The sequence below is a fragment of the Pseudomonas sp. FP1742 genome (genome assembly GCF_030687145.1).
Taxonomy (GTDB): Bacteria; Pseudomonadota; Gammaproteobacteria; order Pseudomonadales; family Pseudomonadaceae; genus Aquipseudomonas; species Aquipseudomonas frederiksbergensis_D.
This window is the reverse complement of the sequence record NZ_CP117460.1, coordinates 1,667,838-1,725,070: the sequence shown is the minus strand read 5'-3', so window position 1 is coordinate 1,725,070 and position 57,233 is coordinate 1,667,838. Positions and strand designations below refer to the sequence as shown.

Here is a 57,233-nt window from a genome sequence, read left to right as displayed (position 1 = left end):
GTCGAACGCAGGCAATTGCTTCAAGGCATGCACGATGACCGCAGCGGTCCCGGTGAAATCATCAGCCAGTGCCACAGGTCGCATGAACGGCACCTGAGCGCCATTGGCTTGTGCGACTTCGGCGATTTCCTCATCGTCGGTGCTGACGATCACCTGGTCGAACAGCTCTGATTCCAGCGCCGTACGAATCGAGCGGACGATCATCGGCACGCCGTCGAACGGCTTGAGGTTCTTGCGCGGGATTCGCTTGCTGCCACCACGGGCCGGAATGATCGCAACACAGCTCAAGAGTCACTACTCCTCAAGGATCAGTCGTCGCAATTGCTCGACCACATAGTCCTGTTGTTCATCGCTCAGCAGAGGAAACAGCGGCAGGCTGATGGCCTCGGCGTAATAACGTTCGGCTTCGGGAAAGTCCCCCTCGGCGAAACCCAGGTCGCGATAGTACGGCTGCAAGTGCACGGGAATATAGTGCAGATTCACCCCGACACCGGCCGCTCGCAAGCCTTCGAACACCTGTCGATGACTGAGGTTGATCCGCTGCGTCTGCAAGCGCACCACGTACAGATGCCACGCCGATTCGGCTTCAGGCTGCGGGCTGGGCAAGGTCAGCGGCAAGTACGCCAGCAACCGGTCATAACGCGCCGCCAGCTCACGTCGACGCTCGATAAAGCCATCGAGCTTGTTCAGCTGCGACAGACCGAGAGCCGCTTGCAAGTCGGTGATGCGGTAATTGAAGCCCAGTTCCACTTGCTGGTAATACCAGGGGCCGTGGCTGGGTTCGGTCATTTGTTCGGGGTCACGGGTCATGCCGTGGCTGCGCAGGCGTTGCAAGCGCTCGGCCAGTTCCGGGCGATTGGTCAGCACCATGCCGCCTTCGGCGCTGGTGATGATTTTCACCGGATGGAAACTGAATACGGTCATCGCCGCGAACTCGCCGCAACCCACCGGGCGCCCGGCATAAGACGCGCCGACCGCGTGGGAGGCATCCTCGATCACCGTGAAACCGTAACGCTCGGCCAGTTCGGCAATCATGCGCATATCGCAGCTCTGCCCGGAAAACGCTACCGCCACCAACACTTTCGGCAGCTTGCCGTCGCGTTCGGCGATTTCAAGCTTCGCCGCCAAGGTGTAGACGTCGAGGTTCCAGGTCAGCGGGTCGATGTCAACGAAATCGACATCCGCGCCGCAGTAGCGACCGCAGTTGGCCGAGGCCAGAAAGGTGTTCGGCGTGGTCCATAACCGATCGCCCGGCCCCAGGCCGGCAGCGAGACAGGCAATGTGCAACGCCGCCGTGGCGTTGCACACCGCCACCGCGAAATCAGCCTGGCAACGCTCGGCCATGGCTTGTTCGAAACGCTCGATGGTCGGCCCTTGAGTCAGCCAGTCGGACTGCAACACGGCGACCACCGCATCGATGTCCGCCTGATCGAGGCTTTGCCGACCGTAGGGAATCATGCCGACAACTCCGCGTGCAGGTCAGCGATCTGGCCGACCGACAGAAAGTGCGGATTGGTATCGGAGCGGTACTCGAAGTCTTCGCTCACCGGCCGCCCCTGCTCGCCCAGTTTGTCCACGGCAAAATCCACGTCGACGCTGGTGAAGCGGATCGACGGCTGAATGGTGTAGTGATCATCGAACTCCAGGGTCATGCGCGCGTCGTCCAGCGGCACCATCAGCTCATGGAGTTTTTCCCCCGGACGAATGCCGACGTGTTTGTGCGGCAAATGTTCAGCCATGCCCTGTGCCAGATCGACGATGCGAATCGACGGAATCTTCGGCACAAACACTTCACCACCGTGCATGCGGGCGAAGCTGTCGAGCACAAACTTCACGCCATGATCGAGAGTGATCCAGAACCGCGTCATGCGCTCATCGGTGATCGGCAGCTCTTTGGCGCCCTCGGCAATCAGTTTGCTGAAGAACGGCACCACCGAACCCCGTGAGCCGGCAACGTTGCCATAACGCACCACGGCAAACCGGGTTTGCTGTTCGCCGGCAATGTTGTTGGCGGCCACGAACAGTTTGTCCGACAGCAACTTGGTCGCGCCGTACAGATTGATCGGGCTGGCAGCCTTGTCGGTGGACAGCGCGACGACTTTTTTCACGCCGTTGTCGATGGCCGCGGCAATGATGTTTTCCGCGCCGTTGACGTTGGTGCGGATGCATTCGGTGGGGTTGTATTCCGCCGCCGGTACTTGCTTCAGCGCCGCGGCGTGCACCACGTAATCGATACCGCGCATGGCCTGACGCAAACGGTCGGCGTCGCGCACATCACCGATGAAGTAACGCATGCATGGCGCGTTGAACGTCTGCTGCATCTCATACTGCTTGAGCTCATCGCGGGAAAACACCACCACCCGCTTGGGCTGGTATTGCTCCAGCAACCGACGGATGAAATTGCGCCCGAACGAACCGGTGCCGCCAGAGATGAAAATCGATTTACCGTTGAACATGCCTTGAGTCCTTTTACCTGTCAGCCAGGCTTATGCGAGCAACTGCGCCCAGTTCACGCTGGTCGGTTCGCCGAGAGTAAAGCCCTTGCCGGTCAAGGCCAGGTTCTGGTTACAGGCTGAATCCTGTTCGAAGCGGGCGTGCCATTTGTCACGCAGGGCCGCACGGGCCTGTGGTGCATCAGGCAATACGCCCGGGTGCAACAGCTGCGCTTGCGGCGTCCAGACAGTCAGGTAACCGGCATCGGCGACTTTCAGGCACAGGTCGATATCCGCGAAGGCTTCGTCGAAATGCTCTTCATCCAGCCCCCCGATCGCCTCATACAGATCCTTGCGAATCATCAGGCACGCACCGGACACCGCCGAATAGTTCTGCTCCACTTGATGGCCATTGAGGTAGCCCTTGGCGTCTTTACGCTCGCCGACAAACACCGAGCCGATATCGCCATTCAAACCCAGGACCAACCCGGCCTGGGTGGTGACACCACGAATGTCCATCAGTTTGGCGCCAACGATGCCGACTTCCGGACGCTGGGCCTGGTTGACCAGACTCTCGAGCCAGTTGGCGTTGACCACTTCGGAGTCGACCGACAACAGCACCAGATAATCACCCTTGGCTTCGGCGCACGCGAAGTTGTTCAGTGCCGATGTCGTCAAGCGCTGACCGCTGCGCAGGACGCGGATACGATCTCCCTTGCCTTCAAGGCTGCTCAACCAGGTTGCCAATTCTTCGGACTGGCTGTGATTGTCGGCGATCAGTACTTCGTGGCGCTGATAGCGGGTGCGTTGCAGTACGCTGACCAATGCTCGCTGCAGCGACTCGAGGTTGTCCTGGCTCGGGAGAATGATCGACACCAGCGGTCGCCCGGCGTGTTGGTAGTCGATCTGGTAAGTCAGCGGCAGTGCCGAACTGACCTGAGCACGATAGCCACGCGCCGCCAGAGAGCGGGTCAGCGCCTGGCGTTCCTGAGCATTTTCCTGCTCTGCCGGGGCATCGCAAATCAGCAGGGGTTCGGCCAGATGCGCCAGCCCTGCCAGGCCACCGTTCTCGATCAGACGCAACAACAGATCGAACTCCAGAGCCTTGGGGTACTCGGTCGAGAAACCTTTGGCCTGAACCAACACATCACGCTGAATCAACCAGTGCCGTGCCATCAGCGACGGCACGGTTTGCAGCAGGTCGAGGTTGACCCCGGGGCGGAACACATCCGCCAGAGCACCGTTGGCCTGACGCTGAATTTCATCCATCGCCACCGCACGCACACCCTCGGCACCGGTCAGCTCAAGACTGGCGCGCAGCAACCCGCTGGCAGTGAACTGGTCACCGGCCTCGGCCAGCAGCAACCAGTCGGCGGCGGACTGAGCGACGATCTGGTTGATGCGCTCGACGTAATTGGTCGTAGTGACTTTGACGAAGTGCACCGTGTCACGCACGGTGGTGGTCGCCGGTAAATCACCGGTGGTGAACACCACCAGGTTGAACGCTTTGCAGTGGCCACCGACCAGGCTGTCGAAGGTCGACTGCAACTTGACCATGTCGGCGTCCAGATCCAGCAACAGAATGCCGAATTTCGGGCCACCGTTGTGTTTGGCCAAATGCGCGGCGATCGCCTTGAGCTGCGCGGCATCCGGGTTGCGCGCGTCGAGCCAGTTGAGCAATCGGCCGGACGGCATGTTCTCGAACAACCGGCGGTCTTGCTGACCCGGCATAGCCTCCAGGCGCTCGGCCCAGGCTTGCAGCTTGAGGCCTTCCTCCGGTTCTTCGCTGTCCTTCAACGACTCCGCCAGGCGCTTGACTACGGCCCGGTTGAACACGTTCAGGCTCAAGGCCTCCCACAGACGGCTACGCACAGTGCGGTCGGTGTCGTTGGGATGAATGCGCATCAGCTCATGCTGCTTGAGCAGAATGCCTTCGAGCTCCTGAAGTTGCAGGCGACCTGCGGGCATCGCGTGCAGCAGGAATTCGAACTCGGTCAACAGGTCGAACACCGGTTTGTTGTAGAAAGGTATTTCGACGAATTGTTCGGGGCCGAAAGTACGAATCGGTTCCTCCCCCGCCTCGCGCCAGGCCGAGCGAATAATCATGGTGCCCTTGAGTGAGCGCCCCTCTATCAGGCAATCGGCCATGGCGGCAAAGCTGTCCAGGGCGATTTGCTTGGCCTGGGCCGGTCCCTTGTCACTGAGTGGCGTCGGAATCGAGGCCAGGAACTCGGCAAACTGCTCGCGCTCGGCAACGCTTTTGGCATCCTTGAAGGTCAACACTGTCAACACGTTGGTGTTGTGGTCCGAGGCGCCATAGTTCATTTCCCGCACGGCGAATGGAATCGGCAGGATCCGCGCCTTCGCGCACGCCAGCAGGTAGAACGTGTGACCGATTTCCTGCCATTCGAAACCGGTACCCGCGGGCAGCAGGCTGTACCACTGTTGCAGTAGATCCGTACGAGTGACGGCATAGAACGGCGGCAGGAAATTGTCCATGAACCGCACGACACGGTCTTCGGCCAGCTCCGAGTTGTAGTCCTCGTGCACCTTGCGGTCACGACGGAAGTAGTTCACTTCGGTGGCGCGGGTCAGGTACATGATCCCGTAGCCATGGCACAGGCCGTAGTCGGGGTTGGCTTCGAGAAACTCCACCGACTCGGTTAGTGCACGGTGCAACAGGAAGTCGTCATCGGCGGCGAACACCATGTAGGGCGTGGTGACCTGATTGACGCCGTAGGTGAGTTTGTCCTGTAGCCCCTTATAGGTGTATTGCGGCAAGTGGCGATAGTCGACCGACGGGAAGTCCCGGGTCATGTTCTCGTCACCCTCGACGGACGAGTCCAGAACCAGAACCGTGCAGGGATAGTTTTTGTAGTACTGCAAGGTGCGCCGCAGGAACGCGTTCCGGTTGTGGGAAATCACCACCACCGTGAACCGCTCGCTCAGCGGCGCAACGTTGTTTTGAGCACTGTTTTGAACCTGCATCTTTCTATCCCCACAACCGGCCAATCGCCAAGTACCTGAAGCTGTTTTTGATTAACGAACGCGACGCAGATAACCGTCCGGCGCCACGGTGATCAGCAGTTTGTTTTGCATCTGCTGGTCGATCTCGAAGTCCTTGTTCTCTTCCAGGTACTTCCACACCGCGGTTTTCGGGTTATCGCCCGGGCCCCATGGACGATCCGGGAAGAAATCGGCTGGCATGTCTTCGACCACGGTGTCCATGACCACGCAGTAGCTGTCCACCGACACCAGTGGTGCGTACAGGCGCAACTCTTCCAGCACATGATCGTGGGTGTGATTGGAATCGAGCACCAGAATGACTTTCTTGCCTTCAGCGGCAGCACGCACTTGGGCGGCGATGGCCGGGTCGATGCTCGAACCTTCGATCATCGAAATACGCTTGCTCATCGGGTGGCTCTCGATGGCTTCGCGGTTGTGTGCACGGATATCGAGGTCGATGCCCAGCACTTCGCCGTGGCCTTGCAGCTCCAGCAAGGAGGCGTAGTAAATGATCGAGCCGCCGTGGGCGATGCCACATTCGATGACCAGGTCCGGTTTGACCTGCCAGATGATTTCCTGCATCGCCATCATGTCTTGCGGCAGCTGGATGATCGGACGGCCCATCCACGAGAAGTGGTAGCTGTACTTGTGTTTGGCCGATTCGTTGAAGAAATCCCGGGCCAGGCCGGTGAGTTTCTGGTCGTCACCCTGCTGGGCGATCTGTTCCCGGCATTCGGCTTCGAAGGCTTTATTGATGGTGTTGTCGGTCATTTTAGAATCTCAATAGTCACTGGAACGAAGCGCTGTCGACGGCGTGATAGACGTAGCGTCCACCGGTCATCCGCCTGATTTCTTCGAGGTAGTTGGAGTTCATCACAAACAGATTGGCGCCTTCGGGCAAGGCATCCATGGCCTCTTGCGGCGAGGACACCCGCACGCCGCTCAGGGGCAGATACCGGCCCTGCTTGGCCGGGTTGATATCCACCACGCGATCCACCGCCACGCCCGCGCGTTGCAGGAACAACGAATAAATCACGCCTTTGGACGAGGCGCCCCAGATCGCCGAGCCTTGCTCGGGCGCTGCTTGAATGATCTGCACCGCACGCTCAAGGCTGCTGGTGAAACCGTCCGGCAATGCCAGGCGCGGCACCGGTTGTTCCGGCGTCAGGCGCAGCGTGGCCAGGTCGGCGACGATGTACAGGTATTGGCCACCGAACAGGTGACCGGCCTCGTGTACAGTGCCGAACATCCGGCGCAGGTCATCGAGGCGGAAATAATTGACGTGTTCGTAGAACAGGTCGAACCAGGCGCGGTGCTCGAGAATCCAGTCGAAGCACGGCACTTCGATGTAGATCTGCCCGCCCTGATTGGCCTCGGCCATCTCGGCGAGAAAACTCACCGGGTCCTGGATATGCTCCAGCACATGCCGCAGCACGATAGCGTCCGCCGACAGCCCCAGGCCGCGGGTGAACGGCGCCTTGATCACGTCGGCGTTGTCGCCTTCGTAGGCCGGGTCGATGCCGGTAATGGCGTAGCCCCGGCCTTTGAGCAGCTCAAGAAAGTAGCCTTTGCCGCAGCCGACTTCGATCAGCTCCTGCCCCTTGAAGTGACGGGCAATGATTCCTTCGACATCGCTCAGGTGCTTCTGGAACTGGCCGGAATGCGCCTGCTCGTTCTGATAGTCGGCGTCGTAGCTGAGCTTGTCGGCGTCAAAGGCCTGATTGAAGATCAGCCCGCTCGTCTCGTCCTGCACCAACAGCATGTCGGCGCTGGCCGATGCCCTGGCCGACTCCGGGTCGGCAAAGGTACGGTTCTGCAACACCGGCAGGTCGGCGACCCGATACAACTCATGCCTCATGCTCTGCTCCCAGTAGCTGTTGCAAGCGGTCCGCCACACCCCAGAACGCCATCGGTTCATGGGTCGGGTATGGGTAATGGCCCAGGTTCAAACGGATCGACGCGCCACGTTCACGCAGCCGCTGCTCGACCAGCGCCCTGACCGATACCGGCTGGCCGCTGGAGCAATTGATCACGCCATCGAATTCGCGCTGTTGCAGGATCGCGGCGAGGTAATCGGCGGCCGTGTCGATCGCCAGGTAATCGCGTAACTGCTCGCCGGCCGACATGTTGAAGCTGTCGTCCCCGGCGTCGATTGCCCGGTCCAGCGCCGCCAGCAAACTGTTGGGGTTCTGCCCTTCCCCGTGCAGGTAGAACAGCCGCGCCCATTGCAGGGTGAAGGGCTGTTGGCGCTGCAGGTTTTCGAGGAACAGACGCAAAGTGTTCTTGGCCAGCCCGTAAGGGTTACTTGGCCGCGCCTCGGTCTGCTCGCTGAGCGGCCCGCTCTGCAGGCCGTATTCGAAACAGGTGCCGGTGACCAACACCTGCGACACGCCCGCCTCGACCGCGCCCTTGATGAAGCGGTAATCGGCCATCAGGTTGTGCTCGAAGTGAAACAGCGCCTGATAATTCGGCAACCCCGGCCAGGCGAGATGCGCCAAGGCATCGACGCCATCGGTCAGCGCGGCGCAGTCCAGGTCGGCGGCATGAATATCCGCTGCCACGAATTCCACGGCGTTGATCCATGGCAATTGCGCGGCGGTCTCGGCGTTACGCGCCACCGCCCGCACCTCGCAGCCACGGGCGAGCAAAGCCGCGACCAGATGTCGACCAACAAACCCGGTGGCACCGGTCACCAGCACCTTCACAGTACGGTCAACTCAGGCACGGCGATCACGAAACGGCCGTCCCACTGACGTACTTGTGCCAGTTGCTGACTGACTTCGCGCAACAGATTCCACGGCAGGACCAGGATGTAATCGGGTTTCTCGAGGTCGATCTGTGCCGGTGAGACGATTGGAATGCGACTGCCCGGCAGGTACTTGCCCTGTTTGTGCGGATTGGCATCGGCGACCCAGGCCAGCAGGTCCGGTTTGACCCCGGCGTAGTTGAGCAAGGTGTTGCCCTTGGCCGCCGCGCCATAACCGACCACGCGCTTGCCGTCAGCCTTGGCCTGCAACAGGAAACGCAGCAATTGGTGCTTGATGCCCTCGGCCGCTGGTGCCAGGGTCGCGTAGTACTCGGGGGTTTTCACTCCCGCTGCCAGCTCGGCCTGCAACTGCTGTTGAACGGCTGGCTGCACCTCACGGCGAACACCGTCGGCCCGCTGGACGAACACCCGCAACGAACCGCCATGGGTCGACAACTGGCTGACGTCGAACACTTCCAGGCCATTGCGCTCGCACAAGGTCTGCACGGCAGTCAGGGACAGGTAGGAATAGTGCTCGTGATACAGCGTGTCGAATTGCTGCCCGGCCATCAATGTCAACAGTTGCGGAAATTCGAACGTCGCCACACCGGTCGGCTTGAGCAAGGTGGAGAAACCACCGAGGAAATCATTAATGTCCGGCACATGCGCCAACACGTTGTTGGCGGCCATCAGGTCGGCGGCCCAGCCTTCGTTTTTCAGCTGCGCGGCGGTGTTGCGACCAAAGAACAGCTCGCGAATCTCCAGGCCTTTTTCCCGCGCCGCTTGCGCGGTGCTGCGGGTTGGCTCAACGCCCAGGCAGGGGATGCCGCGCCCGGCAACGTACTGCAACAGGTAACCGTCGTTGGCGGCGATTTCCACCACGCGGCTGTCGGCAGTCAGGCCGAAGCGTTCGACCATCTCGGCGACATAGCGCTCGGCATGGGCCAGCCAGGTGCTGGAGAACGAACTGAAATACGCATACTCGGCATCGAACAGGCTGTCGGCGCTGGTGTAATCCTCGGTCTGCACCAGCCAGCACTGCTGACACACCGCGACCTTCAATGGCACCCATTGCTCGGCTTGTTCCAGGCGATCGGCATGCACATAGGCGTTGGACGGCGGCGAGGTGCCGAGGTCGATCAGCGGCAGACTCAGCGGTGCGGCGCACCCTCGGCAGTTCATAGACGCACTCCAGCGAAGTGTTCATCGAGCAAGGGATGGCTGGAATCCCTGGCCGACAGATTATTGACAGGCAATGGCCAGGCAATCGCCAGCCGTGGATCGTTCACCGACAAGCCGCCCTCGTGCGCAGGCGCGTAATCGGCGCTGTGCAGGTAGAGCAATTCGGCGTCATCGGTCAGGGTCTGGAAGCCATGGGCGAACCCGGCTGGGATCAACAGGCTGCGACCGTCACCGGCCTTCAGGTGCTCGGCGTGCCAGTGCAGGAAAGTCTCGGAGTCGGGGCGCAAGTCCACCGCCACATCCCAGACCTCACCGCGCAGGCAAGTAATCAACTTGGCTTCCGGCGCATTGGAATTTTGAAAATGCAGACCGCGCACACTGCCCCGCTCACGGGTGCAGGAGTGGTTGATCTGGCGGATATGAAACGGCTGGCCGAAAGCGCTCAGGCTGCCTTCACAAAACAGCCGGGCGAAATGCCCGCGATCATCTTCGAAGCGTTTGTGCTGCACGCTGAACAGTCCGGACAGCGGTAAGGCTTTCAACAAGAACTCGCTCACAACGCGCCTCGGTACAGGTTCAACTGGTTCAGGGTGACTTCACGCATGTCATCACCGTTCTGCCACGCCAGGTGCCAATCGAGGGTCTGGGTCAGGCACTGCTGCAACGACCAACGCGGTTGCCAGGCCAACCGTTGTCGGGCGCGACTGCTGTCCAGGCGCAGCAGCCCGGCCTCATGCAAATCACTCGGCTCGATGCGCAATCCGCGTGCTTGCGGCCAACGGCTGGCGAGCAGTTCAACTACTTCGCCAACGCTGCACATGTCTGTTTCGCTCGGACCGAAGTTCCACGCGCCAGCAAACTCGGGACCTTGCTCATAGAGGCCAGCAGCCAATTGCAGGTAACCCGCCAAAGGTTCAAGAGCGTGCTGCCAGGGGCGCACGGCCTGCGGGTAGCGCAGGGTCACTGGCTGGTCGGCCGACCAGGCCTTGAGCACATCGGGAATCAGGCGTTCCGGCGCAAAGTCACCGCCGCCCAGCACGTTGCCAGCACGGGCGGTGGCCAACGCCAAGCCATGCTCGGCGTACTTGTCAGCCGGGAAAAACGATGCGGCGTAAGACTGCGCCAACAATTCGCAGCAAGCCTTGCTGCTGCTGTAAGGATCGTGACCACCCAGGGCCTCGTCCTCGCGATACGGCCACAGCCATTCCTTGTTGGCGTAGACCTTGTCGGTGGTCACCAACACGCAGGCGCGCACACCGCCGACCTGGCGGATCGCTTCAAGCAGATTGAGCGTGCCCATGACGTTGCTGGAATAGGTGCCGAGCGGATCGCGATAGCCTTCGCGCACCAGCGGTTGGGCCGCCAGGTGCAGGACGATTTGCGGCTGGGTTTCGGCGATCAGTTCCAGCAAGGCGCCCAGATCACGCAGATCACCGCGCTGATCGTTGATGCCCTCATGTACCCGCGCCAGTTCGAACAGGCTCGGCTCGGTGGACGGATCGAGCGAAAACCCACTGACCTCGGCCCCGAGGCTTTGCAGCCACAACGTCAACCAGCTGCCCTTGAAACCGGTGTGACCGGTCAGCAGCACCCGTTTGCCGCGCCAGAACTCCGGACTCAGGCCCATTGCTTCCATGGGGCCTCCCCGCTCTGCCACAGCGCTTCGAGGTGGTTCTTGTCGCGCAGGGTGTCCATCGGGTGCCAGAAGCCTTCATGTTCGAAAGCCTTCAACTGTTCATCCTGGGCCAACCGGGTCAACGGCTCGGCTTCCCAGGTGGTCTCGTCACCGCCGATGTACGACAGCACTTTCGGCGACAGCACGAAGAAGCCGCCATTGATCCAGCCGCCGTCGCCACGGGGCTTCTCGGTGAAACCAAGCACCTGATCGCCGTGACGCTCCAGGGCGCCGTAACGGCCCGGCGGTTGTACGGCGGTGACGGTCGCCAGACGACCGTGGGCGCTGTGGTAGTCCACCAGTTGACGGATATTGATATCGGAGACGCCGTCGCCATAGGTGAAGCAGAACGCCTCTTCATCCTTGAGGTAACGGCCGGCGCGCAGCAAGCGGCCACCGGTCATGGTTTCCTCGCCGGTGTCGATGAGAGTGACGCTCCACGGCTCGCTGTAGTTCTGGTGCACGTCCATGCGGTTGTTGCGCATGTCGAAGGTGACGTCAGAGGTGTGCAGGAAGTAGTTGGCGAAGAAGTCCTTGATCGCATAGCCCTTGTAGCCAAGGCAGATCACGAAGTCATGAATTCCGTGGGCGGAGTACTGTTTCATGATGTGCCAAAGAATTGGCTTGCCACCGATCTCGATCATCGGCTTGGGCTTGAGGTGCGACTCTTCGCTGATGCGCGTGCCCAGGCCACCCGCCAGAATTACTGCCTTCATCGTCTCCCCTCTTGTTCTTCACCGGGCTCGGCCAGGCTGTTGCAAGCGTTGGCGGGCCTTCTGGCTAAATCTTTGCCAAACCGGGCGCGGGTGAATGACCGCGAGCGCTCGTTTTATGGCGATTAGAGGAGGACTTGCAGGAAACGCGCCAGCTCCACGGGCGCTGCGTCGGCGGGATTGGCAGGTATTAAAAAGGGATGAATCCGAGAGTGGACTCATCCCTTTGATCGTGCCTCAAGCTGTCAAACGATCAACCGAACATGGCAAACGCATCACCGAAGGCGATCAGTCCGGCAACCAGCCCCACAACCAGTGATTGAGGTTGTCGCCACGCAACATGAAATCGCGGTGCACCGCCTCCTTCAGCTCATCGCCCATGCGGTAGCTGGCGTCCGGGTCGGCCAGGTGCATGCGGATCGCCTGAAGCCATTCGTCTGTGCTGTTGCTATAGACCTTGGTGCACGGCAAGTGGCCGCGGTAGGCCTCTGTGTCGGTGCAGATCACCGGGTATCCGCAGGCGCCGTACTCCAGCAAGCGCAGGTTGCTTTTGCAGTCGTTGAAGATGTGGAACTCCAGCGGTGCCAGCGCCAGGTCGAGGTTCAGGCTCGCCAGTTTGAACGGGTAGCTCTGCAAGCCGATGGTGGAGTGAAACTCATGAACGTACGGGCGCAAGGCGTCGGGGCACATGCCGAAGAACACCCACTCGACTTCGTTCGCCAGTTCGCGCACCACCTCGGCAATGATCTCCAGATCACCGGTGTGGCTGGTGCCTCCGCCCCAACCGACGCGCGGCTTACTGGAGGTGCGACGACGGCTGGTCAGCGTCGCCCATGGGTCCGGCGACAGCATGTTCGGCACCACACGGATCTCGCTGTGCATGCTCGACAAAGCATCGGCCAGCGGCTGAGTGGTAACCACTACCCGGTCGCACAGGCCAATGCCTTCACGCAGCAATTGCTCGGTGTTGACCGGTTTGTTGCGAGCGTGGGTGTTTTTCTTCGGCGCACTGATGATGTAGTCGTCGAGTTCGAAAATCCGCAGCGCACTGGAATACTTTTTCATCCGCAGAATGTCGCCGGCGGCGCCTTCGCTGTAACGCCCTTGCAAGATGATCGTGTCCGGAGACAGACGTTCGATCTCCACAGTCGACGGCGACTCGTAGGCCACCCGCGCGATCACGCGCCCGGCCGCTTCGAGTTCTGCCAGCGGCGCGGTCACCCGGTAGTGGCCGACGGCGGTGCTGTTGACCGGCAGACCGAGAATCAACGGTAAAGCGCGAGAACAGAACGGATTCCAGTTATTGCGCAGCGACGGCTCCAGGCTGAAGCTGGAAATTCCAAGACTCAGCGCCGGACTGTAGGCCGGATCCTTGGCGATCTTCGGCAACCATTTGCGATAGAACGCTTCCTGTTCAAGCTCGCGCAGCGCCAGTGTCGAAGGCTGTGCCGGCGATACCTCTTGCGGCACCCACACCACACTGGCGTAAGGCGTCCAGACCACCAGGTAGCCGTCCTTATTCGCCCGCAAACACAAGTCGACATCGCTGAGGCCTTGGGTAAAGGTCGCCTCATCGAACTGCTCGAGGTCATCAAACACTTGCTTGCGCACCATCAGGCAGTGACTGCTCACCGCGCTCCAGTTCTGCGTCACGTGCAAACGCTGCATGTAACCGCGAGAACCGGCCGCCTCACCATAAAACGGTGAACCGACCGGCCCCGCCAGGCCAAGAATCAACCCGGCACTGACGATCGAGCCCTCAGGGCTGAGAATACGAGCACCGACGACTCCCACCTCGGGACGCTGGGCGTGATTGAGCAATTCATCCAGCCAGTCGTTGTCGCAGATCACGGCCTGCGCACTGAGAAGTAACAAGTACTCACCATGGGCCAGGCTCGCGGCGAAGTTGCGGATCGCCGCGTCGTTGGCGTCGCCGGCGTAACGCAGTACCCGCAGCATTGCCGCGCCCAGTTGCGCCATGGCGGCCAACCAGTCGAGCATCGCCGGGTCATCAGTGCCGCTGTCGACAATCAGGATTTCGTATTGGGTGTAAGCCGTGCGCTCGATCAAGCCTTCAATGCAACGCTGCAACGCGTACAGTGAATCGCCGGTCTGGATGATGATCGACACCAGCGGACGCGCTGCATGGAGATAGTCGATGCGGTTGATCAACGGCAATGCTTCCTGCCGGATCGCGTGCGCCACACCAATACGATCCAGGTGTGCGCCGACCATCCCGGCGTTGCTCTCGATCACTTCGGGCAACGACAACCAGTCGGCGAAGGTCTGGCTCGACTCCACCTGAATCTCGGCAATGTGTTCGATGGTCTGCGGCCCGGCCTCTTCCACCAGGCGCCATAGCAGATCGTGCGGTGCCAGCTCACCGTGAGCCGGATCGAAACCGCCCAGCATCATGAAGCGTTGACGCTCGAAGGCCAGGGTTCGACCAACGTAGGGATAGGCACGCATCAGGTCGAGGTTGAAATCGGGCTTGAATACCGGGTCGGTCGACTCGCCATCGACCCGCGCGCCCTCGTCGCTGTAGGCACAAAGAATGCCCGGCGAACCCGCAATGCGTTCTGCCAGGATCAGCAGAGCCGACTCGCGCAAGGTGTCGCCGGCCCGCAGCAGGCAAAACCAGTGAGCGCCTTCCAGCTGCGGCACCACCGCGTTGAGTTGTTGGACCCAATCCGCCTGAAACGGCAACTGCACCACGCGATCGTCGGCGACGCTGGATGCATCGGAGAGCACCAATACCGCTTGCGGCGCGTAAAGCTGACGACTGATGCTTTGCAATGTAGTGTTCAGCGCAGCACTATCGGCGCCGCTATCGATCACGATCGGCACGATCTGCGGACGGAATGCCCAGCTGTCGATGCGTTGTGGCAAGAGTCGCTGCTCGACATCGGAGAACCTGCGGATCGCCAGCCATTCGCGATAGAAATCGGCGTAACTTTCGCTTTCCCCACCCACCCGGCCATTCACCACCGTGTTGCGGTTGCCCAGGATGCGCACCACGCACAACTCTTCCCAGGCGTGGGGCTGCCCGGTGATTTTGTACAGGTCGATGTAGCGCACCCAACCCGACGCCGGAGCCGATTCACCGCTGCGCGCCGCGAGCATCTGCGAAAGCCAGCTCCACTCCACCGCCGCGGCCTTGATCATTTCCGGGGTTTTGCTCAAACGCTCCGGGTACAGACGTTCAGTACTCAGTACGGTGCTCAGGGACACCAGGTTACCGCGACGCATCAGACACACGAACAAGGCGAAATCGAGCATGGCGACGAAACCGGCGCCTTCCTGAATCAGGGCTGGCAACAGCTCCAGCACATCGGCGCGACGCATCAGGGTCGAACTGAAATTACCGAGGAAATTCTTCGGTGTGCCCTCGAAGATCGCCAACATGTCATCGCCCTTGAGCAAGGCGTCATTCGGCGAAAACCGGCAGTTGTCGACCCGTGGCGGCAGGATGAAATTACCGGCATCGCTGAGCATTCGCAGGGCAAACACCACATTCACGTCCGCGTGATCAATCAGCACCTGCGCCTGCAATGCAACGCTCGGCGCGAACAGACGATCGTCATCGCACAGCACTTTGATCAGTTCGCCACGGGCTTCTTCCACGCAGCGCAGCACATTCCTCTGTAACCCCAGACGTTGCGGATTACGCAGATAGCGAATCGGGTGGGCTGGCTCGACGAAGGCATCGACAATGTCGCGAATCTCGGTGTCGGGCGAGTCATCACAGATGACAATTTCGACGTGCTCGTAGGTCTGGGCGAGCGCACTTTCCAATGCCTGACTGAAGAAGCGCGGGTTGAAGGCAGGGATGACGATGCTGACGAGGGGGCGTTGATTCACGACGGGAAACTCTCGAGCGGCGGGCCTCTACCCTTTCAGGCAGAGGCCCCGGAACCGCTTGGAAAAAGACGGTTGGCAGCTCGGCAGACGCCGGCTCAGACCTTGTTGAACAGGCCCAACTGAGCAATCTTGCTGAAGGCCAGTTGCGAGGCCTGCAACATGGTTTGTTGCAAGGTCAAACGGGTCATCACTTCAGCCGGATCGGAATCGCGGATCGACGATTGGGTCTGGGCATTGGCCAGCTTCAGGCTCTGGTTGGTATCGCTCTGGGTGTCCAGGGCAGCACCGCGCCCACCGACAGAGCTCAAGGCGCTGGACAGCTGATCGGTGCCGCTGGCCAGGTTGGCAACGCCGGAAGCCAGTGACGCTTGCAGTTTCTGTGTGGCGATCGGGTTACCGTTGGTGGGTGTATTCAGTGCGGTTTTCAACTGGTTCACGGTGTCCAGAATGTTCTGGGTTTCATGGGTGTTGACCGCAATGCTGAACTGATCGTTGGCAGCCGGTGTACCGCTGACAGTGAAGCTCACACCCGAGGCGGTGGCGACGCTACCGGCCATGGTTCCCGTCGATACCGGCTTGCTGCTTGCCGTCAATGGCGCTGCGTACAGTTCGAAGGCGGTGGGACTGGTGAACTTCAGGATCGCCGAGCCACTAGGAAAACTGGCGTGGTAATTCACAGGGTTGGTGATATTGCTGGCGGTGATCTGCGCCGTCGAAGGGTTGCCCGGGCTGCCGGTTGCGCTGAAGGTATCCGGCTTGGCCGCCAGGGTGAAAGTGTGACCAGGCAGCACAGTCGCCGCCGTATCGCCAGCGCTCAGATTGATGTTCAGGGTCAGCTCGACACCACGGAAAGTGACGGCCTGGCCCACCTTGCTGGCCGGATCGAATGCACCACCCTGGCTGGCTTCGGCGGTCACGTCGTTGCCGAGCGAATCAGTGATTTTCAGCTGGGTGCCGCTGACGAAGTCCACGGTGTATGGCTCACCACTGCGGAACTTGGTGTTGTAGGTGACGTTCGACGACACCTGGCCGTTGGACAGGGTCACACGGCCGTCATCCACCACTGGCGCAGTCCGGGTTACCTCGCTGCGGCTGGTGTTGATCGCCTGCTGGAACACGTCCCAACCGGTGCTGTTGGTAGCCATCGACATGGTGTCGCCGACTGCCAGGTCAAGCGTCACCTGGTCACCGTTGTAGCTGTAGGTGCCATCGTTGTTGCGGGTGAACGGCACGGTGTCGCCCTTGGAGCCGGCGAAGATGTATTTGCCGTTCTCGTCCTTGCTGTTCATCAGGCTCAGCAATTGCTCTTCGATCTGCCCCAGTTCCGAGGCATTGGCCTGACGGTCGGCATCCGTGTAACCGGCGTTACCAGCGCTGACGGCCAGTTCCCTGGCGCGCTGCAATACGTTGCCGATGCTGGTCATCACCGCTTCGGTGGTACCCAGGGTCCCCTTGATGGTCGTGGCATTAGCCTCGTACTGATCAAGCATCGAAGCCTGCTGACCCAGTTGCAGCAAACGCGAAGCGCCGACCGGATCATCGGCCGCGGTATTCACGCGAACCAGGCTACTGGCCTCTTCGCTGCTCTTGACCACGTTGGAAAAGTTCTTCTGATAGTTGGCAGCAGAGGACTCGTAAAACTGGGCGGTAGAAATGCGCATGGGCTACGACTCCTTAAAGACTGTTGATCAGTGTGCTGAAGATTTCCTGCGCAGCCTTGATGATCTGCGAAGACGCGGTGTAGTACTGCTGGTACTTGACCAGGTTGCCGGTTTCCTCATCGAGATCGACACCGGACAACGAGTCGCGAGCCCCCTTGGCGTTGGCCAGAATCGCTTCAGTGGCAGCGCTGTCGAGCTTGCCTTGCGCGGCCTTGGCGCCGACGCCCTCGACCAGTTTGCCGTAGGCGTCGGTCAGGGAGATGCCTTTGCTGGCGGAACCGGTATCCACAGTCTGCTTGGTTTGCAAGCCGGCCAGTACGGTGCCGTTACGGTTGTCCAGCGTGCCTGGCTGACTGAGCGAGACATTGATCGCGGTGCCGTTACCTGGCGAACCGGCCACGGTCATGTCAAACGACACAGTGCGCTGCACGATGGGCGGCCCCGGATCATTGATCGCGGCACCGGTGCCGTCGACCAGCGGAATGGTCAGGCTCAGCGTATTGTTCTGGCCCGGCACAATGGTGCCGCTGCTGAGCGAGTTGCCTTGGGCATCGAGCATTTGGTAAGTCTGAGTCGTACCACCGGCCGCACCGAACACGATCTTGACCGGCGTCGAAGTCTTCAGGCCATTCTGGATCGTGGTGGTGGTCGCCGTGTCGTAGACGTCGAACTTGGTGGTCAGGGTCGGTTGACCGCTGGCCGGAATCGTCAGTGTGCCGCTGCCGCCCGCGGCAATGGCCGCGCCCAACGGTGCCGCGAAGGCCAGACGTTTGGAGTCGGTCATCTCGGTCTTGATGTTGGTCGCCGCGTTGCGGGTCGGGGTGATCTTGAACGTGTCGCCGGCTGCCGCGGTGCCACCAGAGAGCGTCATGGAGAAACCATCGATCACCGGTGGCGGCGTGGTCAGCGTGCTGAACGCGCCCATGGCGGTGCCTTCAGGCAGACGCTGCACGGTGTAGTTGGTGGCGCTGGTGAAGGTGACCTTGTAATCGTTGATGGTCAGCTTGCCGCTGTCCTCGATGCTCACGTCGAAGTTGCCGGAGCCGGCGCTGTTACCGACCGTGGCAACGCTGCGCTGAGCCATTTGCGCGGCACTGTTGATGCTGTTGAACAGGTTCGAACCAAAGTCACCGTTCTTGTCGATGCCCTGGGCCTGGACGGTGTTCATCTGATCGGCAACGACCAGCGCCACACGCCCCAGCTCGTTCATGGCCGGGTCCAGCACGGTGCTGCGATAACGCAGCAAGCCGCCCATTTCGCCACCGGTCACCACCGAAGTGATGTCGATGGTGCTCGAACCGCGATTGAGTTGAACGGCCGAACGCGACGGGTCGTCTTTGCTCGGTACCACTTCCAGCTTGCTGGCGGTGCTGCCCATGACCAGCGGCTGACCACTGCCCAGGTAAATGTCGAGGTTACCGTCACGCTCCATCACTTGAGCACCGGTGAAGGTGGACAACTGGCGCACGGTCTCGTTGCGCGCGTCGAGCAAGTCGTTGGGCTGGCCGCCGGCGTTGGAAACTTCGGAAATCTTCTGGTTCAACTGGGCCACGGTGGCCGCCAGTTTGTTGACCTGATCGGCCATGTCCGCCAGGTTGCCATTGATGTTCGCGTTCTGCGTGGTCAATTGGCTGGAGATCGAGTTGAAACGGTTGCTCAAGGCCTGTGCATCGCTGAGCAGCAGTTGGCGGGAAGCATCGTCGCCCGGTTTGGCGTTGACGTTCTGCACCGAGGCGAAGAACTTGGTCAGGGCGCCGTTGAGACCGGTGCCGCTGTCCGACAGCAACTTGTCGAGCGGGCTGATCTGCCCGGCATAGGCCGCCGAGTCGCTGTTGAGCGAGGTGGTGGTTTGCAGTTGCGCATCGAGGTAGCTGTTGTACACCCGACGCACATCGGCCAGGGTCGTACCGGTGCCGATGTAGACATTGCCGAACTGATTCGAGGCCTTGGTGCCCTGCACGGTTTGCTGGCGTGAGTAACCGGCGGTGTCGGCGTTGGCAATGTTATTGCCGGTAGTCATCAGCGAGGATTGGCCAGCGGCCAGACCCGACATCCCGATATTGAGCAAACTCATGGTTCAGACCTTATACCTTGTGCCTATAAAGGCGTGGTGGAAACGCCCGCCGCAGCGTAGTTTTGGTAACTCGTCATCTGCTTGGCTATCTGCGAAATCTTGCTTGCGTAATCCGGGTCGGTTGCATACCCGGCTTTTTGCAACTCGCGTACAAACTGTTCTGGGTTATCGGCCGACTTCAGCACATCTTGATAGCGATTGTTGCTTTGCAGCAGCGTCACAAGGTCATGGAAACTGTCCTTGTAAGAGGCATAGGAACGGAACTCGGCCGTCTCCTTGACCATCTGGCCATTTCTGAATTCGCTGGTGATCGCCCGCGCCGAATCGCCCTTCCAGTTACCGCTGGCCTTGATGCCGAACAGGTTATGGCTACTGCTGCCATCCTGAGCGCGCATGACCGATTTACCCCAACCGGTTTCCAGGGCAGCCTGAGCCACCAGGTAACGCGGATCGACACCGATACGGTCGGCAGCCTCTTTGGCCATCGGCAGCATGGTGTTGACGAATTCGTCGGCGGAGCTGAAGGCTTTCTTCGGCGGCGCCAGGGGGATTTGAGCCATGGCACGACCATAGATCTGCAGGCGCCCGCTGGATGCCGTATCCGTTTGCGAAGCCAGCCAGTCGCCGTTGTACAGCGAACCGGAACCGGTCGTGGTGCTCTGCGGCACCTGGATTTTGTTCTGCGTTGCGGTGGCGTTCGTCGCCGTGGTCGATGCTGACGGCACCAGCCCTGCGAGCAAACGGTCGGCCAGTTTCGGCGGCAGCGCCAGACGCCGCTGATTGATCAGCGCCATGTCATTGCGGTGAGTCCCCTCGCCCGCGTTCGCCGGCAACTTCACCGCGCGCGAAGCCCACAACGGACGCTCACCATTGAGGCGCGACAGCGGCCCGTTGGTGGCGACCGTGCCGGCGGCAATCGGTGTTTCCACGGCGGCCTTCGCGGCGGCTTGCTTGGCGGCGGACGCTGCCGCAGCCTCACCCGGCGCCAACGGTTTGTTCTTCGACATCTGGCGCATCAGCACATCCGCCAGGCCAATACCGCCGCCTTCGCGGGACAGGGAAACGGCCAACTGCTGGTCGTACATTTCCTGGTATTGCTTGGCCGCCGGCGTATTGAGCGGATTGTCCTGGCCCAGCGCTTCGGTGGCCGAGCGCATGGACTTGAGCATTTCACCGAGGAACAGCGATTCGAATTCCTGCGCCACTTTGCGCATGTTCGCATCGCTGTTCTTGTCGCCGACCTTGAGCTGATTCAAACGATTCAGGTCCGAGTAGGAACCCGAGTCGCTGCTGCTGACCAGACCGCTTTTGCGCATATCCATGATCGCCGTCCTCAGATCACGATCAGGTCGGCTTGCAACGCGCCGGCCTGCTTCAGCGCTTCGAGAATCGCCATCAAGTCACCCGGTGCCGCGCCAACCTGGTTCACCGCACGAACGATTTCGTCGAGGGTGGTGCCCGGGCCGAACTTGAACATCGGCTTGGCTTCTTGCTGAGCGTTGACCCGCGAGCGTGGCACGACCGCCGTCTGCCCGTTGGACAGAGGGCCGGGCTGGCTGACGATCGGGTCTTCGGTGATGGTCACGGTCAGGCTGCCGTGGGTCACGGCGGCCGGGGAAACCTTGACGTTCTGGCCGATCACGATGGTGCCGGTGCGCGAGTTGATGATGACTTTCGCCACCGCCTGGCCCGGATCGACTTCGAGGTTTTCCAGGATCGACAAATAGTCGACCCGCTGGCTTGGATCGAGTGGCGCGGTCACGCGGATCGAGCCACCGTCGATGGCTTGGGCAACGCCAGGGCCGAGCATGTCGTTGATCTTGTCGACGATGCGCTTGGCGGTGGTGAAGTCCGAACGATTGAGGTTCAGGGTCAGGCTGTTGCCCTGATTGAAACCGCTCGGCACGGCACGTTCGACCGACGCACCGCCGGGGATGCGACCGGCCGACGGAACGTTGACGGTGATCTTCGAACCGTCACGACCTTCGGCATCGAAACCACCGACCACCAGGTTGCCCTGAGCGACGGCATAGACGTTACCATCGATACCTTTGAGCGGCGTCAACAGCAAGGTGCCGCCGCGCAGGCTCTTGGAGTTACCGATGGACGCCACGGTGATGTCTATCTGCTGACCCGGCTTGGCGAACGCTGGCAAATCAGCGCTGATCGACACGGCCGCGACGTTCTTCAATTGCACGTTGCCGGAACCTGGCGGCACCTTGATGCCGAACTGCGAGAGCATGTTGTTGAAGGTCTGCAGGGTGAACGGGGTCTGGGTCGTCTGGTCACCGGTGCCGTTAAGCCCGACCACCAGGCCATAGCCGATCAATTGGTTGGAACGCACGCCGGAAATACTGGCGATGTCCTTCAGCCGTTCAGCTTGAGCATCGAAGGCTGCGCACAGCAAAAGAGCGCCCACCATCAGGTGTTTAAGATTCAACATAGCCACCTAGAAAGGGAACAGCGGGCTGAGGAAGAAACGGTCGAACCAGCCTGGCTGACTCGCATCGGCAAACGCACCGGTGCCCGAATAGGTGATGCGTGCATCGGCGACGCGGGTCGACGACACGGTGTTATCGGTGGCGATGTCATCGGCGCGAACGAGGCCGGCAATCCGTACCAGCTCGTCACCGGTGTTGAGGGTCAGCCACTTCTCGCCGCGCACGGCGATGATGCCGTTGGGCAACACGTCGGCGACGGTCACGGTGATCGAACCGGTCAGACTGTTGCTCTGGCCGGACTTGCTGTCGCCCTTCGTCGAGCGGTCGGCGCTATAGCCGGCATTCAGGCTCAGATCGTTGCCACCGATCGGGTTATTGGTGGTCAGGCTGGAGCCGAACAACGAGGTCAGGCCGATCTTGTTATCGCTGTTCTTGTCCATCTGCGAGTTGGCGTTCTTGCTCGCCTGGGTGCGCTCGTTCAGGGTGATGGTGATGATGTCACCGACCCGGAACGCCTTGCGGTCGCTGTACAGGTTCTGTTCGAAACCGGCCTGGTAGATCGAGCCGTTATTGGCGGCAGCCGGCAGCGGCGTGCGCGGCAACACCGGGGCGTAGTAAGGGTCATTGGGCCTGGGCGGCGGGGCAACGCAGCCCGCGAGCACGACGACCCCACTCAGTGCCAGAACAGATACAAAGCGATTCATGACCCTACCTCACGGTATTGCAGACGACTCATGGCCGCCTCATAGACTTGATTACAGATTCTGCGTTACGAACGAGAGCATCTGGTCGGCGGTGGAGATCACCTTGGAGTTCATCTCGTAGGCGCGCTGAGTGGTGATCATGTTGACCATCTCTTCAACGGTGCTGACGTTGGACGTTTCCAGGGTGTTCTGCAGCGTGGTGCCGAAACCGGCCAGGCCCGGGGTGCCGACTTGCGGCGCGCCACTGGCAGCGGTTTCCAGGAACAGGTTGTTACCCACTGCCTGCAGGCCGGCCGGGTTGATGAAGTCGGCGGTTTGCAGGTTGCCGATCACCTGGGAGGCCGGGTTGCCGGCAACGGTGATCGACACGGTGCCGTCACGGCCGACAGTGAAGGTCTGGGCGTTGTTCGGAATGACAATGGCCGGCTCCAGGGCGAAGCCGCTGGCGTTGACGATCTGGCCGTTGGAGTCCAGGTGGAAGGTACCGTCACGGGTGTAGGACGTGGTGCCATCGGGCTGCAGAATCTGAAAGAAACCACGACCGTCGATGGCCATGTCCAGTGGCTGCTCGGTGGTTTGCAGGCTACCGGCGGTGAAGTTTTTCTGGGTGCCGACGATGCGCACACCGGTACCCACTTGCAGACCCGACGGCAGTTCGCTGTCCTGGGTCGACTGGGCGCCTGGCTGGCGCTTGATCTGATACAGCAAGTCCTGGAACTCGGCGCGGTCACGTTTGAAACCCGTGGTCGATACGTTCGCCAGGTTGTTGGAAATGGTGGTGAGGTTGGTGTCCTGGGCGGACAGACCTGTTTTGGCAACCCATAGAGCCGGAAGCATTCGATTCTCCTCGTGCGCCTGTTTTACGGCGCGACGTTCTGATAATTAGCTGATCTGCAAGACCCGAGCCATGGCCTGGTCATCGTCTTTGGCGGTGTTCATCATCTTGATGTGCAGCTCGAACTGCTTGGCCAGCGCCAGCACCGAAGTCATTTCTTCCACGGCGTTGACGTTGCTCGACTCGAGGAATCCGGACACCAGTTTGACGTTGGCATCGGCTTGCGCCGGCTTGCCGTCCTTGGTGTGGATCGAACCGTCCAGGCCTTTGGTCATGTTCTTGAAGTCCGGGTTGACCAGTTTGATGCGGTCGACTTCGGCCATCACCCGCGGGCCTTCGCCCATCGCACGGATGCTGACGGTGCCGTCTTCGCCAACTTCGATCTGCTGCTCGGGCGGCACGGCAATCGGCCCGCCATTGCCCATCACCGGCATACCATTGCCGGCGCGCAGCACGCCCAGGGCGTCAACGTTCAGGCTGCCGGTGCGCACGTAGCTCTCACCGCCATCGGGGTTCTGCACGGCGATCCAGCCATTGCCTTGCACCGCGACATCGAGGTCGCGACCGGTTTCCACCAGGGCGCCAGGGGAGAAGTCGGTGGCCGGACGTTCAGTCATGGCAAACGCGCGCGCCGGAAAGCTGTCACCAAATACCGGCATCGAACGGGCCTGTTCCAGGTCCTTCTGAAAACCGTTGGTAGAGATGTTCGCCAGGTTGTTGGCATGAGCCTTCTGCGCCAGTGCATTCTGGCTGGCGCCGGTCATTGCCACATAAAGGTACTTGTCCACACTCTTTCCTCTGCATGCCGGACGTTTGCCGCCCACCGCTGTACTGCTGAGCCATAAGCAATTTGCAGACCAACTTTTTTCTGGCGGCGCCGGGCCCGGCAAACAAAGGACTTGAGGGGATTAGAGGAGATTGGGGGAATGTATCGAAGACGAAAAACCGGCGGTGTCATGCCGCTTACGGCAAGCATCGACCTTTGCAGTCAACACAGAACTCTGTGGCGAGGGGGCTTGCCCCCTCGCCACAGGTTTAAACACCCGGCTCTTTGCCCACCTCATACTCGCGTAACTTATTGGCAATGGTGGTATGGGAAACCCCCAGTCGCTTGCCCAGTTGCCGACTGCTCGGATACTCGGAATACAAGCGCTCCAGCACCGCTTTCTCGAAGCGCCCGACAATCTCGTCCAGCCCGCCCTCGAGGGAGAAATCGCCAAGCGGCTGACGCACGCCGTAGTCCGGCAAGCGAATGTGCTCGGCTTTGACGGTGCCGCCCTCACACAGGGAGACGGCCTGAAACAGCACGTTCTCCAACTGCCGCACGTTACCCGGCCAGTGATAGTGACTGAGCCGCTCCATCGCCGCCGGGGCCAGTTTCGGCAACGGGCAACCGATCTGTCGACTGGCCTGATCGAGGAAGTGCTCCACCAGCGGTGCCAGTCCGTCGAGGCATTCGCGCAGTGGCGGGATGTGCAGCGAGAGCACGTTCAAGCGGTGGTACAAGTCCTGGCGAAATTCACCGCGAGCACACAGCTCGGACAAGTCCACCTGAGTCGCGCAGATCACCCGCACATCCAGATAGACCTCTTCATCGCTGCCGACACGACGGAAGCAACCGTCCTGCAGAAAGCGCAGCAATTTCACCTGCAAGCGCGGGCTCATTTCGCCGACGCCATCAAGGAACAGCGTACCGCCCGCCGTCAGCTCCAGAAGGCCGAGCTTGCCTTCGGCCCGCGCCCCTTCGAAAGCGCCGGGGCCGTAGCCGAACAACTCGGTCTCGGCCATGGACTCCGGCAGGCCTGCGCAGTTGAGCGCCATCAGCGGCGATTGCCCACGCGGGCTCGCCAGGTGACAGGCCCGCGCCAACAACTCTTTGCCGGTGCCGGTTTCGCCTTCGATCAATAACGGCGCATCCAGTGGTGCCATGCGCCGCGCTTCGCGAACCACCGCCGCCATCACTTTCGAGCTTTGGAAAATGCTGTCGAAGCCGCGCAACTCCTGTTTGCGCACGTTATAGATGCGCTCGCCCACCCGATCCGCCCGGTGCAGCGTCAACACCGCCCCGGCCATGGCTTCGCTTTCGTCATGCTCCGATTGCAGCGGCGCGATGTCGGCGAGAAACACGTCCCCCTTGACCTTCACCCGCAAGCCGTTGATCCGCGACTTGTTGGCGCGCACCAGTTCCGGCAAATCGAAATCCTCGGCGTACCGCGACAGCGGAATCCCCGGCACCTCATCCACCCGCACCCCGAGCAACTGCGCCGCCGCACGGTTGGCCGCAACGATGGAGCCGCCCATGTCGATCGACAGCACCGGAAACTCCAGGGCACCGAGCAAGGCATTGAGCTCCATGTGCCGACGCTCGCTGGGCATCAGCCCTACACGCTTGACGCCGAACACCCCGCCGATCGCCTCGAACTTGGGCCGCAACGCCTGGAACTGAATGTTGATCAGATTCGGACAGTGCAGATAGATCGCATTGCCATGCTCACCGCCCACCTCGCCGCGAGCGACGTTGATCCCGTACTCGACCAACAGGTTGAGAATGTCGCGCAGGATACCGATGCGGTTCTGGCAGTGGACTTTGATACGCATATGAAGGCCCGTAACAGCGGTGAGTAAGTTGATACTGAGCGCACAACCTGTGGGAGCGGGCTTGCTCGCGAAAGCGGTCTGCCTGATACATCAATGTCGAATGTGCCGACGCTTTCGCGAGCAAGCCCGCTCCCACAAGGGAATTCGCAGTGCCTTCGGACGTATTTTTTTGCCGAGCAGCTCAGTTAGTCGTCAAGATTATGTGACACCCGCAGGCCATTTCAAACCCGTAAATATCAATACTTGCGCCACAGCAGCCAATCCGTAACGAATTCTTTACGAAAAGCGCGGAATTTTCCTACACAAGACGCGGATCACCTGCTGCAACACCGAACACCTTGGGGTATTTCTAGGTCCATAGCTGTACACACAACAAGAACGATTCCCCTAGCAGGAGAGCAGCATGAAGCAGACGCAATACGTGGCTCGCGAGCCCGATGCGCAAGGTTTTATCGACTACCCCGCCGAAGAACACGCGGTGTGGAACACGCTGATCACTCGCCAGCTCAAAGTGGTCGAGGGCCGTGCGTGCCAGGAATACCTGGACGGTATCGAAAAACTCGGTCTGCCCCACGACCGCATTCCGCAACTTGGCGAAATCAACAAAGTCCTCGGTGAAACCACCGGCTGGCAAGTTGCCCGAGTGCCCGCGCTGATCCCCTTCCAGACCTTTTTCGAATTGCTGGCGAACAAGCAGTTTCCGGTGGCGACCTTTATTCGTACCCGCGAAGAGCTGGATTACCTGCAAGAGCCGGACATTTTCCACGAGATCTTCGGCCACTGTCCGCTGTTGACCAACCCCTGGTTCGCCGAATTCACCCACACCTACGGCAAACTCGGCCTACAGGCATCCAAGGAAGAACGCGTGTACCTGGCGCGCCTGTATTGGATGACCATCGAGTTCGGCCTGGTCGACACGCCGCAAGGCTTGCGAATCTATGGCGGCGGTATTCTGTCCTCGCCGAAAGAAACTGTTTACGCCCTGTCGGACGCACCTGAGCATCAGGCCTTCGACCCACTGGAATGCATGCGCACGCCGTACCGCATCGACATTCTGCAACCGCTGTACTTTGTCCTGCCGAACCTCAAGCGCCTGTTCGATCTGGCCCACGAAGACATCATGGGCATGGTCAAGCAAGGTATGCAGCTGGGGTTGCACGCACCGAAATTTCCGCCAAAAGCTGCGTGACCCGCGACTTTTGGCATCAAGTGAGTCTGTTACGGATCGCCGCTTTGCTTTAGCGTGGTCCCACTGACGACCGTTTTTCAAAACACTCGATTTCAGGAACACATCATGTCCACATTGAACCAAGCCCATTGCGAAGCCTGCCGCGCCGACGCCCCTCAGGTCAGCGACGAAGAATTGCCGATCCTGATCAAGCAGATCCCTGACTGGAACATCGAAGTGCGCGACGGTGTGATGCAGCTGGAAAAAGTTTTCCTGTTCAAGAACTTCAAGCATGCGCTGGCGTTCACCAACGCCGTCGGTGAAATCTCCGAGGCTGAAGGTCACCACCCGGGCCTGCTGACCGAGTGGGGCAAAGTCACCGTGACCTGGTGGAGCCACTCCATCAAGGGCCTGCACCGCAACGACTTCATCATGGCCGCGCGCACTGACGAAGTGGCCAAAGACGCCGAGGGCCGCAAATAATGCATTTCGACGCCATCGGCCGAGTACCCGGCGACCCGATTCTCGGCCTGATGGAGGCCTATGCGCAGGACCCCAACCCACGCAAGTTCGACCTCGGCGTGGGGGTCTACAAAGACGCCCAGGGCCTGACGCCAATCCTTGAAGCGGTGAAGCTTGCCGAGCAGCGCCTGGTGGATCGCCAGGCCACCAAGACTTACATCGGCGGCCACGGCGATGCGGCGTTCGGCAAGGTCATCAACGAGCTTGTGCTGGGTGCCGATTCGGCGCTGATCGCCGAGCATCGGGCCGGCGCCACGCAAACGCCGGGCGGTACCGGCGCGTTGCGCCTGAGCGCCGACTTCATCGCCCAATGCCTGCCGGGCCGTGGCGTGTGGTTGAGCAACCCGACTTGGCCGATCCACGAAACCATTTTCGCGGCGGCCGGGATCAAGGTCAGTCACTACCCGTATGTCGGCAGCGATAACCGTCTCGATGTGGAAGCGATGCTCGCGGTGCTCAATCAAGCACCGAAGGGCGATGTGGTGCTGCTGCACGCCTGCTGCCACAACCCGACCGGTTTCGACCTGTCCCATGACGATTGGCGCCGGGTGCTGGACGTGGTGCGCAGTCGCGACTTGCTGCCTCTGATCGACTTCGCCTATCAGGGCTTCGGCGACGGCCTGGAGCAAGATGCCTGGTCGACCCGGCTGTTCGCCGCCGAGTTGCCGGAAGTGCTGATCACCAGTTCCTGCTCGAAGAACTTCGGCCTGTACCGCGACCGCACCGGCGCGCTGATTGTCTGCGCGCAAACCGCCGACAAGCTGGTGGACATCCGCAGCCAACTGGCCAACATCGCCCGCAACCTGTGGTCGACACCGCCGGATCACGGCGCCGCCGTAGTCGCGACCATCCTTGGCGATCCAGAGCTGAAAAGCCGCTGGGCCGACGAAGTGGAAGCCATGCGTTTGCGCATCGCCCAACTGCGCAGTGGCCTGGTCGAAGCGCTCGAACCCCATGGCCTGCGCAAGCGGTTTGCGCACATCGGCGTGCAACGCGGGATGTTTTCCTACACTGGCTTGTCGCCGGAGCAGGTCAAACAACTGCGCGAACGTCATAGTGTGTACATGGTCAGCTCGGGCCGGGCGAACGTTGCCGGGATCGATGCGACGCGTCTGGATCTGCTGGCCGAGGCCATCGCTGACGTCTGCAAGTAACCCCAGTATCTGCAAATCCCCCTTGTGGGAGCGGGCTTGCTCGCGAAAGCGGTGTGTCAGGCAACGATGATATCGACTGGCACTCTGCTTTCGCGAGCAAGCCCGCTCCCACACTTGTATTTACCTATCCCATTGACCTGTCTAGACAATCCCATCCGTCGTAACAAATGGATATAAAGTCTATTTGTCATTTTTCCTGCTGTATCCTGCCCAGGCTTTTTTAAAGCGCGGATCTACCAGATCTATCAACAGACTTTGCGAGGAGCGCTCTATGCACGAGATCCCTAATCTCCCCTTCCCAAGCCTGCACGAAACTGAGCAGACGACCACGCTACAAGCCGGGGGGCAACAAACCGGCGCCCAACAGCCCAAGCCGAAAGAAGCACCTGAACGCCGTCAGGCCGACAGAGAAGACTGATACACCCGCAATGCCAGACCGTGTGGAAAGCGCTAACATGCGCTTTCCACACCGCCTGAACCGCGAGCCCCGCACCATGAGCGATGATTTCACTGAAGCCCAGGCCAGCGTCCTGATCGGCACCGCCGAGAAGATGATCGAGATCTGGAACCGTCTTTCCCCCGAGAAACAGGCCGCCCTGCTGGCCCGATTCGGCAGCGAAGAAAACGCTCTGGCCGCCCTGGTCACGACGCAACTGGTCGCCCCCGCCAAATCCTGAATAATTCCGTCCGGCAAATAGTTTTACTTTTTCACGCCCTACGACCGTCCACGCCGTTATCATAAGCAGCCTATCTATCCTGCTGCCCCGTGGACCTTTTACCCATGTCAGAAACCCAGCGCCCCCTGGCGGTCACGCTGCAAGTCGTTTCCATCGTCCTGTTCACCTTCATCGGTTACCTCAATATCGGTATTCCCCTGGCCGTGTTGCCAGGCTATGTCCACAGTGACCTCGGTTTTGGCGCGGTGATCGCCGGGCTGGTGATCAGCGTGCAATACCTCGCCACCCTGCTCAGCCGGCCTTATGCCGGGCGCATCATCGATAACAAGGGCAGCAAGCTCGCGGTGATGTACGGCCTCGCCGGCTGCGGTTTGAGCGGTGTGTTCATGCTGATTTCGGCCTGGACCCAAAGCCTGCCGACACTGAGTTTGATCAGCCTGTTGATTGGCCGCCTGATACTCGGCAGCGCGGAAAGCCTGGTGGGTTCCGGCTCGATCGGCTGGGGCATCGGCCGGGTCGGCGCGGCGAACACCGCCAAGGTCATCTCCTGGAACGGCATCGCCAGTTACGGTGCGCTGGCGGTCGGCGCACCGCTGGGGGTGCTGCTGGTAAGTCAGTTGGGATTGTGGAGCATGGGCGTGAGCATCGTGCTGCTGGCCGTACTGGGCGTGGCGCTGGCCTGGCCGAAAACCGCGGCGCCGATTGTCGCGGGTGAACGCTTGCCGTTCATGCATGTGCTGGGACGGGTGTTCCCTCATGGCTGCGGCCTGGCACTGGGCTCCATCGGCTTTGGCACCATCGCGACCTTCATCACGCTGTATTACGCCACTCAGCATTGGTCCAACGCGGTGCTGTGCCTGAGTTTGTTCGGCGCCAGTTTCATTGGTGCGCGATTGCTGTTCGGTAACCTGATCAATCGCCTTGGCGGTTTTCGCGTGGCGATTGCCTGCCTCTCGGTGGAAACCCTCGGGCTGTTACTGCTATGGCTGGCGCCGGATGCCCATTGGGCACTGGCGGGTGCGGCGCTGAGCGGGTTCGGTTTTTCGCTGGTGTTCCCGGCCTTGGGCGTGGAAGCGGTCAACCTGGTGCCCGCTTCCAGCCGTGGCGCGGCGGTTGGGGCCTATTCACTGTTTATCGATTTGTCGCTGGGGATTACCGGACCGCTGGCGGGTGCGATCGCGGCTGGATTCGGGTTTGCCTCGATCTTCCTGTTTGCCGCGTTGGCCGCGTTGAGCGGATTGATGCTGAGCGTTTACTTGTACCGGCAGGCGCCAAAGTATCGGGAAGAGCGTGAAGCCCGCTAGAAATCCACCTTGCCACGCCCGGCCTTGATGCTGCCGCGCTTGGTCTTGGATTCGAGCCGACGCTTTTTCGAACCGAGGGTCGGCTTGGTCGGACGGCGTTTCTTTTCCACTTTGGTGGCGCTGAGGATCAGTTCGGTCAGCCGCTCCAGCGCATCGGCGCGGTTCTGCTCCTGCGTGCGGTATTGCTGGGCCTTGATGATCAACACCCCCTCGCTGGTGATGCGACTGTCACGCAACGCCAGCAGCCGTTCCTTGTAAAACTCGGGCAAGGACGAGGCCGGAATGTCGAAGCGCAAGTGCACGGCGCTGGAGACTTTATTGACGTTCTGCCCACCGGCGCCCTGGGCGCGGATGGCTGTCAATTCGATCTCGGCATCCGGCAGATGCACGTTGTTGGAAATCACCAGCATGGAAAAGCGTCCGTATTCAGAGCGTGCAGGATACCGCGAATAAATCTTCGGCACGCCAAAGATCCAATGTGGGAGCGGGCTTGCTCGCGAAAGCGGTGTGTCAGGCAATATCGATGTCGACTGATACTCCGCTTTCGCGAGCAAGCCCGCTCCCACAGGGGGGCCGCGCCAGTTCAAAGTTTTGTATCGCTCACAAAAAACCCGGCACTTGGCCGGGTTTATTGTTTCTGCGTGCCGCGTTATTTCACTGCCGCCTGCAACGCCTGCTGGGCGCTGCGCTTGTTCTTGATGCCGTAGCAGATCCACATGAACGCAACCCACACCGGAATCGCATACACCGAGATCTGGATGCCCGGGATCAGCAGCATCACGCCGAGGATGAACGCCACGAACGCCAGGCAGATGTAGTTGCCGTACGGGTACCACAGGGCCTTGAACAGCGGCGTCTGCCGGGTCTTGTTCATGTGCTGGCGGAACTTGAAGTGCGAGAAGCTGATCATCGCCCAGTTGATCACCAGGGTTGCAACCACCAACGACATCAACAGTTCCAGCGCGTTTTGCGGAATCAGGTAGTTCAGCAACACCGCGATCAACGTCACAGCGGCCGACGCCAGGATCGAACGCACCGGCACGCCACGCTTGTCGATCTTCGACAGGACTTTCGGCGCATCGCCCTGCTCGGCCATGCCCAGCAACATGCGGCTGTTGCAATAGGTGCCGCTGTTGTACACCGACAGCGCCGCGGTCAAGACCACGAAGTTGAGGATGTGCGCGGCGGTGTTGCTGCCGAGCATCGAGAACACTTGCACAAACGGACTGCCGCTATAAGCGTCGCCGGAAGCATTCAGGGTTGCCAACAGACTGTCCCAAGGCGTCAGCGACAGCAGGACCACCAGCGCACCGATGTAGAAAATCAGGATCCGGTAGATCACTTGGTTGATGGCTTTCGGGATCACGGTTTTCGGCTTGTCCGCTTCAGCAGCGGTGAAACCGAGCATTTCCAGGCCACCGAAGGAGAACATGATGATCGCCATGGCCATCACCAGGCCGCTGACGCCGTTCGGGAAGAAGCCGCCGTGGGACCACAGGTTGGTCACCGAAGCTTGCGGGCCGCCATGGCCGCTGACCAGCAGGTAGCTGCCCAGGGCGATCATGCCGACGATCGCCACCACCTTGATGATCGCGAACCAGAACTCGGCCTCGCCAAAGACTTTGACGTTGGCCAGGTTGATCGCGTTGATCAGCACGAAGAAGGCTGCCGCCGAGGCCCAGGTCGGGATATCCGGCGCCCAGTAGTGAATGTATTTGCCGACCGCGGTCAGCTCCGACATGCCCACCAGGATGTACAGAATCCAGCAGTTCCAGCCCGACAGGAAACCGGCAAAACCGCCCCAGTATTTGTGGGCGAAGTGGCTGAAGGAACCGGCCACTGGCTCTTCGACGATCATTTCGCCCAGTTGGCGCATGATCATGAAAGCGATGAAGCCGCAGATGGCGTAGCCGAGGATCATCGACGGGCCGGCGGATTTGAGCACGCCGGCCGAGCCGAGGAACAATCCGGTACCGATCGCGCCACCGAGGGCGATCAGTTGAATATGGCGATTTTTCAGGCCGCGTTTCAGCTCGCCTGAATGCGAGTTTTGTCCACTCATGAAAAGGGTCTCACGCAAGGTTTGATGATGTTCGGTAGACGTTGCCGCTCGGTTGCGATTTCAAGCAGCGCCGATCAAACCCCAGCGCAGGCACCAGGAGTTCAGCGTTTTTACGACAGTCATGCGTCACCTGTTTGTTTTTATCTGTGACGAAATCGAACCCGACACGCTCGTGACGCGGCGGAGTGAACAAGGCCGATAGCCTTGAGGTTTGCGCTGTTACGCAGAGGGTCACAGTTAAAACGCGGCGCATTGTACACCGCTAACCCCCTGCTGCCAGACACCGCTGGATCAGCGCGTCGGTTGCCGGGATTGCCTGTGTCCGCCTCGAAGGTCTCGGGCGGCAGCAAAAATTGAGTCAGACCTTTGCAGGTCCTCGACGAGGGCAGCAGAAAAATCGCCCCACGATGAGAGATGGAGATGAGTCACGGCGTTCATTGCGCCTCCTTCTTGTTATGCACCTGCACGACAGGCATGGGGCGCATCTCACCTTTCAATCGAGGCTGAGACAAGCGCGCCAGAGCCCTTGAACAGCGCCATCGCGGCGGCGGACGGCAGGTTTTCCTTACAGCCCTTTGCACAGCGGCATTCCATGGGGTTTGAGCGCGCTTTTCGTAAGGATTTATTTACAGAGCGTAACGCATGCTTTCCAAATCAGATCCAGAGAGCCGTCGACTGTAAATTGACGATAGGAAGCTTCCTAAGGAGTTTTCCGACTTAGTTTTCTGTTTTTTATTAGGAAATTTACTTTTTGAAAAATGGAATAATTAGTTCAAATAAAAATTATTTAATTATTTTTTTGCAATTCAAAAACCTGTGAACTAGGTTTTCAGCGACTTGCCGAGCCGCATCGACCGGCAAGTTGACGCGCTCTTCAATGAATGAAAAACGCGCCACTGTTCTTACCGAAGCTGTTCTTACCGAAAAAGTCATCTAGGAGATTCACCATGCAAGCACTGGACAAAGACTTGGACACTGAACTGCAACTGGACGATTGGTTTGAAGCACCGACCCATGAAGCCGCCGTTGAAATGATGCAAGCCGACGCGGTTGTTCCGTTCGGCACGGCGATGTGGCCTCTGTAAGGCATCCCGACGGGCACGATCCGGCCGGTCGTGCCCGCCACTTACCTGGTCCGTCAGGGAGGACTACATGGATAAGCAGCGCGCCATTTCGCATTTCCTTTACTACCTCGAACATCACCCTGCCGTTGCCGGTATCAACCCGGCGAAGGTCTTGCTCGGCCATACCGCTGATTACGAGGCGCTGACCGGCGCCATCGCCGAACAGGCCGGCAACAGCCCAAGTTTCAGTTTCAGCGCGATGCGCCTGGACCTCGAACCCACCGAATTGCTGGCCAAGGCAATTATCGACAGCGATCTGTACATCTTCTTCTACGACTCTTCCACCCTGCCCAACCCGCGCCCCGACGGCCCGGACTTTGTCCGCGCGCTGCAAGGCGTGATGGCGGAAAACTGGAAGAAGTCGCTGCTGTTCAAGGATTACGGCGATTACTTCTACGACACGTTCAGTGTCACCCCGCAGCGGATTGCCGGGCTGAACAGCCACTTGATCCAGCGCATGTCCCACGCCACCACTTTAAGTTTCAAAGATGATCACGGCTCGTGGTTCGAAACACCATTGAGCAGTATCAAGAAGTGGACCGACATCAACGGTGTCGGCAACTTCGATCTGGCGCCCGGCGAGATCGCCACCCATAGCGAGGCCATTAATGGCCGGGTCAAGTTTATGGGGACGTTCCTCAGCACCATTCCGTTTGCCCGCAAGTACGGCGTACTGTCGTCACCGCTGGAGTTGTGGATCGAGAACTCGACCATCAGCAAAATCGCCACCGACGTGCCGGGACTGGAACATGACTTCAACAAGTACCTGGACGCCAATCCGTCCAATCGACGCATCGAGGAGTTGGGGATCGGCACCAACGAAGGCGTGAAAGAGTTGTATGCGCGCAATGCCGGGTTCGAGGAACGTCATTGCGGGCTGCACTTGGGGTTGGGCGGAGGCGCCAAGGGCAGCCATCATCTGGACCTGATCTTCTCTGGCGGCGTGTTGGCGCTCGATGATGAGCCGGTGTTTGATGGGCGGTTTGTGTTTTAACTCAAGATTTTGCGGTGATGCGGCTGACGCCTTCGCGGGCAAGCCCGCTCCCACATTGATCGCATCCCTATGAAACAACCCGGTCACCTGTGGGAGCGGGCTTGCCCGCGATGACTGACTTGTAAACACCATATCCCTAAAACCAGACACAAAAAAACGCCATCCCGAGGGATGGCGTTTTTCATGGAGCGCTTACCGATTACTCAGGCTTGCGACGACCGAAGCCCGGACGCTGCCCCGAACCGGCTGGCGCGCCGCGGCGCTTGCCCGATGGTGCGTCCTTGTCGACCAGAACGATGCCTGGGCGTTTCTTCGGCGCCGGCTTGGCCGGGCGCTTGGTGTCGGCCGGGCGGTCTGCCACCGGCGTACCACGGCCGGCAGGCGCACCGCGATCGCTACGACCAGCGGACGGAGCGCCACGGCCTTCGCCACGCTCAGTGCGACCATTGGCCGGACGCGGCGTGCGTGGACCGCGCTCGCCGTCCTGGCGTGGCGCTGGCTTGCGGGCCGGGCGCTCGCCTTCGATCTGCGGCTCGCGAGATGGACGCGGACCGGCAGCCGGGGCGCCAGTGGCAGGACGCAGGGTCCGTACGCGTTCGGTCTTGCCCACCGGGCGGGACGATTTGCGCTGCATACGCTCGAGCTTGTCTTTGCTCTTGGCGGTCATTTGCGGCATCGCCACCGGCGTCAGGCCGACTTCAGCACTCAGAATGTCGACTTCCTGCTGACTCATTTCGCGCCAGCGACCCATCGGCAGGTCGGAGTTGAGGAACACCGGACCGAAACGCACGCGCTTCAGGCGGCTGACCACCAGGCCCTGGGATTCCCACAGGCGACGAACTTCGCGGTTACGACCTTCCATCACCACGCAGTGGTACCAGTGGTTGAAACCTTCGCCACCTGGCGCCTGCTTGATGTCGGTGAACTTGGCCGGACCGTCTTCGAGCACCACGCCCGCCTTCAGGCGTTCGATCATCTCGTCGTCGACTTCGCCACGTACACGGACGGCGTATTCACGGTCCATTTCGTAGGACGGGTGCATCAGGCGGTTGGCCAGCTCACCGTCGGTGGTGAACATCAAGAGACCTGTGGTGTTGATGTCCAGGCGACCGATGTTGATCCAGCGACCTTCTTTCGGGCGCGGCATCTTGTCGAACACGGTCGGACGGCCTTCCGGGTCGTCACGGGTGCAGATTTCACCGTCGGGTTTGTTGTACATGATCACGCGGCGTACCGACTCGGCGGCTTCTTCGCGCTTGATCACCTTGCCATCGATGGTGATGGCGTCATGCAGATCGACGCGCAGGCCAAGAGTGGCGTCTTTGCCATTGACCTTGATGCGGCCGTGGCTGATCCAGGCTTCTACGTCACGGCGCGAGCCGACGCCGATACGGGCGAGGACTTTCTGCAGTTTTTCGCCTGCTGGGCCGATTTCCTGGTCGTCTTTCTGGTCGTTGATACTCATCTGGGCACCTCCCGGTGTGATCAAGTTCAGGCCTTGGCCTGAAGATGTGAAATCTGGTCGTTTGACGAAGGGATCGCCAAAGGGTCGCGAATCATACGCTCATGGAAGCGTTCGCGCATCAGAGACTAGCTGATCGACAGTCAGTTATTGGTTTTTCCGCCGGCCGGTGGCGCAGAGTTCGAATTCAATACAGATCCCATGTGGGAGCGGGCTTGCTCGCGAAGACGGAGTGTCAGTCGACATCACCGCTGCCTGACACACCGCTTTCGCGAGCAAGCCCGCTCCCACATGGGATTCGTGTCAGTCTTCGAATTGGCGGCGTTCAGCCTCGATCGCTTCGGCCAGAGCCTGGGCTTCGGCTTCTTCATCGCTGAGTTCAGGTTCGGGCTTGGGTTGCTCAAGCGCAGCAACAGCGGCCAGCAGCTTCTCGCGAGCTTCGGCAACGCCAAGAATGTCGTCTTCCTGTTCTTCTTCGACGGTGGCTTCGGGCTCTACCTGAAGCTCAACGTCGATTTCCGGCTCCGGCGGCTGCCCCAAAACCTCTTCGGTCTCGGTCAACTCGCCATCGCGCAGCAAATCGTCGAAGTCGGTCTTGAGCCCCTCCTCCATGGTGTCCAGTTCCAGCAACAGCGTGTGGAAGCTGGTTTCTTCCTTGGGTTCTTCCGGCTCGGCACTGGCATCCGCCAATTCTTGCAATCCGGCCGGCACCGGCGCGTCGTCGAAATCGAGGACAGGATCAGGTTCCAGCTCTCGCAGTTCGGCCAGCGGCGGCAGGTCGTCGAGGTTCTTCAGGTTGAAGTGGTCGAGAAAGGCCTTGGTGGTGGCGAACATCGCCGGTTTGCCGGGCACGTCACGGTAACCGACGATGCGGATCCACTCGCGCTCCAGCAGGGTTTTGACGATGTGGCTGTTGACCGCCACACCCCGTACATCTTCAATCTCGCCCCGGGTGATCGGCTGGCGATAGGCGATCAGGGCCATGGTTTCGAGCATGGCCCGTGAGTAACGCTGCGGCCGCTCTTCCCACAAGCGTCCGACCCACGGCGCGAACTTTTCGCGGATCTGCAGGCGATACCCGGAGGCGACTTCCTTCAACTCGAAGGCTCGGCCATCGCAGGACTTGGCCAGAATCGTCAGGGCTTTCTTGAAAACCGCTGGTTCGGGCCGTTCGCCCTCTTCGAAGAGTTCGAACAGGCGTTCAAGTGATTGCGGTTTTCCCGAGGCCAACAGAAAGGCTTCAAGCAGTGGCGCCAGCTCGCGGGGTTCAGTCAGGTTCATGATTCAACTCGTTATTCGGCTCGGGCCCGGACATGGATCGCCGCGAACGGCTCATTCTGCACCAGCTCGACCAAGGATTCCTTGACCAGTTCGAGGATCGCCATAAAGGTCACCACCACCCCCAGGCGCCCTTCTTCAGCGGTGAACAGCTCGACAAAGGGCACGAAACCGGCGCCCTTGAGCCGTTCCAGCACATCGCTCATGCGCTCGCGGGTGGACAGTGCCTCGCGGCTGACCTGGTGGCTTTCGAACATGTCGCCACGGCGCAAGACTTCGGCCATGGACATCAGCAGTTCTTCCAGGCTCACGTCCGGCAGCAGCTTGCGCGCCCTGGCCTCCGGGGCGTCGAGCTTGGGTACCACCACGTCGCGGCCGACGCGACTCAGGCCATCGATGCCTTCGGCGGCCACCTTGAAGCGTTCGTATTCCTGCAAGCGGCGAATCAATTCGGCCCGGGGGTCATCCTCTTCGTCCTCGATCGTTTCGGCTCGCGGCAGCAACATCCGCGACTTGATCTCGGCGAGCATCGCGGCCATCACCAGGTACTCGGCGGCCAGCTCCAGGCGCACCGACTGCATCAACTCGACATAACCCATGTACTGCCGGGTGATTTCCGCCACCGGGATGTCGAGGATGTTGATGTTCTGTTTGCGGATCAGGTACAGCAACAGGTCGAGCGGGCCTTCGAAGGCGTCAAGAAAGACCTCCAGGGCATCCGGCGGGATGTACAGGTCCAGCGGCATTTCCATGACCGCCTGGCCATAGACCATGGCGAAAGGCAGTTCTTGCTGGGCACCGGCCTGGCTGTCGACAGGTTCTGGTTCTACCGCAGACATCTACGCCTCGGCCATGAATGGCGCTGGGTCACCGCAACCGACGCGGATCACTTCCGGCTCGCCATCGGCGAGGTTGATCACGGTAGAGGCCTTGATCCCGCCGAAACCGCCGTCGATGATCAGGTCCACCTGATGCTCCAGCAACTGACGCATTTCGTAGGGATCGGTCAACGGGTCGGTATCGCCGGGCATGATCAGGGTCACGCTCATCAGCGGTTCGCCGAGTTCTTCCAGCAGCGCCAAGGCAATCGGGTGGCTTGGCACGCGCAGGCCGATGGTGCGTTTTTTCGGGTGCAGCAACAGCCGCGGGACTTCGCGGGTGGCGTTGAGAATGAAGGTGTAAGGCCCCGGCAAGTGGGCCTTGAGCAAACGGAAGGTGCCGGTGTCGATCTTGGCGAACAGCCCCAACTGCGACAGGTCGCTGCAAATCAGCGCGAAGTTGTGTTTCTCATCCAGCTGACGCAGCCGACGCACACGTTCCACGGCGGTCTTGTCGCCGATCTGGCAACCAATGGCGTAGGAAGAGTCGGTGGGATAAATCACCACCCCGCCGTTGCGGATGATCTCGACAGCCTGTTTGATCAGGCGCGCTTGCGGGTTTTCCGGATGAATCTGGAAAAATTGACTCACATTCTCTACCTGTTCAGACGGCGGCAATAATTGGGTCATGTTTGAACCGACACCATAGTGGTGGCAGATCCTCCGGGAGCGGGCGGTATTCACCGATCTCGGACCAGCCTCCAGGGCCATGAAAATCACTGCCGGCGCTGACCAGCAGACCAAACTCGCGGGCTAGAATCGCCAGGCTGCCTATCTGTTCGGCAGGCTGATGGCCATTGACCACTTCTATGGCGTGGCCCCCTGCTTGAATATAGTCAGAAATCAGGCGGCGACGTTTGCTGCGAGTGAAATCGTAGTGCCACGGATGCGCCAGGCTGACCCAGGCACCCGCGGCGCGCAGGGTTTCGACGGTGTCTTCCAGGGTCGGCCAGTGTTGTTTGACGTCCCCCAGTTTGCCGGCGCCCAGCCATTTGCGGAACGCTTCGGCGCGATCCTTGACGAAACCTTCACGCACCATCCAGTCGGCGAAGTGCGGACGGGCCGGCGCGTTGCCGCTGTCGCCCAGTTCCTGCTGGATGGCCCGGGCACCGTCAAGCGCCCCCGGCATACCTTTAAGCGCCAACTTGCGGCCTATTTCTTCGGACCGTAGCCAACGGCCATCGTGCAATTTTGCGATGGCCTCGACCAACGGCGCGGCATTGACGTCGAAACCATAGCCCAGCACATGAATGGTCGCCCCGCCCCAGGTGCAGGACAATTCGACGCCGTTGACCAGTTGCATCCCCAGCGCCGTCGCGGCGCTACGGGCCTCGTCAAGGCCTTCGAGGGTGTCGTGATCGGTCAACGCCAGGACTCGCACGCCGTTCTCGAACGCACGCGCAACCAGTGCCGCAGGCGCCAGGGCGCCATCGGAGGCCGTGCTATGGCAATGCAAATCAACATTCACAGGACTGTGTTACCTCAAATCAGCTGACGCTATCGCGCGTCAATATGTTTGTTATTATGCCGCCACATCCTGCTTCTGGCTGCCACTGTGAAACAATTCATCGACTTCATCCCGCTTTTGCTGTTTTTCATCGTCTTCAAAATCGATCCACGGGTCGTCGATATTGGCGGTCATCAACTGACCGTAGGGGGCATATACAGCGCCACCGCGATGCTGATCATCAGCTCCCTGGTGGTCTACGGCACGCTGTACATCAAGCAGCGCAAGCTGGAGAAGAGCCAGTGGCTGACCCTCATTGCCTGCCTGGTCTTCGGCAGCCTGACCCTGGCGTTCCACAGCGAGACCTTCCTGAAATGGAAAGCGCCGGTGGTCAACTGGCTGTTCGCCCTCGCGTTCATCGGCAGCCATTTCGTCGGTGACCAACTGCTGATCAAACGCATCATGGGCCACGCGCTGACCCTGCCGGAGCCCATCTGGACCCGCCTGAACATCGCCTGGATCGGTTTTTTCCTGTTTTGCGGAGCCGCCAACCTGTTCGTCGCGTTCACCTTCCAGAGCTACTGGGTAGACTTCAAGGTCTTCGGCAGCCTGGGCATGACTTTGCTGTTCCTGGTCGGCCAGGGCATTTACTTGTCCCGTCACTTGCACGACGCCGACACCACAACGCCAAAAACCGAGGACTGACATGCTTTACGCAATCATTGCCACAGACGTCGCCAACTCCCTGGAAGCCCGACTGGCCGCACGGCCTGCGCACCTCGAGCGTCTGCAAGTGCTCAAGGGCGAAGGGCGCATCGTATTGGCCGGCCCCCACCCGGCGGTCGACAGCAATGATCCGGGCGCTGCCGGTTTCACCGGCAGCCTGATCGTCGCCGAATTCGAATCCCTGAGCGCCGCCAAGGCCTGGGCCGACGCCGATCCGTACGTTGCCGCAGGCGTCTACGCCAATGTTCTGGTCAAGCCGTTCAAGCAAGTCCTGCCGTAAACTTCTCGCGTGCGGTGAGTCTTGTCGATTCATCGCGCGTTCAATCGCTCATTATTCTCGTTTACCGGCCGACAACCTGCCCAATACTCGTATTGGAATCAGGAGTTGCGATGCGCAAAGGTCCGTTGTGTCTGATGTTGGTAACGTTGTCGATCATGGCGCCCGCCCACGGTGAAGAAAGCACCGAAGGCAGCAACTCGACCCCACTGTCCTTGAGTGCCGGCAGCCAGATCACCGAGTTGCAGCAACGCTTGAAGGCAAGCGAACAGCAACGGGAAACACTGAGCAAACAACTGCAAAATACCGATGGCGAACGCGAAAGCGCCCAGTTGAGCCGGTTGCGCCAAGAGAACCAGCGCCTGAAGCTGCAACTCAAGGAAGCCCTGGCCAGCCCGCTGCCGCGCCTGCTGACCGATCAGCAGCAGTGGTTCGTTATCGGGGCCGCGGTAGCGCTATTGGCCCTGCTCTGCGGTATCTTCGCCAGTGGTGCCACCAGAAAACGTAGGCAATGGCTAAATTGAGTGAGTCATGAGCGAGCTGTTACTAATTGATGATGACCAGGAGCTGTGTGAACTCCTGAGCAGTTGGCTGAGCCAGGAAGGCTTTCAGGTTCGCGCCTGCCACGATGGCCAAAGCGCCCGGCGCGCGCTGGCCGAAACGGCTCCGGCGGCGGTGGTGCTGGACGTGATGCTGCCCGACGGCAGCGGCCTGGAACTGCTCAAACAACTGCGCAGCGACCATCCGGATCTGCCGGTGCTGATGCTCTCGGCCCGTGGCGAACCGCTGGACCGCATCCTCGGCCTGGAACTGGGCGCCGACGATTACCTGGCCAAGCCGTGCGACCCACGGGAGCTGACAGCCCGTCTGCGCGCGGTGTTGCGCCGCAGCCATCCGACGGCCGTCTCCAGCCAGCTCGAGTTGGGCGACCTGTGCTTCAGCCCGGTGCGTGGGGTGGTCAGCATTGATGAGCAGGAGTTCACCCTGACCGTCTCCGAAAGCCGCCTGCTCGAAGCCCTGCTCAAGCAGCCCGGCGAACCACTGGACAAACAGGAACTGGCGCAAATCGCCCTCGGCCGCAAACTGACCCTGTATGACCGCAGCCTGGATATGCACGTCAGCAACCTGCGCAAAAAAATCGGCCCACACCCCGACGGCCGCCCGCGCATCGTGGCCCTGCGCAGTCGCGGCTACTACTACAGCCTCTGAATCCGACACGCCAAGTTTCGTCAGAGAGAAATAGGCGAAGTGCTGGAATTGTCAGGAAGGCACAAAACCCTCTTTACCCAAGCTTTACGCTCCACTGACTGCCGCTGACCTTGATCTGCGTAATCTGTACTCATCCGGAACGTACCGGGAACGAGACAAGGAGATACACCATGCGTAAGACTCTTATCGCTCTGATGTTTGCTGCCGCCCTGCCGACCGTTGCCATGGCCATGCCTGAAGGCCCAGGCCCGCTGGGTGATCACATGGACGGCTCACGCTATGGCGGTCAGATGCACGGCATGCACGGTAAAGGTCCTTACAGCCAACTGGACCTGAGCCGCGAACAGCGCGAGCAGATCCGCAAGATCATGGGCGAGCAGATGCACGAGCGTCGGCAACTGATCGACAAGTACCTGGAAAAACTTTCGCCAGCCGACCAGAAATCCCTGAAAGACGAGATGGAGGCCAGGCACAAGAAAGCCGAAGCCGACGTTCGCGCCGTGCTGAAACCGGATCAACAGAAGCAATTCGACGAAATCCAGAAGAAACAGGCAGAACGTCGCGCCGAGTGGGCCGAGTTCCAGGCCTGGAAAGCGCAGCAAGCGCAAAAGGCGCAATAATGCGTTAACCCTGGACCCAACGGCTAAACCCCGTTGGGTCTGATGCCACTCAATTTAATGTGGGAGCGGGCTTGCTCGCGAAAGCGGAGTGTCAGACAGCATTAATGTCGCCTGACACACCCTCTTCGCGAGCAAGCCCGCTCCCACATGGATTTGCGTTTGTTCGAGGATTTTCTGTGCGCTCATTGTTCTGGCGTATCCTGGCCAGCTTCTGGCTGGCTATCGCTCTGGTTGCAGGGCTTTCCATTCTGCTGGGGCACATGCTCAACCAGGACGCGTGGATTCTCAGTCGTCACCCGGGCCTCAACACCCTGGCCGAACAATGGACGCAAACCTACGAAAGCCAGGGCGAAGAAGCCGCCCAGGACATCCTTGAGCAGCGCAAGCGCCAATATCACATCGACGTTCAGGTGCTCAACGAGACGGGCGACCCCGTGGTGCGCGGCACCTTCCCTCGGCGTGCGGCCGCCTTCGAAGCACGGCAGCAAAACGATGATCGACGCCTGCCATGGCGGCGCCTGACCGATGAATACACCAGCGCCAAGACGGGCGACACCTACCTGCTGATCTACCGCATTCCACACCCGGAGCTGGACGCCTGGCACCGGGAAAGCCTGCTCTGGCCATTGAGTGCGCTGGGTATCGCCCTGGTGGTGCTGACCCTGTTCAGCCTGCTCGTGACCCTCTCCATCACCCGACCGCTAAGCCGTTTACGCGGCGCGGTGCATGAGTTGGGGCAAACCACCTATCAGCAAAACAGCCTGGCGCAACTGGCCAACCGCCGCGATGAGTTCGGTGTGCTGGCCAACGACTTCAACCGCATGGGCGCGCGCCTGCAAAGCCTGATCGGCAGTCAGCGGCAATTGCTGCGCGACGTGTCCCACGAATTGCGTTCGCCCTTGGCCCGACTGCGCATTGCGCTGGCACTGGCCGAACGGGCCAATCCCCAGGAGCGGGAAAAACTCTGGCCGCGTTTGACCCGTGAATGCGATCGACTGGAAGCACTGATCAGCGAAATCCTGGTGTTGGCGCGGGTCGATGCCGATAACGCCAGTGCCGAAGAAGTGGACCTCAATGCGCTGCTCAACACCCTGCAAAAGGACGCTCAGCTAGGTTCGCCAGAGCAGAACGTGCGCCTTGAGGCCGAGCCGCAACTGAACCTCAGAGGCTGGCCAACCATGATCGAGCGGGCCGTGGACAACCTGCTGCGCAATGCCCAGCGCTTCAACCCGGTCGGGCAACCGATTGAACTGCAGGCGTCGCGTCAGGGCGACAGGATTGTGGTCAGCGTGCGCGATCACGGCCCCGGTGTAGAGGCCGAGCATTTGAATCAGCTGGGGGAACCGTTCTACCGGGCACCGGGGCAGACAACGGCCGGGCATGGCCTGGGGCTGGCCATTGCGCGCCGCGCGGCAGAGCGCCACGGCGGCAGTCTGGTGCTGGCCAATCACCCAGGGGGCGGGTTTATAGCCAGCCTGGAATTGCCGTTGGTACCGGGGGCAGTGGTTCAACCCTGACCCCGTGGGAGCGGGCTTGCTCGCGAAGGCTTAGGCACATCCAGCATCGCAGTGACTGTCAGACCGCTTTCGCGAGCAAGCCCGCTCCCACATTGGATCTACGACTTTTTACCGGGCCAGGCGCTGACAAACTCGGCCAGATCAACCTTCTCTGCAACACGCGGTTCTTTCTGCGGCGTACCGAGATAAAGAAACGCAATCACCTCTTCCCCTTCCGCCAAACCCAACCCTTTGGCCACATGTGGCGAATAGGCCAGCTCACCGGTGCGCCACACCGCGCCAATACCTTGCGCATAGGCTGCCAGCAAAATCCCGTGAGCGGCACAGCCCGCCGCCAACCGTTGCTCGGACTTGGGGTATTTGACGTGATCCTGTAATCGCGCGATCACCACAACCACCAGCGGCGCACGCAGCGGGCCGTTACGGGCCTTGTCCAGCGCGGCTTCCGACACCTCGCCGTCTTGCAGCTTCGCCGCTTCGGCCAACAACTCGCCCATTTGCTCGCGCGCCGCGCCTTCGACTGTCAGGAAGCGCCAGGGCTGCAAATGGCCGTGGTCCGGCGCGCGCATCGCGGCGCCAAACAGCACTTCGCGTTGCTCGGCAGTGGGCGCCGGATCGAGCAGTCGTGGAACGGAAACACGGTTGAGCAAAGCGTCGAGAGCCTGCATCGGCCACCTCCTGAAAAAAATGTCTGCCTATTCTAGCGGTATCCGCCACAGGGCTGCCGGTTTACATGCCCTGCCCCGCAGGTAGAATGGCGCCCTTCCCCTATCAGCCCGAGCGGACTTCATGGCGTTGCCGACCTTACGGATCATTGGTTTCATCATCGGCATCTTCCTGATCACGCTGGCCATTTCCATGGTCGTGCCCATGGCCACCCTGGTGATTTTCGAGCACACCAGCGACCTGCCATCGTTTCTCTGGGCCAGCATGATTACCTTTGTCGCCGGCCTGGCCCTGGTGATTCCGGGGCGCCCCGAACACATCCATCTGCGCCCGCGAGACATGTACCTGCTGACCGTCAGCAGCTGGCTGGTGGTGTGCATCTTCGCCGCCCTGCCGTTCCTGCTGACCCAGAACATCAGCTACACCGACTCATTCTTCGAAAGCATGTCCGGCATCACCGCCACCGGCTCGACGGTGCTCACGGGCCTGGACACCATGTCCCCCGGCATCCTGATATGGCGCTCCTTGCTGCACTGGATCGGCGGGATCGGCTTTATCGGCATGGCGGTCGCGATTCTGCCATTGCTGCGCATCGGTGGCATGCGGCTGTTTCAGACCGAGTCGTCAGACCGTTCCGAAAAGGTCATGCCCCGTTCACACATGGTGGCGCGTTTGATCGTTGCGACCTACGTCGGCATCACCATTTTCGGCAGCCTGGCGTTCTGGTGGGCCGGGATGAGCCCGTTCGACGCGATCAACCACGCGATGTCGGCGATTTCCACCGGTGGTTTCTCAACCTCCGACCAGTCTTTGGCCAAGTGGCCGGAGCCTGCGGTGCATTGGGTCGCGATCGTCATCATGATTCTCGGCGCCCTGCCGTTCACCCTGTATGTAGCGACCCTGCGCGGTAACCGACGGGCCCTGATCAAGGATGAACAGGTGCAAGGCTTGCTCGGCATGTTGCTGGTGACCTGGCTGGTGCTTGGCACCTGGTACTGGTGGACTACCCAGCTGCACTGGCTGGAAGCCTTGCGGCATGTGGCGCTGAACGTGACCTCGGTGGTGACGACGACAGGTTTTGCACTGGGGGACTACAGCCTCTGGGGCAACTTCTCGCTGATGCTGTTCTTTTATCTGGGATTTGTTGGCGGCTGCTCGGGGTCGACCGCTGGCGGGATCAAGATTTTCCGTTTCCAGGTGGCCTACATTCTGCTCAAGGCCAACCTTAACCAGTTGATTCACCCGCGCGCGGTGATCAAGCAGAAATACAACGGCCACCGTCTCGACGAAGAGATCGTGCGCTCGATCCTGACCTTTTCGTTCTTTTTCGCTATCACCATTTGTGTAATCGCACTGCTGTTGTCGTTGCTCGGGGTGGACTGGATGACCGCCCTGACCGGCGCGGCCAGCACGGTGTCCGGCGTCGGCCCGGGGTTGGGCGAAACCATTGGCCCGGCGGGTAACTTCGCCAGCCTGCCGGATGCCGCGAAATGGATTCTCTCGTTCGGCATGTTGCTGGGCCGGCTGGAGATCATTACGGTGTTTGTTCTGTGTATCCCTGCGTTCTGGCGTCACTGACCCGCTGGGGCGCTTCCATCAGCCGCACCCGATATTCGCCGGGAGTGGCGTCGAACCAGCGACGGAAGGCGCGGAAGAAGTTGCTCGGATCGGCAAACCCCAGCAGGTAGGCAATTTCCAGCAAGGTCGTGGCCGGTTGCGCCAGGTATTGCTCGGCCAATTCACGCCGCGTGTCATCCAGCAACGCCTGAAAACTCGTGCCCTCTTCCTGCAGGCGTCGCTGCAAGGTGCGCTGCGACAGATGCAGCGCCTGCGCCACCGCATCACGCTTGGGTTCGCCCTGAGGCAGCAAACGGCACACCACTTGCCGCGCATTGTGGGTCACGCGGCTCTCGGAAAACCGCGCCAGGTACTCGCCGGCAAACCGGTCGTGCAACCGCGCCATGGCCTTGTTGGCGGTGGGCAACGGTGCCTCCATGTCGGCCCGCTCGAAAATCAGGGCGTCATAGGGCGCGTTGAACATCAACGGGGCATGGAAGGCTTGTTTATAGGGTTCAAGATCAACGGGCTCGTTGCCTTGCAGCAACACCCGGCGCGGCTGCAGCGTACGCCCGGTCAACCAGCCACAGAGCGCCAGGGCGCAAGCCATCGACGCTTCCGCACTCTGGCGGGTGGGTGGCAGGTGGTCGCCATGCACCGTCAAAATCAGCGCATAGCCTTCGTCGAGCAAGCGGAAACTCAGGTCGGCACTCTCGGCAATGATTCGCTGATAACGCACCAGGCGCTGAAACCCTTCGGCCAGGGTCTGGCTGGACATCAACGCATAACCGGCGACATGAAAAGATGCCGGTCGCACCACCTTGCCCATGTTCAGGCCGATCGCCGGGTTGCCGGACAGCTCGACCGCGCGCTGCCAGAGCCGCGTCATGGAATCTTGCGGGAAACGCGCATCCGGGTCATCCAGTGCCGCATAGTCGAGCCCTAGCTGCTTGAACAGAACCCGGCAATCCAGGCCGTCCATTTCCAGTGCTTTGACAATCCCCATCGCCCAGCTTGCAGAAGTCGTTCGTTCGCTCATGGCGTTTACTACGTGATGGCCGCATGCCACGACCCAATTCCGAAGGATACTAAAGTGGCGCCTATTGTCACTGCCTGATACTAATGATCACTCTAGACTTAAATAAGCTACGCGCAGCACAACTTGTCGCCTGTAAACAACCACAGAGATCGCTGTCGTGGAAAACATCAAGCGCTTCAATAGCTTCGCTGAGTTTTACCCGTACTACCTCAGCGAACACCGCAACAGCATTTGCCGACGATTGCACTTTGTCGGCACCACGCTGGTCATTCTGGTTCTGGCGCTGACCCTCGGCAAAGGCGCATGGTGGCTGTTGCTGGCGCTGCCGCTGGCCGGTTACAGCTTCGCCTGGGTCGGGCATTTCTTCTTCGAAAAGAATCGCCCTGCAACCTTCCAGCACCCTCTTTACAGCCTGCTCGGCGATTTCGTCATGTACCGCGACATGATTGTGGGGCGAGTGCCGTTCTAGGTTCCATCGGCCACAAAAGCGTCCTGGACAGCCAGTGCGACGCTCAATCCACGCCCTACACTCCAAACATCCCTTTCGATCAGAGCAAGAGGATAGCCGATGAATGCCCGCGCCGGTTTTACCCACATGCAGGACGGCACACAGGAAGACTGGGCGATCATCGCCGCAGATTTCAGTGCCTATGCCCGGCAATTGCCGACACGGATCGTGGCGCATTTGAAACTGCTGGAGGGTGATTTCGGCGGTTTCCCGGTGGATCGCCTGACCCACTCGCTGCAAACCGCCAGCCGTGCCTGGCGCGATGGCCGCGACGAAGAGTATGTGGTCTGCGCCCTGCTCCATGACATTGGCGACACGCTGGGCTCCTACAACCACCCGGACATCGCCGCGGCGATCCTCAAGCCGTTCGTCAGTGCCGAGAACCTGTGGATGGTGGAAAAGCACGGGATTTTCCAGGGCTATTACTTTTTCCATCACCTGGGCATGGACCGGCATCTGCGCGAGCAATTCAGTGCTCATCCGCAGTATCAGGCGACGATCGAATTTTGCGCCCGGTATGACGCGGCGGCGTTTGATCCGGCATACGACACCCTGCCGCTGAGCTTCTTCGAACCGATGATGGAGCGGCTGTTTGCGCAGCCCAAGAACTCGATTTACAAGGCGGCGATGGAAGAGCATTCGCCAGCTTGAAGAATGTCGGGGACCGCTGCGCGGTCCATTCGCGAGCAAGCCCGCTCCCACATTAGATCAGCGATGGTCACAAATATTGTGTTCACAGAAGATCCGATGGGGGAGCGGGCTTGCTCGCGAAGACGCTCGTCCAGACACTCTATTTCTCGAAATTTACGCTGGCTCCGCAACCTTAATGGCCTTCAACTCCGCCTCCCGCGCCTGGGCATCGGCCAACCGATACAACTCGATCGACCCATCCCAATGCTCGATCAGCGCTGTGCACGACTCCACCCAATCCCCGCAATTGAGGTAGTCCACCTCACCCACCTTGCGAATCTCGGCATGGTGAATGTGCCCGCACACCACGCCATGCAACTCGCGCTTAACGCATTCGTGAGCGATGGCTTCTTCAAAATCGCTGATGAAACTGACAGCAGTCTTGACCTTGTGCTTGAGGTACGCCGACAACGACCAGTAGCCGTAGCCGTAACGGGCCCGCCAATGGTTGAGCCAGCGGTTGAGGGTCAGCGTGAACTCGTAGGCCGAATCGCCGAGGAAGGCCAGCCAGCGGTGGTAGCGAGTGATAACGTCGAACTGATCGCCGTGAATCACCAGCAGATGACGACCATCGGCGGTCACGTGCACGGCTTCGTCCACCAGCTGGATATTGCCCAGCATCAGTTTTGAATAACGGCGCAGGAATTCGTCATGATTGCCGGTGACATAGATCACTTCTGTGCCGCGCTTGCTCATGGTCAGCAGGCGACGAATCACATTGGTGTGGGCCTGGGGCCAATACATGCCGCTGCGCAGCTTCCAGCCGTCGATGATGTCACCGACCAGGTAAATTTTGTCGGCGTGATAGCCCTTGAGAAACTGCGACAAGTGTTCGGCCTGGCAGTCCCGGGTGCCCAGATGCACGTCGGAAATCCATAAGGTCCGCACACGTTGCTTACGGCTGGGTTTGGCGAGCTCGGCGCTGGTCATGGGCAACCCTCTGGACAAGTTTTGGCAAGCTTGCGCCGGTCGGGTTAATTGCCCATGACAATCGCAAGTCAGTCCTGTGACAACGCGCGAACCCGGGGCCTCGGTGTAGACTGGCGACTTCACTCATCAACATCGCCCCGAGACCTGCGATGAGACCGATCCTCACACTGCGCCAGTACACCCACGACCTGATCGTCCACAGCCACGACCACGCGCAACTGGTGTTCGGGCTGTCGGGCGCGCTGGACTTCGAGGTCGAGGGGCGTGGCAGTCAGGTGGTGCAGCAGAGTTTCGTGGTGGTGCCGTCCGGCGCGCATCATGCCTGCGACAGTGCCCGTGGCAGTCGTTGCCTGGTGCTGGATGTGCCGAGCGATCAATGGGTGTCTGAGTCACTGGGCGATCACGCCGAAGCCAGCCGTCGCCTGCTCGACAATGCCGGGCGCCTGTCGCTGGACGCCGGGCAAAGCCAACTGGTGAGCTGGCTGGCGGGCAGCCCGATCAGTGATCCGCTGATCGCCCAGCAAGGCGCCGTGCTGTTGCTGGCCAGCCTCAACAATGCCAGGCCCGACAGTGTCGGCGGTCGGCGCCTGCCGTATGCCGCGCTCAATGCACACATCGATCAATACGCCGCCTATCCACTGCAAGTCGCCGACCTGGCGCGCATTGCCGGCCTGTCCAGCGCTCGGTTGCACGCGCGGTTCGTGGCCGAATGCGGGCAAACACCGATGGATTACATCCGCAGTCGCCGACTGCACATCGCCGTGGGCCTGTTGCGCGATTCGACGCTGCCCATTGGCGAGATCGCCTGTCGGGTCGGTTACAGCTCGCAAAGCGCGTTCGCCGCGGCGGTGCTGCGCGAGTTCGGTGCCTCCCCCGGTACATTGCGCCGCGAGGCTGGCGACAAATGACGCGAGTCTGGCGACAGACACTCGCAACAACATCGTTCATTGTGTAGGCGCTGTCGAAGGCTGCTCCCACATATTTGTTCGATTGTCGTTAAGGATCGCAATGACTCCCCGTACCGCCCTTGGCGCTCTGCATATCGGTGCACTGATGTTTGGCCTGACCGGCGTGTTCGGCAAACTCGCCGCCGCCTCGCCGGCGATCATCGTGTTCGGTCGTGCCGCGTTCGCCGTGCTCGCCCTGGCGTTTTTCGCCCGGTTCGCCAGCCATGCCCGCTGGCAGACACTGGACGCCGTGGACTGGCATCGCCTGTTGCTCAGCGGCTTGCTGCTGACCGGGCACTGGGTGAGTTTTTTCATCGCGGTGAAGGTGGCCGGGGTGGCGATCGCGACCTTGGGCTTCGCCAGTTTCCCGGCGTTTACCGTGATCCTTGAAGGGCTGATCTTCCGCGAGCGCATCCGCGCCAATGAAATTCTGCTGGTGGTGCTGGTCAGCATCGGATTGGTACTGGTCACGCCGGATTTCGATCTGGCCAGCGGCGCCACCACCGGCCTGCTGTGGGCGGTGGCCTCAGGCTTGCTGTTCGCCCTGTTGTCCCTGACCAACCGCGCCAGTTCCGGGCGAATCCCGCCGGTGCAGGCAGCGCTGTGTCAGAACGTGGTGGTTGCGATCTGCCTGCTGCCGGTGGCGGCGCCGCAGTTGAGCGAAGTGCGCGCCCTCGACTGGCTGTGGATCGGCCTGCTCGGGGTGTTCTGCACCGGCGTCGCCCACAGCCTGTTCGTCGCCAGCCTGGCGGTGATCAAGGCCCGGACCGCGTCAGTGGTGTTCGCAATGGAGCCGGTTTACGGGATCACCGCGGCCTGGCTGCTGTTCGATGAAAACCCGACCCTGCGCATGCTGATCGGCGGCGGGCTGATCATCGTCGCCATCGTGGTCTCCAGCAGGCTGTCTGGCAGTTCAAGCAAAAAGACCGTTGCCGCACAAGCCCCGTCTCACTGAGTGCGATCGTTGTGTCCCAGGTCGCGGTCCGGATCGATCTGATCACGGACCCGCTGCTTGAGCACCTTGGCCTCGGGGAAACCACCGTCGGCCTTGCGCTCCCAGATCTGCACATCGTCGCAGAAAATGTGAAACACCCCACCGGTGCCGGGCACCAGGGACACTTTGCCCAGGTCATCGCCAAAGGTGCTGAGCAGCTCCTGGGCCAGCCAGGCGGCACGCAACAGCCACTGGCATTGCGTGCAGTAGGTGATGACAATTTCCGGTTTGCGTGCGGTCATGATTGGCAAAACTCTTGAGTCTGGGGGCGTCGCCATAATAGCCGCAAAAGCTGCGACTCTTTGATCTTCAGCGAATACCCGCCAACAGCGTCCGGGCTGTTTCCTTCAGCGGTTCGTCGCCTTCCTTGAGCAACTCGTTAAGCAGCTCGATGGCACTGTCCAGGTCGCCGTCGTCGATGCAGGTCTGGGCCTGTTCGAGTTTATCCGCGCTGCTCGGCCCGGCCGGTTCAAGATCCATCAACTCAGCATCCAGCGGTTCAAGCTCCAGCGGCTGGCCGGGATCGCTGAATTCGTTGAGAAAGCTGTCGTCCAGCGATTGCGAGTCAGGTTCGGCGACCCATTCAAGCTCGGGCTCGTCCAGCGTCGGCTCGTCGGGTATTTCGAAGACATCGGGCAACACATGCAGGTTCGAGGTGAATCCGGGGTCGTCCGACGGCAATGGCTGATTCGACGGTTTGGCGCTGGGCGGTGAGTTTTCGAAGGGGCTGATCAGGTCCCAATTCGCATCCATCGACAGGTCATCCAGGTTCAACTGGAACTCATCGCTCGACGTAGCTTCAGGTGCTGCAACCGTGGGTGGAGTCGCCGCCATGGTGGCGACCACCGGTGCGGCGTCGACCAGTTTCGGATGGCGGGCGCGGATGTCCTGGAGTTGCTGTGCGTCAAACCCGGCGTCACGCAGGCTGCTTTCCTGCGCGTCATACGCTTGCACATCACCCTGTTTGCCAAGAACCTCCAGCAGCTGTACGGACAGATCGGTGCGCTGGGGTTCCTTGAGCAATGCATCTCGCAACAGACCGGCCGCTTCGGACAAACGGCCATACGCCAGGTAGATACCAACCCCTTCCAGCACGTCATCTGCGGGAGGCTCCGGGGCCAATCCGGTTACCGATTGCACCTGGGGTGTCGGCCTGACCGGTTCCGGCGTGCGGTTGAGCACCGTCTCGTCGCGCGACGGCAGGACGGGTAACGGCTCGGGCAAGGTCTGAACCTGCTGGCGTTGACGGCGAATGAACACTGCGAGCACCAACAAGGCCACCAGCGCCAGCAACCCGGCGATCAGCGGCCAATGGATTGTTTCGGGCGCCTCGGCAACCACCGGGACCGGCGCCGTCACCTGAGGTGCGACCGGCATCGCTGATGCCGACGCCTGTTTGAGTTCCGATAGTTGAGTTTGCAGCGCCGTCACCTGTTTTTTCTGACCGGCGATCTGCTCGTCCTGCGCCTGCAGCTTCGCATTGAGTTCATCGATGGTCTTTTGCAGCTGCTGGTTTTGCAGCACGCTGGTGGCCAATTGTTCGGCAACAGGATCACTCGCCGGCGCGGCGGCTGGTTTATCGACATCAGGCTTGGGTGCCGAACTCTTCACCGCAGATGGCGGTGCAACAGCCGGTTCGACGGACGGGAACGCAGATGCCAGAGGCTCAGGTGCGGGGGCGTCACTGGCGGGAACAATCCCCGGAGAACCCGGCGGATCAATCAGCACGGTGTACTCGCGCAGCAAACGCCCATTGGGCTGATTGAGCTGCACCAGAAAATTCAGGAAGGGTTCCTTGACCGGTTTACTGGAAGTCACCCGGATCAAGCTGCGGTTGCCCCGCAGGATCGGTGTGAACTTCAGGTTATTGAGGAAGAACACCCGCTCGACACCGGCGCGGCTGAACTCCTCCGCCGTCGCCAGGCTGACCGACAGTTCGCCCTCCCCCAGACCACCGACATCCAGCAGGGCGATATCGGCGCTGAATGGCTGATTCAACGCCGAATGCTGGGTGATCTCACCCAAGCCTAGCGCAGGGGCCAATGCCGAGTAAGTGACGGCACCACCGACCAGCAGCAGCCGGGTGCAACACCGCAATACAACGTGCCAACTCTCGAGCATGAGCATCCCTTAGATAACCAGAACCAACCTGTATGCATTCGCACATCCGGTACGAACACGATATTGCCTAGTAGTTCTTTATAGTCCGCCCAACGGGGTATCTCAAAAGTCCGGCGCGTGGTTGTGCCTCAAGATTTTTCCAGGTTGGCCAGGATGTGCCCGTGGACACGCATGCAGACCTTCAAATCCGCCTCATCGACGCCTTCGAACAATTCGTGGCGCAGTTGCGTGGCAATGGTTTCAATCTGTTCGATCAGGGGCCGGGCGGGGGCGCAAAGGACGATTTTTTTCGCCCGACGGTCTTCCAGCACCGATTGGCGTTGCACCAGGCCCTGACTCTCCAGGCTGTCGAGCAACCGAGCCAGGGTAGGCCCTTCGACGCCGACGCTTTGCGCCAGTTCACGCTGGGTGGGAGCATCATCGAAACGCGCCAGGTGCAGCAGCACCAGCCAGCGCGCCTGGGACAGCCCCAGGCCAGCCAGTCGGCGGTCCAGTTCGGCACGCCAACCCCGAGACATCTGGGCCAGTTGCATGCCAAAGCGGTGTTGATCGGTTAACGGCATAAAACACTCATGGTTAGACTGAAATAGAGAAAAACTAATTATTAGTCAGCTAAGCATGACCTTTGGCTATAGGCAAGGTTTGCTCTGTACTGAATCGTTACATCTGCGCGCAGGTTATTCAGATTTCGAATTCCGACTGCAACGCGGCACGAACGCAATACAAAACGCCTTCCGGCACCCGACCTGCGAACAATGCGGCAATCTCCGCCACCGGCGGCAGTTCGCCTTCGCCGTCGAGGAAGGCGTCCTGGACTTCGCCCATCAACTCTTCGGGCAGGTCCAGCGCCTGTTCCAGCGACAACTGCTGCTTGCCGATGGCCTCGGCAAGCATCGTGTAGACGTTCTTTTCCGAGCATTGCAGCTGACCGGCGATCTGCAACGGTGTCATGCCGGCCCGGGCCAGCGTGATCAGCTCGTGGCGCACATCGGCCACCACTTTCGGCGCCTCGACCTGGCCGCCGAGCACTTCGAGGAAGGCCTCGCCGTAACGTTCCAGTTTGCGGGCGCCGACACCGCTGACCGTGGCCATTTCCGCCAGCGAGGTCGGCTGGCTGCGGAGCATTTCCAGCAGCGTCGAGTCGGGGAAGATGACGTACGGCGGCACACCATGTTCTTCGGCCAGTTTGCGGCGCAAGGCACGCAAGGCCTCCCACTGTTCGCGCTCCTCGAAGCGGACCAGTTGGCTCGCCTGGCTCTTGCTGCTTTTGGCGGCGGTTTGCGGCTTGAGGTCGCGGCGCAGTTCCAGGGTCACTTCGCCCTTGAGCAGCGGCCGGCAGGTATCGCTCAGGCGCAGCCCGCCGTAGCCTTCGAGGTCGATGTCCGCCAGACCGCGGGCCACCAGTTGTCGGAACAGGGAGCGCCATTCACTTTCGCCCAGCGCTTTGCCCACGCCGTATACCGACAGATGCTGATGGCCGAAGCTGCGGATCTTTTCGTTGTCCTTGCCCAGCAACACGTCCACCAGATGGCCGACGCCGTATCGCTGACCGGTGCGATAGATCGCCGACAGTGCCTGGCGGGCCGGCTCGGTGGCGTCCCAGGTCTGCACGCCATCGACGCAGTTGTCACAGTGGCCGCAAGGCTCGGGCATGTCTTCGTCGAAGTACGCCAGCAGGGTCTGGCGGCGGCAGCGGGTTTCTTCGCAGAGCGAGAGCATGGCGTCGAGCTTGTGCTGCTCCAGACGCTTGTGGCGCTCGTCGCCTTCGGAGTTTTGCAACATCTGCTTGAGCATCACCACGTCTTGCAGGCCGTACGCCATCCAGGCGTCCGCCGGCAGACCGTCACGACCACCGCGACCGGTTTCCTGATAGTAGGCCTCGAGGGATTTGGGCAAATCGAGGTGAGCCACAAAACGCACGTTGGGCTTGTCGATGCCCATGCCGAACGCCACGGTGGCGACCATGATCAGGCCTTCCTCATTGAGGAAGCGCTTCTGGTGATGCGCCCGGGTTTCGTTGGCCAGACCGGCGTGGTACGGCAGCGCCGGGAAGCCTTGCTCACTGAGGAACACCGCCACTTCGTCGACCTTTTTGCGCGACAGGCAGTAGACGATGCCGGCATCGCTGCGCCGTTCGGCGAGGAACGCCAGCAACTGCTTGCGCGGCTGTTCCTTGGGCACGATGCGATAAAAAATGTTGGGACGGTCGAAACTCGACAGGAAACGCTCGGCATCCTGCAAATGCAGGCGATCGACGATTTCTTCCCGGGTACGCTTGTCAGCGGTGGCGGTCAGGGCAATGCGCGGGACGTTGGGGAACAATTCCGCCAACTGGCCCAGTTGCAGGTATTCGCGACGGAAGTCGTGGCCCCATTGGGACACGCAGTGCGCTTCGTCAATGGCGAACAGAGCGATTTCGAGGCTTTGCAGGAAGGCCAGCATGCGCGGCTGAACCAGGCGTTCAGGCGCGAGATAGAGCATTTTCACCTCGCCGCGCTTGATCCGTGCAGCAAGATCACGCTGCTGCTCGGCGCTGAGAGTGGAGTTCAACGATGCCGCGGCGACCCCCAGTTCTTCTAGGGTGGCGACCTGATCGTCCATCAACGCGATCAACGGTGACACCACCACCGCCAGGCCCTCGCGCAGCAGCGCCGGTACCTGGAAGCACAGCGACTTGCCGCCCCCGGTAGGCATCAGCACCAGGGCATCGCCGCCACTGGCCACGCGCTCAATGATTGCACCCTGACGGCCACGGAAACTGTCGTAGCCGAAGATGTCCTTGAGGACGCGTTGAGCCTGTTCGAGCATAAAAACTCCAAAAATCACCGAAACATCCCTGCAAGGCTGGTTCAGAACCACGAAAGCTGCACAGACAAATCGTAAGTGCGCATTGCATGACGCTGCATATTTCAGCCGTGACGCCAGCAGGGCATCACAAAACGCGCGAGTATACCCGAGCCCTCCCCTGCAAAGGGCGCCACTGAGAAGACATACGAAAGCCAATACACAGCGGCCCCCTGTGGGAGCGGGCTTGCCCGCGAAAGCGGTGTGTCAGTCGACATTAATGCTGCCTGGCACACCGCTTTCGCGAGCAAGCCCGCTCCCACAGGGTTTTCTATTGCCCCAGCCACAGATTCCATCACAACAGGGCAAATATGCCGCGCGGCTGGCCTGTGCGCTCAAGAAGGCCTAGAATTCCCGCATCGTATATTCCCCAAGGTAGCCCTTTAATGTCCTTCGCTGAGCAACTAACCCGCCTGCAAGTCTTCCTCGACGCCGACGAGCTGCATGACGAGGCGCTGGACTATGTGGCCGCCCACGGCTACCTCACCGCGCTGTCGATCTGTTCCGAAAGCGTTCCCGACCGCGAATGGATCGACGCGCTCTTCGCCGAAGAGCCGCATTACGCCGACGACACCGAGCGTGAAGCGATC

The 57,233-nt window shown here is 60.6% G+C and carries 54 protein-coding genes (2 of these 54 cut by a window edge); 20 read left to right on the top strand and 34 right to left on the bottom strand.

The features are described from left to right. The 20 genes from pseF to PSH64_RS07605 form a co-directional block, all read right to left on the bottom strand. A protein-coding gene (pseF, locus tag PSH64_RS07700; protein WP_105339865.1) for a pseudaminic acid cytidylyltransferase crosses the window boundary here: on the bottom strand, positions 1–288 show its 5' portion. Its footprint begins 408 nt before the window's first position; the window shows 288 of its 696 coding nt (coding positions 1–288); it begins with the start codon at positions 286–288; the stop codon falls past the left edge of the window. A gap of 6 nt (positions 289–294) precedes the next feature. Continuing rightward, positions 295–1,458: a UDP-4-amino-4,6-dideoxy-N-acetyl-beta-L-altrosamine transaminase gene (gene pseC / locus PSH64_RS07695; RefSeq protein WP_305480386.1), complete on the bottom strand. Its 1,164-nt coding sequence runs from the start codon at positions 1,456–1,458 to the stop codon at positions 295–297. Beyond that, a complete protein-coding gene (gene pseB, locus PSH64_RS07690; protein ID WP_105339867.1) occupies positions 1,455–2,456 on the bottom strand; it encodes a UDP-N-acetylglucosamine 4,6-dehydratase (inverting) in 1,002 nt (333 codons plus the stop codon). Before pseB ends, pseC begins: the two co-directional genes overlap by 4 nt. A 30-nt stretch (positions 2,457–2,486) precedes the next feature. Next, positions 2,487–5,420, bottom strand: coding sequence for a TIGR00180 family glycosyltransferase (locus tag PSH64_RS07685; protein WP_305480385.1), 2,934 nt, complete (start codon positions 5,418–5,420; stop codon positions 2,487–2,489). Between the two features lie 51 nt (positions 5,421–5,471). Continuing rightward, positions 5,472–6,209 carry a cephalosporin hydroxylase family protein gene (locus PSH64_RS07680; RefSeq protein WP_064619523.1) on the bottom strand — a complete coding sequence of 246 codons (738 nt, stop codon included), beginning with the start codon at positions 6,207–6,209 and terminating at the stop codon, positions 5,472–5,474. Positions 6,210–6,225: 16 nt separating this feature from the next. Then, the gene (locus PSH64_RS07675; RefSeq protein WP_105339869.1) at positions 6,226–7,296 is read right to left on the bottom strand and encodes a class I SAM-dependent methyltransferase; all 1,071 of its coding nucleotides are present in this window, start codon (positions 7,294–7,296) and stop codon (positions 6,226–6,228) included. Continuing rightward, positions 7,286–8,143 carry an NAD(P)-dependent oxidoreductase gene (locus tag PSH64_RS07670; protein ID WP_305480384.1) on the bottom strand — a complete coding sequence of 286 codons (858 nt, stop codon included), beginning with the start codon at positions 8,141–8,143 and terminating at the stop codon, positions 7,286–7,288. Before PSH64_RS07670 ends, PSH64_RS07675 begins: the two co-directional genes overlap by 11 nt. Next, positions 8,140–9,366 carry a class I SAM-dependent methyltransferase gene (locus tag PSH64_RS07665; RefSeq protein WP_305480383.1) on the bottom strand — a complete coding sequence of 409 codons (1,227 nt, stop codon included), beginning with the start codon at positions 9,364–9,366 and terminating at the stop codon, positions 8,140–8,142. The genes PSH64_RS07670 and PSH64_RS07665 overlap by 4 nt, the downstream gene beginning before the upstream one ends. After that, complete coding sequence (locus PSH64_RS07660; protein WP_305480382.1) at positions 9,363–9,923, bottom strand: dTDP-4-dehydrorhamnose 3,5-epimerase family protein; 561 nt, start codon at positions 9,921–9,923, stop codon at positions 9,363–9,365. The genes PSH64_RS07665 and PSH64_RS07660 overlap by 4 nt, the downstream gene beginning before the upstream one ends. Further along, positions 9,920–11,002, bottom strand: a complete 1,083-nt coding sequence (gene rfbG, locus PSH64_RS07655) for a CDP-glucose 4,6-dehydratase (protein WP_105339873.1) — start codon at positions 11,000–11,002, stop codon at positions 9,920–9,922. The genes PSH64_RS07660 and rfbG overlap by 4 nt, the downstream gene beginning before the upstream one ends. After that, positions 10,984–11,757 carry a glucose-1-phosphate cytidylyltransferase gene (rfbF, locus tag PSH64_RS07650; RefSeq protein ID WP_019579550.1) on the bottom strand — a complete coding sequence of 258 codons (774 nt, stop codon included), beginning with the start codon at positions 11,755–11,757 and terminating at the stop codon, positions 10,984–10,986. Before rfbF ends, rfbG begins: the two co-directional genes overlap by 19 nt. Before the next feature lie 285 nt (positions 11,758–12,042). Continuing rightward, positions 12,043–15,615 (bottom strand): glycosyltransferase, encoded by a 3,573-nt coding sequence (locus PSH64_RS07645; RefSeq protein WP_305480381.1) that lies wholly within the window; start codon positions 15,613–15,615, stop codon positions 12,043–12,045. A gap of 95 nt (positions 15,616–15,710) precedes the next feature. Then, on the bottom strand, positions 15,711–17,276 hold the full coding sequence (locus tag PSH64_RS07640) for a flagellar hook-associated protein 3 (RefSeq protein ID WP_105339875.1): 1,566 nt from the start codon (positions 17,274–17,276) through the stop codon (positions 15,711–15,713). Positions 17,277–17,289: 13 nt separating this feature from the next. Beyond that, entirely contained in the window at positions 17,290–19,350 is a 2,061-nt protein-coding gene (gene flgK, locus PSH64_RS07635) for a flagellar hook-associated protein FlgK (RefSeq protein ID WP_105339876.1), read from the bottom strand. A 23-nt stretch (positions 19,351–19,373) separates the two neighbouring features. After that, a complete protein-coding gene (gene flgJ / locus PSH64_RS07630) occupies positions 19,374–20,672 on the bottom strand; it encodes a flagellar assembly peptidoglycan hydrolase FlgJ (RefSeq protein WP_305480380.1) in 1,299 nt (432 codons plus the stop codon). Positions 20,673–20,683: 11 nt separating this feature from the next. Continuing rightward, positions 20,684–21,793 carry a flagellar basal body P-ring protein FlgI gene (locus PSH64_RS07625; protein WP_018929948.1) on the bottom strand — a complete coding sequence of 370 codons (1,110 nt, stop codon included), beginning with the start codon at positions 21,791–21,793 and terminating at the stop codon, positions 20,684–20,686. Positions 21,794–21,799: 6 nt separating this feature from the next. Further along, positions 21,800–22,495, bottom strand: a complete 696-nt coding sequence (gene flgH, locus PSH64_RS07620; RefSeq protein WP_305480379.1) for a flagellar basal body L-ring protein FlgH — start codon at positions 22,493–22,495, stop codon at positions 21,800–21,802. A 51-nt stretch (positions 22,496–22,546) separates the two neighbouring features. Then, complete coding sequence (gene flgG, locus PSH64_RS07615) at positions 22,547–23,332, bottom strand: flagellar basal-body rod protein FlgG (RefSeq protein WP_018929947.1); 786 nt, start codon at positions 23,330–23,332, stop codon at positions 22,547–22,549. Between the two features lie 45 nt (positions 23,333–23,377). Continuing rightward, positions 23,378–24,118 (bottom strand): flagellar basal body rod protein FlgF, encoded by a 741-nt coding sequence (locus tag PSH64_RS07610; protein WP_105339879.1) that lies wholly within the window; start codon positions 24,116–24,118, stop codon positions 23,378–23,380. Between the two features lie 247 nt (positions 24,119–24,365). Further along, entirely contained in the window at positions 24,366–25,928 is a 1,563-nt protein-coding gene (locus tag PSH64_RS07605) for a sigma-54-dependent phenylalanine hydroxylase transcriptional regulator PhhR (RefSeq protein WP_019579542.1), read from the bottom strand. A 403-nt stretch (positions 25,929–26,331) separates the two neighbouring features. Here PSH64_RS07605 and phhA point away from each other — a divergent pair, with 403 nt between their 5' ends. The 6 genes from phhA to PSH64_RS07575 all read left to right on the top strand — a co-directional run bounded on the left by phhA (position 26,332) and on the right by PSH64_RS07575 (position 30,753). Then, positions 26,332–27,117 (top strand): phenylalanine 4-monooxygenase, encoded by a 786-nt coding sequence (phhA, locus tag PSH64_RS07600; RefSeq protein WP_018929945.1) that lies wholly within the window; start codon positions 26,332–26,334, stop codon positions 27,115–27,117. 105 nt (positions 27,118–27,222) lie between these two features. Then, positions 27,223–27,579 (top strand): 4a-hydroxytetrahydrobiopterin dehydratase, encoded by a 357-nt coding sequence (locus tag PSH64_RS07595; protein ID WP_018929944.1) that lies wholly within the window; start codon positions 27,223–27,225, stop codon positions 27,577–27,579. After that, positions 27,579–28,772 carry an amino acid aminotransferase gene (locus PSH64_RS07590; protein ID WP_370694461.1) on the top strand — a complete coding sequence of 398 codons (1,194 nt, stop codon included), beginning with the start codon at positions 27,579–27,581 and terminating at the stop codon, positions 28,770–28,772. Before PSH64_RS07595 ends, PSH64_RS07590 begins: the two co-directional genes overlap by 1 nt. A 271-nt stretch (positions 28,773–29,043) precedes the next feature. Further along, complete coding sequence (locus tag PSH64_RS07585; protein WP_181150612.1) at positions 29,044–29,190, top strand: hypothetical protein; 147 nt, start codon at positions 29,044–29,046, stop codon at positions 29,188–29,190. Between the two features lie 76 nt (positions 29,191–29,266). Continuing rightward, positions 29,267–29,449 carry a hypothetical protein gene (locus tag PSH64_RS07580; protein ID WP_007938541.1) on the top strand — a complete coding sequence of 61 codons (183 nt, stop codon included), beginning with the start codon at positions 29,267–29,269 and terminating at the stop codon, positions 29,447–29,449. Positions 29,450–29,553: 104 nt separating this feature from the next. Further along, the gene (locus PSH64_RS07575) at positions 29,554–30,753 is read left to right on the top strand and encodes an MFS transporter (RefSeq protein WP_105339882.1); all 1,200 of its coding nucleotides are present in this window, start codon (positions 29,554–29,556) and stop codon (positions 30,751–30,753) included. On the opposite strand, the gene arfB is transcribed toward PSH64_RS07575, so the two are convergent. Continuing rightward, complete coding sequence (arfB, locus tag PSH64_RS07570) at positions 30,750–31,163, bottom strand: alternative ribosome rescue aminoacyl-tRNA hydrolase ArfB (protein WP_007938537.1); 414 nt, start codon at positions 31,161–31,163, stop codon at positions 30,750–30,752. The genes PSH64_RS07575 and arfB overlap by 4 nt on opposite strands. Positions 31,164–31,402: 239 nt before the next feature. Then, positions 31,403–32,815 (bottom strand): amino acid permease, encoded by a 1,413-nt coding sequence (locus PSH64_RS07565; protein WP_105339883.1) that lies wholly within the window; start codon positions 32,813–32,815, stop codon positions 31,403–31,405. 947 nt (positions 32,816–33,762) lie between these two features. Here PSH64_RS07565 and PSH64_RS07560 point away from each other — a divergent pair. Then, positions 33,763–33,900: a hypothetical protein gene (locus tag PSH64_RS07560; RefSeq protein WP_007938535.1), complete on the top strand. Its 138-nt coding sequence runs from the start codon at positions 33,763–33,765 to the stop codon at positions 33,898–33,900. A 67-nt stretch (positions 33,901–33,967) separates the two neighbouring features. Further along, a complete protein-coding gene (locus PSH64_RS07555) occupies positions 33,968–34,933 on the top strand; it encodes a leucyl aminopeptidase (protein WP_305480378.1) in 966 nt (321 codons plus the stop codon). Positions 34,934–35,132: 199 nt separating this feature from the next. Here the strand turns inward: PSH64_RS07555 and rluB are convergent, their stop codons facing one another. From rluB to PSH64_RS07530, 5 genes are all read right to left on the bottom strand, one after another. Further along, on the bottom strand, positions 35,133–36,398 hold the full coding sequence (gene rluB, locus PSH64_RS07550) for a 23S rRNA pseudouridine(2605) synthase RluB (protein ID WP_105339886.1): 1,266 nt from the start codon (positions 36,396–36,398) through the stop codon (positions 35,133–35,135). Positions 36,399–36,698: 300 nt separating this feature from the next. Continuing rightward, a complete protein-coding gene (scpB, locus tag PSH64_RS07545; RefSeq protein WP_305480377.1) occupies positions 36,699–37,676 on the bottom strand; it encodes an SMC-Scp complex subunit ScpB in 978 nt (325 codons plus the stop codon). A gap of 11 nt (positions 37,677–37,687) precedes the next feature. Then, on the bottom strand, positions 37,688–38,386 hold the full coding sequence (locus PSH64_RS07540) for a ScpA family protein (RefSeq protein WP_181150618.1): 699 nt from the start codon (positions 38,384–38,386) through the stop codon (positions 37,688–37,690). A 126-nt stretch (positions 38,387–38,512) separates the two neighbouring features. Then, positions 38,513–39,142, bottom strand: a complete 630-nt coding sequence (locus PSH64_RS07535; RefSeq protein ID WP_105339956.1) for an L-threonylcarbamoyladenylate synthase — start codon at positions 39,140–39,142, stop codon at positions 38,513–38,515. Positions 39,143–39,155: 13 nt separating this feature from the next. Beyond that, positions 39,156–40,019, bottom strand: coding sequence for a PHP domain-containing protein (locus PSH64_RS07530; protein ID WP_305480376.1), 864 nt, complete (start codon positions 40,017–40,019; stop codon positions 39,156–39,158). A gap of 87 nt (positions 40,020–40,106) precedes the next feature. Here PSH64_RS07530 and PSH64_RS07525 point away from each other — a divergent pair, with 87 nt between their 5' ends. The 6 genes from PSH64_RS07525 (at position 40,107) to PSH64_RS07500 (ending at position 44,347) form a co-directional block, all read left to right on the top strand. After that, positions 40,107–40,703, top strand: a complete 597-nt coding sequence (locus PSH64_RS07525; protein ID WP_105339890.1) for a septation protein A — start codon at positions 40,107–40,109, stop codon at positions 40,701–40,703. A 1-nt stretch (position 40,704) separates the two neighbouring features. After that, positions 40,705–41,004, top strand: a complete 300-nt coding sequence (locus PSH64_RS07520) for a YciI family protein (protein ID WP_019579534.1) — start codon at positions 40,705–40,707, stop codon at positions 41,002–41,004. 110 nt (positions 41,005–41,114) lie between these two features. Next, on the top strand, positions 41,115–41,525 hold the full coding sequence (locus PSH64_RS07515; protein ID WP_105339891.1) for a translation initiation factor 2: 411 nt from the start codon (positions 41,115–41,117) through the stop codon (positions 41,523–41,525). 7 nt (positions 41,526–41,532) lie between these two features. Then, positions 41,533–42,210 (top strand): response regulator transcription factor, encoded by a 678-nt coding sequence (locus tag PSH64_RS07510; protein ID WP_305480375.1) that lies wholly within the window; start codon positions 41,533–41,535, stop codon positions 42,208–42,210. 170 nt (positions 42,211–42,380) lie between these two features. Then, a complete protein-coding gene (locus PSH64_RS07505; RefSeq protein ID WP_305480374.1) occupies positions 42,381–42,830 on the top strand; it encodes a Spy/CpxP family protein refolding chaperone in 450 nt (149 codons plus the stop codon). A gap of 176 nt (positions 42,831–43,006) precedes the next feature. After that, positions 43,007–44,347, top strand: coding sequence for a cell wall metabolism sensor histidine kinase WalK (locus PSH64_RS07500; protein ID WP_105339894.1), 1,341 nt, complete (start codon positions 43,007–43,009; stop codon positions 44,345–44,347). Between the two features lie 98 nt (positions 44,348–44,445). On the opposite strand, the gene PSH64_RS07495 is transcribed toward PSH64_RS07500, so the two are convergent. Then, complete coding sequence (locus tag PSH64_RS07495) at positions 44,446–45,015, bottom strand: NAD(P)H nitroreductase (protein WP_305480373.1); 570 nt, start codon at positions 45,013–45,015, stop codon at positions 44,446–44,448. A gap of 121 nt (positions 45,016–45,136) precedes the next feature. Here PSH64_RS07495 and PSH64_RS07490 point away from each other — a divergent pair, with 121 nt between their 5' ends. Beyond that, complete coding sequence (locus PSH64_RS07490; RefSeq protein ID WP_105339896.1) at positions 45,137–46,591, top strand: TrkH family potassium uptake protein; 1,455 nt, start codon at positions 45,137–45,139, stop codon at positions 46,589–46,591. Here PSH64_RS07490 and PSH64_RS07485 read toward each other — a convergent pair. After that, on the bottom strand, positions 46,548–47,609 hold the full coding sequence (locus tag PSH64_RS07485; protein ID WP_219847830.1) for an AraC family transcriptional regulator: 1,062 nt from the start codon (positions 47,607–47,609) through the stop codon (positions 46,548–46,550). The genes PSH64_RS07490 and PSH64_RS07485 overlap by 44 nt on opposite strands. A gap of 157 nt (positions 47,610–47,766) precedes the next feature. Between PSH64_RS07485 and PSH64_RS07480 the strand changes: the two genes are divergently transcribed. Together PSH64_RS07480 and PSH64_RS07475 are read left to right on the top strand one after the other, a co-directional pair. After that, positions 47,767–48,078: an Mpo1-like protein gene (locus PSH64_RS07480; protein WP_105339898.1), complete on the top strand. Its 312-nt coding sequence runs from the start codon at positions 47,767–47,769 to the stop codon at positions 48,076–48,078. A gap of 99 nt (positions 48,079–48,177) precedes the next feature. After that, on the top strand, positions 48,178–48,768 hold the full coding sequence (locus PSH64_RS07475; protein WP_105339899.1) for an HD domain-containing protein: 591 nt from the start codon (positions 48,178–48,180) through the stop codon (positions 48,766–48,768). Positions 48,769–48,921: 153 nt separating this feature from the next. On the opposite strand, the gene PSH64_RS07470 is transcribed toward PSH64_RS07475, so the two are convergent. Continuing rightward, positions 48,922–49,737, bottom strand: a complete 816-nt coding sequence (locus tag PSH64_RS07470) for a UDP-2,3-diacylglucosamine diphosphatase (RefSeq protein WP_063342878.1) — start codon at positions 49,735–49,737, stop codon at positions 48,922–48,924. Positions 49,738–49,886: 149 nt separating this feature from the next. Here PSH64_RS07470 and PSH64_RS07465 point away from each other — a divergent pair, with 149 nt between their 5' ends. Next, positions 49,887–50,645, top strand: a complete 759-nt coding sequence (locus PSH64_RS07465; RefSeq protein ID WP_105339900.1) for an AraC family transcriptional regulator — start codon at positions 49,887–49,889, stop codon at positions 50,643–50,645. A gap of 100 nt (positions 50,646–50,745) precedes the next feature. After that, positions 50,746–51,639 carry a DMT family transporter gene (locus tag PSH64_RS07460; protein ID WP_305480372.1) on the top strand — a complete coding sequence of 298 codons (894 nt, stop codon included), beginning with the start codon at positions 50,746–50,748 and terminating at the stop codon, positions 51,637–51,639. On the opposite strand, the gene PSH64_RS07455 is transcribed toward PSH64_RS07460, so the two are convergent. From PSH64_RS07455 to recQ, 4 genes are all read right to left on the bottom strand, one after another. Next, a complete protein-coding gene (locus tag PSH64_RS07455) occupies positions 51,633–51,920 on the bottom strand; it encodes a SelT/SelW/SelH family protein (protein WP_201119029.1) in 288 nt (95 codons plus the stop codon). The two genes, PSH64_RS07460 and PSH64_RS07455, sit on opposite strands and share 7 nt — an antisense overlap. Positions 51,921–51,987: 67 nt before the next feature. Beyond that, positions 51,988–53,799: a FimV/HubP family polar landmark protein gene (locus tag PSH64_RS07450; protein ID WP_305480371.1), complete on the bottom strand. Its 1,812-nt coding sequence runs from the start codon at positions 53,797–53,799 to the stop codon at positions 51,988–51,990. A gap of 128 nt (positions 53,800–53,927) precedes the next feature. Continuing rightward, on the bottom strand, positions 53,928–54,362 hold the full coding sequence (locus PSH64_RS07445; RefSeq protein ID WP_007895007.1) for a MarR family transcriptional regulator: 435 nt from the start codon (positions 54,360–54,362) through the stop codon (positions 53,928–53,930). A 118-nt stretch (positions 54,363–54,480) separates the two neighbouring features. Continuing rightward, positions 54,481–56,607: a DNA helicase RecQ gene (gene recQ, locus PSH64_RS07440; protein WP_105339903.1), complete on the bottom strand. Its 2,127-nt coding sequence runs from the start codon at positions 56,605–56,607 to the stop codon at positions 54,481–54,483. A gap of 422 nt (positions 56,608–57,029) precedes the next feature. Between recQ and PSH64_RS07435 the strand changes: the two genes are divergently transcribed. Further along, positions 57,030–57,233, top strand: the beginning of a protein-coding gene (locus PSH64_RS07435; RefSeq protein WP_007938492.1) for a YecA family protein. It continues 384 nt past the right edge of the window; the window shows 204 of its 588 coding nt (coding positions 1–204); its start codon is at positions 57,030–57,032; its stop codon lies beyond the right edge, outside the window.

What these genes read in the sequence shown, in the direction of transcription:
- recQ (WP_105339903.1), bottom strand. Translation starts at nt 56,607, where the DNA reads ATGCTCGAACAGGCTCAACGCGTCCTCAAGGACATCTTCGGCTACGAC.
- PSH64_RS07675 (WP_105339869.1), bottom strand. Translation starts at nt 7,296, where the DNA reads ATGAGGCATGAGTTGTATCGGGTCGCCGACCTGCCGGTGTTGCAGAAC.
- PSH64_RS07455 (WP_201119029.1), bottom strand. Translation starts at nt 51,920, where the DNA reads ATGACCGCACGCAAACCGGAAATTGTCATCACCTACTGCACGCAATGC.
- flgK (WP_105339876.1), bottom strand. Translation starts at nt 19,350, where the DNA reads ATGAGTTTGCTCAATATCGGGATGTCGGGTCTGGCCGCTGGCCAATCC.
- arfB (WP_007938537.1), bottom strand. Translation starts at nt 31,163, where the DNA reads ATGCTGGTGATTTCCAACAACGTGCATCTGCCGGATGCCGAGATCGAA.
- flgJ (WP_305480380.1), bottom strand. Translation starts at nt 20,672, where the DNA reads ATGGATATGCGCAAAAGCGGTCTGGTCAGCAGCAGCGACTCGGGTTCC.
- PSH64_RS07510 (WP_305480375.1), top strand. Translation starts at nt 41,533, where the DNA reads ATGAGCGAGCTGTTACTAATTGATGATGACCAGGAGCTGTGTGAACTC.
- PSH64_RS07585 (WP_181150612.1), top strand. Translation starts at nt 29,044, where the DNA reads ATGCACGAGATCCCTAATCTCCCCTTCCCAAGCCTGCACGAAACTGAG.
- PSH64_RS07640 (WP_105339875.1), bottom strand. Translation starts at nt 17,276, where the DNA reads ATGCGCATTTCTACCGCCCAGTTTTACGAGTCCTCTGCTGCCAACTAT.
- PSH64_RS07485 (WP_219847830.1), bottom strand. Translation starts at nt 47,609, where the DNA reads ATGAGCGAACGAACGACTTCTGCAAGCTGGGCGATGGGGATTGTCAAA.
- PSH64_RS07625 (WP_018929948.1), bottom strand. Translation starts at nt 21,793, where the DNA reads ATGTTGAATCTTAAACACCTGATGGTGGGCGCTCTTTTGCTGTGCGCA.
- PSH64_RS07685 (WP_305480385.1), bottom strand. Translation starts at nt 5,420, where the DNA reads ATGCAGGTTCAAAACAGTGCTCAAAACAACGTTGCGCCGCTGAGCGAG.
- PSH64_RS07475 (WP_105339899.1), top strand. Translation starts at nt 48,178, where the DNA reads ATGAATGCCCGCGCCGGTTTTACCCACATGCAGGACGGCACACAGGAA.
- phhA (WP_018929945.1), top strand. Translation starts at nt 26,332, where the DNA reads ATGAAGCAGACGCAATACGTGGCTCGCGAGCCCGATGCGCAAGGTTTT.
- PSH64_RS07575 (WP_105339882.1), top strand. Translation starts at nt 29,554, where the DNA reads ATGTCAGAAACCCAGCGCCCCCTGGCGGTCACGCTGCAAGTCGTTTCC.
- PSH64_RS07505 (WP_305480374.1), top strand. Translation starts at nt 42,381, where the DNA reads ATGCGTAAGACTCTTATCGCTCTGATGTTTGCTGCCGCCCTGCCGACC.
- PSH64_RS07605 (WP_019579542.1), bottom strand. Translation starts at nt 25,928, where the DNA reads ATGCGTATCAAAGTCCACTGCCAGAACCGCATCGGTATCCTGCGCGAC.
- PSH64_RS07590 (WP_370694461.1), top strand. Translation starts at nt 27,579, where the DNA reads ATGCATTTCGACGCCATCGGCCGAGTACCCGGCGACCCGATTCTCGGC.
- PSH64_RS07470 (WP_063342878.1), bottom strand. Translation starts at nt 49,737, where the DNA reads ATGACCAGCGCCGAGCTCGCCAAACCCAGCCGTAAGCAACGTGTGCGG.
- PSH64_RS07465 (WP_105339900.1), top strand. Translation starts at nt 49,887, where the DNA reads ATGAGACCGATCCTCACACTGCGCCAGTACACCCACGACCTGATCGTC.
- PSH64_RS07445 (WP_007895007.1), bottom strand. Translation starts at nt 54,362, where the DNA reads ATGCCGTTAACCGATCAACACCGCTTTGGCATGCAACTGGCCCAGATG.
- PSH64_RS07555 (WP_305480378.1), top strand. Translation starts at nt 33,968, where the DNA reads ATGGATAAGCAGCGCGCCATTTCGCATTTCCTTTACTACCTCGAACAT.
- pseB (WP_105339867.1), bottom strand. Translation starts at nt 2,456, where the DNA reads ATGTTCAACGGTAAATCGATTTTCATCTCTGGCGGCACCGGTTCGTTC.
- flgH (WP_305480379.1), bottom strand. Translation starts at nt 22,495, where the DNA reads ATGAATCGCTTTGTATCTGTTCTGGCACTGAGTGGGGTCGTCGTGCTC.
- rfbF (WP_019579550.1), bottom strand. Translation starts at nt 11,757, where the DNA reads ATGAAGGCAGTAATTCTGGCGGGTGGCCTGGGCACGCGCATCAGCGAA.
- PSH64_RS07580 (WP_007938541.1), top strand. Translation starts at nt 29,267, where the DNA reads ATGAGCGATGATTTCACTGAAGCCCAGGCCAGCGTCCTGATCGGCACC.
- PSH64_RS07665 (WP_305480383.1), bottom strand. Translation starts at nt 9,366, where the DNA reads ATGAACTGCCGAGGGTGCGCCGCACCGCTGAGTCTGCCGCTGATCGAC.
- PSH64_RS07560 (WP_007938535.1), top strand. Translation starts at nt 33,763, where the DNA reads ATGCAAGCACTGGACAAAGACTTGGACACTGAACTGCAACTGGACGAT.
- PSH64_RS07515 (WP_105339891.1), top strand. Translation starts at nt 41,115, where the DNA reads ATGCGCAAAGGTCCGTTGTGTCTGATGTTGGTAACGTTGTCGATCATG.
- flgG (WP_018929947.1), bottom strand. Translation starts at nt 23,332, where the DNA reads ATGCTTCCGGCTCTATGGGTTGCCAAAACAGGTCTGTCCGCCCAGGAC.
- pseC (WP_305480386.1), bottom strand. Translation starts at nt 1,458, where the DNA reads ATGATTCCCTACGGTCGGCAAAGCCTCGATCAGGCGGACATCGATGCG.
- PSH64_RS07460 (WP_305480372.1), top strand. Translation starts at nt 50,746, where the DNA reads ATGACTCCCCGTACCGCCCTTGGCGCTCTGCATATCGGTGCACTGATG.
- PSH64_RS07495 (WP_305480373.1), bottom strand. Translation starts at nt 45,015, where the DNA reads ATGCAGGCTCTCGACGCTTTGCTCAACCGTGTTTCCGTTCCACGACTG.
- scpB (WP_305480377.1), bottom strand. Translation starts at nt 37,676, where the DNA reads ATGAACCTGACTGAACCCCGCGAGCTGGCGCCACTGCTTGAAGCCTTT.
- PSH64_RS07565 (WP_105339883.1), bottom strand. Translation starts at nt 32,815, where the DNA reads ATGAGTGGACAAAACTCGCATTCAGGCGAGCTGAAACGCGGCCTGAAA.
- PSH64_RS07520 (WP_019579534.1), top strand. Translation starts at nt 40,705, where the DNA reads ATGCTTTACGCAATCATTGCCACAGACGTCGCCAACTCCCTGGAAGCC.
- PSH64_RS07595 (WP_018929944.1), top strand. Translation starts at nt 27,223, where the DNA reads ATGTCCACATTGAACCAAGCCCATTGCGAAGCCTGCCGCGCCGACGCC.
- PSH64_RS07680 (WP_064619523.1), bottom strand. Translation starts at nt 6,209, where the DNA reads ATGACCGACAACACCATCAATAAAGCCTTCGAAGCCGAATGCCGGGAA.
- rfbG (WP_105339873.1), bottom strand. Translation starts at nt 11,002, where the DNA reads ATGGAAGCAATGGGCCTGAGTCCGGAGTTCTGGCGCGGCAAACGGGTG.
- PSH64_RS07490 (WP_105339896.1), top strand. Translation starts at nt 45,137, where the DNA reads ATGGCGTTGCCGACCTTACGGATCATTGGTTTCATCATCGGCATCTTC.
- rluB (WP_105339886.1), bottom strand. Translation starts at nt 36,398, where the DNA reads ATGAGTATCAACGACCAGAAAGACGACCAGGAAATCGGCCCAGCAGGC.
- PSH64_RS07450 (WP_305480371.1), bottom strand. Translation starts at nt 53,799, where the DNA reads ATGCTCGAGAGTTGGCACGTTGTATTGCGGTGTTGCACCCGGCTGCTG.